Source organism: Hyphomonas sediminis (genome assembly GCF_019679475.1).
GTDB classification, from domain to species: Bacteria; Pseudomonadota; Alphaproteobacteria; order Caulobacterales; family Hyphomonadaceae; genus Hyphomonas; species Hyphomonas sediminis.
The window spans coordinates 562295-616879 of sequence record NZ_JAIEZP010000001.1; the positions used below are offsets into that span (position 1 = coordinate 562295).

The window sequence follows — 54585 nt, forward strand, 5'->3', positions numbered from 1 at the left end:
AGGGCGGCAAGGGAGACCAGTGCCGCACCGATCAGAATAGCGATGTTGACAGCATCAAACAGCGTCCGGGCCTCCTATTCCCCGACGCTACCGCCGGGACCGAATTTTCTAAGCGAAATCTGAAACTAGGGACGAGAGCTCTGTTGCGCTAGAGCGCCAAAGTCATTTCCTGAGCCCTATCGGAACTTTTATTTTCCGTCTGTGCAAAAAGATCACGGAAACGTGAGAACAAGAGAGACGGAATCTTCAGCGTCATTCGTTTAAGCAATCGCGCGACCGGTTAACTGCAATGTGCCTGGCATTGCCTTGATCGGTAAGGTTCTTGGTCTAGTTCGGAAACACATGGCTGAAAAAGCATTTACCCGGTACGCGTGCCTGAGCGGCGCAGCGGTGATCGCGTTTGTTCTGGCGGGCTGCGCCTCTGTGCCACCTGCGCCCAAAGCTGAGCCCCCGCATGCGTCCGGGGACGCTTTCCGAGCCGTCACCAATCCCGGCCCTGTTTCCAGCGAATGGTGGACCGGCTTTGATGATCCCCTTCTGGCCGAACTCGTCCGCACATCGCTCGATGCCTCCCCTCTTCTCAAAGGCGCCGATTTCTCCGTCGCAGGCGCTGAGGCCTCACTTCGCCTTGCCCTGCTGGGCACAAGCCCCACCGCCAGCAGCCGCGCCGGCGCAACAGTCGCCCGCCCGACTGGGGCGAACGCCGATACCCTGACCGCCAGCGCCACTGGCACGCTCGCCGCCAGTTGGGAACTCGACGCATTCGGCCGTATCGCCTCCCAGGTTGAAGCCGCCCGTTACGACGTGTCCGCTGCCCGCGAACTTCGCCGCGATGTGGCTGTCTCGCTCGCCTCGGAAACTGCCCTTGCCTATATTGACCTGCGCACAGCCGAGACGCGCCTCGAAGTCAGCCGCGGCAATGCGCAGAGCCAGTCCGAAGGCCTCGCCCTCATCCGCACCCTGTTCGATAATGGCCGCGCGACTCAGCTCGATCTTGATCAGGCAGAAGCCCAGTATCGCACGACCCTCGCCAACCAACCGGTGTACGAGGCCGCCCGCGAAGCCGCCCTTAGTCGCCTGGCGGCCCTGACTGCCGCGCCGGCGACCAATCCGGACAGCCTCATGGCGCTTGTTTCGTCAGGCCCCGGTATCATTCCTGCGCTAAATGCCCCGCTGGCCGCTGGCTCTCCGGAAGACCTGCTACGCCGGCGCCCGGATATCCGCGTGGCCGAAGCCCGGGTCGGCGCCGCGCTCGCGCTTGGCGACGCGGCTCGGGCAGACCTCTTCCCGCGCATTACGCTGAACGCCAGCCTGCTGGGTCTCGTGCGCAACACTGGCGTTGCGCTCAGCGACGAGAGCATCGGTTTCGATTTCGGCCCCGCCATCAGCTGGGCCGGCCCGGACCTGCGCGGCGTTTACGCAAATATCGACATTACTGACGCCCGCACGGGCCAGGTGCTTGCCAATTACGAGGCTACGGTTCTTGATGCTCTGGCAGATGCCGAAACGGCGCTGACGGGCCTCTCCTCCGAACAGCGCCGCACCGCTGATCTCGAAGCAGCCCTTGCCTCTGCGCGCAGAGCGCTCGATCTGGCCCGCCTCAGATATCAGGAAGGCCTTGATAGCTACCTCAACGTCCTCGACGCGCAGCGCTCGCTGCTCGACGCGGAAGACCGCCTTGCGGTAAACAGGGCCGATACGGCCCGAGCCGCCGTCCGCGCCTACAGAAGTCTGGGCGGGATATGGACCGACGAAGAACTCGCCGCCTACCGGGCGGAATAGGAAATCCCATGTTGAAGCTGAGCCGACCGACCATCCTGAAAGCCGCTGGCGCTGCCCTCCTGGTCGCCGCCCTTGTGGCCACCCCTGCCCTCACCCAGCAGCGCACCGGCGGCGCGGGCGGTCAGGCTGGCGGCCCGCCGCCAAGCAGCGTGTTTGTCGAACCCATCCGGGAGCAGACCTTCTCGAGCCGCGTCGAAGCCATCGGCACGCTGGAACCGAATGAGCGCGCAGACCTCACACTGACGGCGACCGACCGGGTCACAGCCATCTTCTTTGAAGACGGCGACCGCGTGAAGAAAGGCAAGACGCTGCTTTCCCTCGCCCAGCGTGAGCAGGTAGCGCTGGTCGAGTCCGCTGAAGCAGATCTCGCTCAGGCCAATATCGATCTGACCCGCATCCAACCGCTTGCCGAGCAAGGCGCCGTTTCGGCCTCTGAACTCGATGTCGCTCGCCGCAATGTCAACACCGCAGCTGCCCAGTTGCGCGCTGTCCAGTCGCGCCAGAACGACCGTGTCCTGATCGCTCCGTTTGATGGTGTTCTCGGCTTCCGCCGTGTCAGCGTCGGCTCGCTCGTCCGCCCCGGTGATGTCGTGGCCACCCTGATTGATGACAGCGTCATGCGCCTCGAGTTTGCCGTTCCGTCTACATATCTTCGTGTGCTGCGTCCGGGTCTCGAAATCCAGGCATCAACCAGCGATCTTCCCGGCCAGACCTTCACCGGCACAGTCGACTCCATCGACAACGCCATCGATCCGGTCACCCGCTCGGTACGCGTCCGCGCCAAGGTGCCTAATCCGGCCGGCATCCTCACCTCAGGCATGTATATGTCCGTCAATCTGATGGCCGAGCCGCGCCGCGCGCTGGCCATCCCGGAAGTGGCGCTCCAGCCGCGTGGTCCTGAGACCTTTGTCTGGGTGGCCGACACCAGCGGCGCCGCTCCCGTCGCCCGCCGTGTGAAGATCGAGCCGGGCCTGCGCCATGAAGGCCGCGTGGAAGTTGTCTCCGGGCTTGAGCCTGGCCAACTGATCATTTCCGAAGGCACGATGCGACTGCGCGAAGGCGCCGTGGTCAAGATTGAAGACAAGGCGATCCTCCAGCCTGGCTCTACCAAGGCAAGCAGCTCTGCTGCCGGCGGTCCCGTCGTGAACGGGAGATAAGCCGATGCTTCTGTCGGATGTGTCGGTCAAGCGGCCCGTATTTGCGTCGGTTATTTCTCTCATCCTCATCGTCTTCGGCCTGGTCGCCTTCTCGCGCCTGCCTCTGCGTGAGTTTCCGGATATCGATCCGCCGGTCGTCTCGATCAGCACCAACTATCCGGGCGCGTCCGCTTCGGTTGTCGAGACACGGATCACTCAGCTTATCGAAGATCGGATCGCCGGCGTCGAAGGCGTTCGTTTCATCAATTCGCGTTCTTCCGACGGACGATCCAATATCTCCATCGAATTCCGGATCGACCGGGATATCGAGTCAGCGGCCAATGATGTGCGCGACCGTGTGGCCAGCGTGGCCGACCGGATGCCGCCCGAGGCCGATCCCCCCGAAGTCGAAAAAGCAGATGCGGACGATGATGTCATTCTCTGGCTCAACCTTGCCAGCTCCAGCCTTTCAACGCCCGAACTGACAGACTATGCCAACCGGAACCTGATAGATCGCTTTTCCGCGCTTGATGGGGTTGCCCGTGTCCAGATCGGCGGCGCGCGCGACTATGCCATGCGCGTCTGGCTCGACCGGCGCGCGCTCGCTGCGCGCGGCCTTACTGCAGGCGACATCGAACGCGCTCTGCGCGCCGAGAACGTTGAAGCGCCTGCCGGTAGTCTCGAATCCGGTTCCACCAACTATACCCTCCGCATCAACCGCCCGTTCCGCACGGCTGAAGACTTCGCCGGCCTCGTGATCGCACAGGGCGATGGGTATCTCGTGCGTCTCGGTGATGTCGCCCGTGTCGAGCGCGGCACCGCCGAAGACCGCACCATGTTCCGTGGCAATGGCGAACCCATGGTCGGCCTCGGTATGGTGAAACAATCGACGGCAAATACCGTCGACGTCGCCAAAGGCGCCAAGGCGCTCGCCGAAGAACTGAACAAGACGCTGCCAGACGGGATGCAGATCTATCTCTCCTTCGACAGCTCCGTCTTCATCGAAGCATCGATCCGGGAAGTCTGGTCGACGCTCGCCATCGCCGTCTGCCTTGTCACGCTGGTCATCTTCCTCTTCCTCGGAAGCTTCCGCACGACCATCATTCCGGCCATCACGGTTCCGGTCTCGGTGATCGCGACCTTTATCGTGCTCTACTCGCTCGGTTTCACGCTCAACCTGCTTACCCTGCTCGCGCTCGTGCTCGCCATCGGCCTGCTCGTCGATGACGCCATCGTGGTGTTGGAAAACATTCACCGGCGCATGCAGGAAGAAGGCGAATCCCCTCTGGTTGCCGCTTTCAATGGCACGCGCCAAGTCGGCTTCGCCATAGTTGCCACCACACTCGTCCTGATGGCCGTGTTCATCCCGATCACGTTAATGGAGGGCAATACAGGCCGTCTGTTTACGGAATTTGCCGTGACGATTGCGGCAGCCGTCGGTTTCTCGAGTTTGATCGCCCTGACGCTATCGCCCATGCTGGCTTCGAAAATCCTGAAGCCCCACAGCGAGTCGCGCAGCGGTCCTCTCTCCGGCTTCATCCAGGGCATCGATTCCACCATCGACAAGGTACGCGCCGGCTATTCCCGCATCTTTGACGTGCTCGTTCGCCGCCCCCTGGCCGTGGCCCTTGCAACGCTCGGCATCATGGGTGCCAGCTGGTTCATCTTCCAGGATCTCGGCACCGAATATGCCCCGCGCGAAGACAGGGGCAGCTTCTTTATCTCCGTGCGCGGACCGGAAGGTGCCTCATTCGAGTATATGGAGCGCTATCTGGACGAGATCGAGCGCCGCCTCCTGCCCTACACCGAAACCGGCGAAATCAGCCGCCTGCTGCTGCGCGCGCCCGGCTGGGGCGGCGGTTATAACCAGGCCAATGTCGTCGCCGTTCTCAATGATTGGAGCGCCCGCCGCCCGGCAGACGAAATTATCGCCGAGATCAATGGCAAGATGGCCGACCTTCCCGGCATTCGTGGCTTTGCCATGATGCGCCAGGGCCTCGCCGGTGGCGGCGGAAAACCCGTCCAGTTCGTTATCGGCGGCCCATCTTACGAACAGCTGGTGGAATGGCGCGACGCTTTCGTCGAGGCGCTCGAGGCAGACAATCCGGGCATCACTGACCTCGACTGGGACTTCAAGGAAACCCAGCCGCAATACCGCATCCAGATCAATTACGAGCGCGCCGCTGACCTTGGCGTCACCGTCACCGAGATCGGCACCACACTCGAAACCATGCTCGGCTCGCGCCGCGTCACCACCTATATCGACAATGGCGAAGAGTATGACGTGCTGCTGGAAGGCATCCGTTCCGACCAGAATACGCCAACCGATGTGCAGAACATCTATGTCCGCTCCACGCGGTCGGGCGAGCTAATCCCGCTCTCGAGCATCGTGACGCTTGTCCCCTATGCCGACAGCCCGACGCTCAACCGCTACAACCGCGTGCGCGCCATCACCATCAACGCAGACCTCCAACCCGGTATCACCCTTGGGGATGCGCTGGACGGTATGGAACGCATCGCCCGTGATGTCCTGCCAACCGAAGCCACGATCGACTATAAAGGCCAGTCGCTGGAGTTCCGCTCCGCCGGCGCCTCGATCACCTTTGTCTTCGGCGTCGGCCTGCTGATCGTCTTCCTCGTTCTGGCCGCACAGTTCGAAAGCTGGATCCACCCGATGGTGATCATGCTTTCGGTCCCGGCAACTCTTGCTGGTGGCCTGCTCGGCCTCTGGCTGACCGGTCAGACGCTCAATATCTACACCCAGATCGGCCTCATCATGCTGATCGGTATCGCGGCCAAGAACGGCATTCTCATCGTCGAGTTCGCCAACCAGCTGCGCGATGAGGGCAAGGATTTCGACACGGCCCTAAAGCAGGCCGCCCTTGCCCGGATGCGCCCCATCCTGATGACTGGCCTGACGACCGCCGTCGGCGCCGTTCCTCTCATCGTCACCAGCGGCGCCGGGGCCGAAACCCGCATCGCCATCGGCGTGGTTATCCTGTTTGGCGCAGTCGCCGCCATGCTGGTCGCCCTGCTGGTCGTGCCGACCGCCTACACCCTGCTTGCCCGCCGCACAGGCTCGCCGGGAGACGTAGCCCGCAAGCTCGAAGAGGAACAAGCCCAGGCTGGCACAGGCAGCGCCGCGCCTCATCCTGCGGAATGATCTGAGGGGGCCGGCAACGGCCCCCTTTTTCCTTGCTGCACTGCGCCTTGCCTTTCCGGCATGGGCTTCGCATAGACGGTCCCCGCCCCATTAGGGGCTTGTGAACACCGCAATGCGTAGAGTGCCGCCGCTATGAACCTATTTTTCCGGTTCCTTCGGATCTTCCTGCCTGCCCTGCTCAGCCGGGCACGCACCCATCTCATGGACCTGCACATCATTCGGTCTGCTGTCTGGCTGGGCGATCAGGACCCGATGGGCCACATGACCAATTCCCGCTATTCCTCGTTCACCGATCTGGCGATCATGAACTATATGGGCCGCACGGGCGCGCTCATGGCCTTCCGCAAGCGCGGCTGGATGCCGGTCATCCAGTACGAATCCTTCGCTTATCTGCGCATGCTGCGCTTCCCCCAGAAGTTCGAGGTACAGACCCGCCTTGTCGGTTGGGAGGATACTCGCCTCGTCTTCCAGCACACCTTCATTGCCGCCGATGGCCGCGTCCATGCCGAAAGCACGATGATCGCCCGCCTTACTGGCCGCAAGAAGCTCCGTGTCACAGCAGATATGGCAATGGAAGCCCTCGGCGTCACTTTGGAAAGTCCGCCGCTTTCCCCGTCTGTAGTCGCCATCCTTGAAGACCTGAAAGCCCGCACAGTATGACCCCGCCCCTTCCGCTGATCATCGATTGCGATCCTGGCATCGACGACGCCGTCATGCTGATGATGGCGCTGGGCTCGCCCCGTTTTGACGTGCGCGCCATCACTACGGTTGCCGGCAACGTGCCGCTGCGCCTTACCAGCCGCAATGCGCGCCTCATCTGCGAGCGGATGGGCCGCCCGGACATCCCCGTCTTTGCCGGCTGCCCCCGCCCCCTGCTGCGCGCGCCTGTCACGGCGGAAGATTTCCACGGCGAAAGCGGCATCTACGGCATTGAAGTGTTCGAGCCCAAAGCTCCGCTCAAGCCCGCCCATGCTGTCACCGAGATCATCCGCCAACTGAAATCTTCGCCCGCGCGCAGCTTCACCCTCGTCGTCACCGGCCCGATGACCAACATTGCCTGCGCTCTTGTGATGGCGCCCGAAATCGCAGACGCCATTTCCGAAATCGTCATCATGGGCGGCGCGAACGTTGAAGGCGGCAACATCACGCCCTTTGCCGAGTTCAACATCTTCGCCGACCCCCACGCCGCCGCCACTGTTCTCGACAGCGGCATCCCGGCAACCCTGCTCAGCCTCGACGCGTCCCATCAGGTCCGCGCCACGGAGGCGCGCATCGACCGTATCGCCGCCATCGGTGGCCCGCGCGCCGAGATGATAGCCTCTCTGCTCCGAGCCGCTAACAATCTGGAAGCCCGCGCCCGCCCTGGCACCAAGGTGCCGATGCACGATCCTTCGACCATCGCCTGGCTGCTTGCGCCTGAGATGTTCGAAACGGTCCAGACCCGCGTCAGCGTCGTTACCAGGCCGGGCAAGGAATTTGGCCGCACGCGCGTCAAGTCCTCAAAGAAAGGCCCACATCGCTGGGTCACCAGAGCAGATGCCGATGCTTTCTTTACACGGATTGAAGATATCTTGAAGGCGCAGCCATGATCACGGTCGTTGGCTCTGTAAATCTCGACATTGTCGGCACAGGAAAAACCCTGCCCAAGGCGGGCGAGACAGTCACCGGCGCACGCCTGGCGCGTCATCCCGGCGGCAAGGGCGCCAATCAGGCGCTCGCCGCGCGCCGCCTTGGCGCCGAGGTCCGCCTTATCGCGGCCGTCGGCAATGACGATATGGCCGAAGAAGCCCTGAAACTCCTCCGCGCCGGCGGCGTCGACCTGTCCGCCACCCAGTATATCAATGGCGAAACCACCGGCGTTGCCCTGATCGCTGTCTCCGAGGAGGGCGAAAACCAGATCGTCGTTTGTCCGGGGGCAAACGAAGCGCTCGATCCGGGTGATGTCGAAGGCATGGACATTAAGCATATGATGGGCGTGCTGGAAGTGCCTGCCGCAACACTGCTGGCCGCTGCTGAACGCACCACCGGCTTCATCGCGCTCAATCTCGCCCCCGCCATGCCGGTGCCTCCGACCCTTCTGGAACGCGCCAGCCTGCTCGTCGTCAACGAAACCGAAGCCGCGTTCTATGGCGACGCGCTGCACGCGCCAGGCCGTTATGTCGCCATATCCCTTGGCGGCGCTGGCGCAGAACTTTGGAAGGACGGCGCGAAGATCACATCCGCCCGCCCGCCGGAAGTCCATGTCATCGACACGACCGGCGCTGGCGACACTTTCAGCGCCGCCCTCACGGTCAGCCTCATCAATGGGAAGCCCCCTGAAGAAGCCCTGCGCTACGCCGTCACCGCCGGCGCGCTAGCCTGCACCCGCCCCGGCGCCCAGCCCAGCCTTCCCCGCCGCGCCGAAGTCGAAGCACTGCTGCGGGGCTGACCTCGCAGGATAGATCCCACCCTATCCAACACTGGCACACCCCCTCCCCGCGTCATCCCGGAATCGCGGAAGCGATTATCCGTGACCCATAAGCCCTTGAAGTTCCAAGCCTCGCCCTCCCGAAGCTCAGGGTGAGCGAAGTCGAACCATGGAGCGGGCTGGCCCAACTTATCCGGCAGGCCTCCCCACGCCTGCAAACTCACCCCCATCCTCCCACAAGGAGCCGGGCCGGTACCGTTCGGTTTGTGGGAGGGCGCCCCGGAGGATGGCAAACGCCAGTCCGACCAAAAAACGATTCAACCAACCCCACATGCCCTGACGCCCCCACAAGCAAGGCGCAGGCACAGCGGCTCCGCGTCAAAGACGCGGAAACAGCCGCGAGCAAAACAGAAATGGTGATCCCGGCGAGATTCGAACTCACGACCTACAGATTAGGAATCTGTCGCTCTATCCGGCTGAGCTACGGGACCAGCCAGCGGTCCCCGTACCGGAAATCGGCCTCAATTTGAAGAGTAAAAGGTCGCCTCGGATGGCTTGCCTCGCAGGGCGCCAACGCGCGATAGATGAAATGTGGACGAGACAGGGCGCTGAATGCCGGATCTGAAAATTGCCCTCCTGGCGATGGCCGCGCTGCTGACAGCGGCCTGCGGCGGCAAGCCTGTCGACCCACTCGACGGTCTTGCCGAAGGCGAACGCGGCCGCGTTGTCCGCGTTATCGATGGCGATGCCCTCGTCCTCTCGACTGGACAGAGCGTGCGCCTCATCGGCATCGAAGCACCCGCTGGCCCCTCTCGTGGCAGCGAGGGCGATCCGGGCTTTGAGGATTCCAAACGCGCGCTGGAAGACATGGCGCTCGGCCGCGAAGTGGAGCTGCGCTATGGCGGGCTGACACGCGACCGATACGACCGCGCGCTTGCGCATGTGATGACGATAGATACGCTGGGGCCCAAGCTCTGGCTGAATGCGGAGATGGTAAAGCGCGGCGTCGCGCGGGTTCGGGTCTATCCTGACACCGCCATTGCCAACGCGCCCCTCCTGCCGATGGAAGCTGATGCGCGCGCCGCCAAAGCGGGTCTCTGGGCCAGGCGTGCCTGGGCAATCACCGATGCGACGCGATTGCCCGACACATTCGAAGGGTTCCAGATCGTGGAGGGGATCAGCAGCGGCATGCAGGGATCAGATGCCCGCGGCGCCTCATGCGATGTGTTCCTGGAGCGCTCGCTGCTCGTGCTGGAAATCGAAACCTCTGCCGCGAAGCTATGCCAGCTTCCGCCTGAAGCGCGCGTGCGGGTTCGCGGCTATGTCCGGAACCTCCGTATGGAAATTAACCACGAACTGAATGTGGAGCTTCTCGAAATTCCCTGACCCTTTGACGCGATTCAAGTTGACGTGTCGAAAAACTTGTTGAACCCAAAGGTTGCATACTTTGTCGGGGAAACCAAAATGCACTCACCCATTGCCAGGAGCGCCGCTGCGCTCCTTACGGGATTTCTTTGCCTGAATCTGACGGCAATCGCTCAATCCGATGGCGAGCACGCCGCGGAGTCTGCGGAGGTCGCGGCCCTTGCGGCACCCGCTGAAGCCAGCGCCATAGATGAAGTGAGTGCCAAAGCGATTGCAGTCGAGGCGGACATGGCGACGCTGCCAGAGGCCACGGCGGTGCCTGTTGTTAAATATGCGGATATCCTGATGATGCCGCCGAAGGCACAGGTCGTATTTATCACAACCGGTGGTGCGGAGACGCGCGCTGACTGGTCTGAAGCGGCGAAGGAAAATTTCCACAATCACATGATTGCCAACCTCGAAGGCCAGGGAAAATCCATCGTCCATTTCGATCCGCAAACCGTTGATGCTGATCCGGAACTCGGCCAGCTCCTGCTACTTTGGGATGTCGTCGCGATGTCAACGGGAACGCCAATGCCCCACAAGGGCAAAGCGTTTACATCCAATCAGAAGCTGACGCTTGGCAAGGACGCGGGCCGGCTCGCCGCACTCTACGGCGCCGACAAGGCAATGTTCGTCAACCACTATAGCCAGATTGAAAGTGGCGGTGTTTTCCTCACCCAAGTGATGATTGGCGCAGCCACCGGCTATGTCCCGGCCTCGGCCAACATGCGGGCAACCACGACCCGTATCGTCGACCTGAAAACCGGCGACATTATATCGACCAGCACCGCCGCCGGCGGTGATGCGCGGGATGTGGAAGAATCCCAGGGGATTACCTCCCGCATGATGAAGAACATCACCCTGAATTGAGAAGCACAGATGATTGCGAAACCCCTCGCGCTGATGGTCGCGCTGGCGACACTGGCGGCATGCGCATCAACCGACCACGGCACCCGCACCGCTGGCCAGAAGCCGTCGAACCTTCAGTCCACAGAAGCCAGCATGTGGTATCAGATGGAGGATTTCGAAAAGTCGCTCCGCCACTCCGGCCGGGTGATTGACGACCCGGCCTTGCAGGCCCGCATATCCGATCTCGCCTGTACCCTGTCGGGCGCGCACTGCGCCGACCTGCGCGTCTATATTATCAGAGAGCCGTCCTTCAACGCCTCCATGGCGCCCAATGGCATGATGCTCGTGCATTCCGGGCTGCTGCTGCGCGCAGAAACCATTGATGAGGTCGCCTTCGTCCTGGGTCACGAGTTCGGCCATTTCCTCGAAAACCACTCGCTCGAACAATACGCCGCGATGCGGAACGCAAATATAACCGGCGCCGTTGTCGGAAGCCTGCTGGCCGGGGCCGGCGGAGGCGCCTTCTCGTCGATCGGATACGTTGCGGGCTTCAGCTCCGCCTTTGCTTTCAGCCGGGAACAGGAACTGGAAGCCGATCGTCTGGGCCTGGAATTTACTCAAGCCGCCGGACTTGATCCGGCGGGCGCCGCCGCGATCTGGAAGAACCTCTATTCGGAAATGGAAGCGACCAGCAATCGCCGCAAAGCCAAGGATCTGAACAGGAATGGGATGTTTGATACCCACCCGATGATCCAGGAGCGAGTTCGCTTCCTCGATTCCACGATAGTCTCGCCGCCGCAATCAAACGATCAGCGGCGCCAGTATCGCGAACTCATCCGTCCGCACCTGAAAGACTGGCTGCTCGATACCGTCGCCGGCGAGGATTATGGCGCAAGTCTGGCGCTCAGCGAGCGTATGCTCCGCCAGGGGGAAGATATCGGCATTCTCCAATACGCGCGGGCTCGGATATTCCTCATGCGCGGGGAAACGGATGACAAGGCGCAAGCCGAATCCGCGCTCCTTATCTCCATCGGCGCCGCAGACGCACCTGCTGAAGCCTACCGCGAACTCGCCGCTATCCAGCGAGACAAAAGCGATATGGCCAACGCAGCCCTGAATCTCAGAGTTTATCTCGAGAAAGCTCCTGACGCGGCCGATCGCGCACTTGTTGAAGCCCAGATTATCGACCTTGAGGACACTATCCAATGATCCGCTTAACTGTCGCCTCCCTCGCCCTTCTCTCCGCTGCGGCGTGTGCGGTTACTCCCCAGGCCGTTCCGGCGGGTCTCGTGTCCTCGCCGGCCGGCTTCGACGTGACTCTGAAAGAAGACTGGTCCCGTTGGCCCGAACAGCTGAACACAACCACGGTCGGCGAATATCTGACCAAGGACGGGCTGCTGCTCAACCGGCTGCACTTCGCCAGCATTGAAAGCGGAAAGCCTTGGATCAGAGCCGCGAAAGATGCCGACGTTCCGCGCTACCGCCAGTCGGCCAGCGAAATTGAAACGGTTGACTTCATCGTGTCGAGCCTGAAGCGCATCGGCTATAGCGAGATGGCGGCGTCCAACATTCGTCCTGAATCGCTGGATGACCAGAAAGGCATCCGGTTCGACCTTCAGGGCAAATGGGAAAATGGCCTCAATGTCCGGGGCGACGCAGCCTTCGTTCCGTCCACAGACGGTTTAAAGCTTGTGCTGTTCATGGCTCCCGCCATCCATTATTATGACGCCTCGGCGGAAGAAGTGGATGAGGCGATCCAGTCGATAAACCTGCTCTGATCAGGTATTCGGGATTAATCCGGCGGTCTCCGGATCGCCGGCAATCGACTCCAGGGCCTGCTTCAGCTTCTGCATCGCCTGATGCTCAATCTGGCGTACCCGCTCCTTAGAAACACCGAGTTCCCCACCCAACGCCTCCAGCGTAATAGGTTCCTCAGCCAAGCGGCGCCGGGAGATTATGTATGTTTCCCGGGGATTGAGGGCAGTCATGGCCTCCTGAATCCAGAGATGCCGGCGCTCGGCGTCCCGCGCCTGCATCACCGCCTCTTCCGGCACAATGCCCTCGTCCGCAATCAGATCTTGCCATTGGGTATCGACATCGCTGGCGAGCGGAGCATTCAAGGACCGGTCCGACGCCGACAGACGCGCCGACATCGTCTCTACGTCGCGCATCGTCACGCCCAGATGCCGGGCGACCCAGGCCTGATTCTCGGGCGTCATCGAGCCCTCTCCAGTGTCGTCGATACGCGCCTTCAGTCGTCGGAGATTGAAGAACAAGGACTTCTGCGCGGCCGTCGTTCCGGTCCGAACGATCGACCAGTTGCGCAGCACATAGTCCTGAATTGCGGATCGTATCCACCAGCTCGCATAGGTCGAGAAGCGGACTTCACGTTCCGGTTCGAACCGCGCTGCAGCCTGCATCAGGCCGACATTGCCTTCAGAAACCAGATCGGCCATCGGCAGGCCGTAATGGCGAAATCGGCCTGCCATCGAAATGACCAGACGCATGTAGGCGGTCGTCAGTTCATGCAGCGCAGCCTCGTCGCTCCCTTGCCGCCAGCGCCGGGCAAGCGACGCCTCATGCTCAGGCGCCAGCAAGGGCGCCTTCATGGCCGACCTGACAAACTGCCTGTCGGCGGGGTTGGCTGCCGAATACGCACCCGGCACGGGCATGCTCCTGAACGGTTGAAATTGACTGTCCTGACTGTCTCTACGCAGCGTCGCGCTAACTGGATCATCCGGCAGCGCCAATTCACGTCATCTCCGGCCCACCGGCTTGACGCCGCCTTTCGCCGGGGCCTAGGGTGCTCCGGAACAATACCGGAACAATCACCATGGCCGCCGCCTTCAATGAGGACCAGCCTGTCCGCCGCGCCGCTGAAATCTGCCGGGGTACGATGCGCCTCATTGCAGCGCTGGGCTATTACGGTGTGACGGAGATGACCCTTGCCAACAACCGCCGGGCCGATATTGCCGCCGTCGGGCCGGGCGGCGACATCTGGATGATCGAGATCAAATCCTCGATCCAGGATTTCAAATCCGACCATAAATGGCGCGAATACATGGACTATTGCGACCGCCTGACATTCGCGGTGGCCTCCGACTTTCCGCAGGAGCTGATCCCGCCTGAAGCCGGGCTGATCGTCGCTGATGCCTTCTATGGCGCCGTGATCCGGGATGCCCCGGAAGCCCGCTTAGCGGCGGCCCGGCGCAAGGCTGTTACGCTCCGCTTTGCACGCCTCGCGGCGTCCAGACTCACAAGCGTGAACGATACAGGCTGGACGCCGGGCGAGGACACGCTTACCTCGCCGCTGCCATGAGCCTGTCCTATCCTGTTGCCCGATCCCTCGAAGACGCCCTGAAGCCCGACGCGCCCGCCGCGCGCAGCCGTCGGGAAGCCATGACATTTGCCCACGGGCTTGCGCTGGAGGGCCTGGAAACAAGCTGGCTGCACATGCCAGAGGCAGAGGCAGACGCGCTTTTCAAGGCGCTCGGCGCGGATGGCGCCGCCGGCCACATCCAGCGGTATGAAGATACGTCCGGCCATGCCGTGGTGGCGGTCAGCTGGTGGAAGCTGGTTGATCCCAACCATGTGCGGCCGCCGGAGAAGCGGGCTTTCGAGCCCGCCCCTGCCCCGGAGCCCACAGAAGACCACACAGATGACCTCTACTTCCGGCGCGGCCGCACCAAGACCCGCCGCAAGAAAGTGACCGATCCCAACCAGATGGACCTGTTCAGCAAGAATCTGAAAGGCTGAAGATCGCCTAAGCCATCTCCGGCACCGGCCCCTTGTAAACCGAGCGCGGGCGCACCAGCCGCCCCTCCTCGATCTGTTCACGCGCATGCGCCGTCCAGCCTAGAACGCGGCCACACGCGAAGACGGCAGTAAACGCCTCTCTGGGCAGACCGATCGCCTCCAGCAGGAGCGCAGTATAAAACTCGACATTCGTTTCCAGCCGGCGCTGGGGATATTTGCGCGCCAGCCGTCCGAGAACAGCGCTTTCAATATGTTCGGCAAACGCAACGCGCCCGGTTGTTCCCGGCAGACGCGCCACCGCCGCCTTGAGCGCATCGGCGCGTGGATCCCGAACGCGGTAGACCCGGTGGCCAAAACCCATCAGACGCTCCCCCTTGGCGAGCGCGCTGTCGATCCAGCGTTCGGCATTTTCCGGTTCGCCAATCGCATCCAGCATATCGAGCACCGGCCCAGGCGCGCCCCCATGCAGTGGACCTTTGAGCGCGGAAATCCCGGCGATCGCCGCCGAAGTCAGCCCCGCCCGGGTTGATGCAACAACACGCGCGGCAAATGTCGATGCATTCAGTCCGTGATCGCATACCGTTACAAGATAAGCATCGAGCGCGCGGGCTTCAGCCTGCCCCGGCACGACGCCCGTCAACATGCGCAGGAAATCCGCTGATTGGGAGAGATCCGCATCCGGCGCAATCGGCGCGTCGCCTGCCGCGCGCCGGATTGCGGCTGCCGTAAACACCGGGCCCGCGGCCGCAAGCCGGATCGCGGTATCGAGGCTTTCATCGTCGGGCAGCAAAGCCCATCCCGCCCGAAGGAACGACACGACATCCAGACCATCGGGCAACTCGGAAACGAGCCCGAACACCTCCCGCCGCGCCGCGCCCAGCCGCGCGCCGAGTTCTCTCACATCCGGCAGATCGTCAAAGAAGCCCTGCCACACAAGATGTGCCGCATCTTCAAACGCCATGGACGCCGATAGCATCTCAATGGGCCACCCTCTGATGACAAGGCGACCATTCTGTCCGTCTACATCCGAAAGCACTGTCTCGGCGGCAACAACATTCTCCAGTCCGGAATCCATGAGCTTCTCCATTAATCTATGGAGCTTATGTCGACCTGGCACTGGTCAGCGTCAATCTTGATCAATATAATCAACATATGACGTGGATACACCGCCGAGAAGCTTTGCGTGAGTTGGGGGTAAAGCCCCAAACCCTCTATGCGTATGTCAGCCGCGGCCTCGTGTCCGCCAAGCCGGATGCGGACGACCCCCGCGCGAGCCTCTACTCATCGGCGGATATCGCCGCCCTGGTGGCGCGCCGCCGCAGTGGCCGGGGCCGCAGCGCGATTGCCCATGCCGCCATTGCCTGGGGCGACCCGGTCATGGAAACGGCAATCACAACGGTTCGCAGTGGCCGGCTGATCTATAGGGGAAAGGACGCTGTTCGTTTCGCGGCCGATGCAACGCTGGAGGAAGCCGCAGCCCTTCTATGGAACGCCGATAGGTTGTCGCCGCCCAGAGCAAGCGACACACCCGCAGGCGGCGCGAGCGGCAAGGAACGTGCCCTGAACTTTCTCGCAGGCAGGGCTGCGCGCGATGCGGCCAGCATCGGCCGGAACACCACCGCGCTCGCCAGTGAAGGCGCCGAACTCGTTGCAGGCTTCTGCTCTGCGATAACCGGTGCAAGCGGACGCGGCTTTTTCCATCAACGCCTGGCACGGCACTGGGGCCTGTCGCCAAGGGGCACGGATCTTGTTCGCCGCGCCCTGGTATTAGTCGCCGATCACGAACTTAATCCATCCACCTTTGCAGCGCGGGTGGCCGCGTCTACCGGCGCGCCGCTCGCGGCCTGCGCTCTGGCGGGATGCGCTACCCTGACCGGCCCCCTGCATGGGGAAGCTTCAGCGCGTGCGCTGACATATCTGAAACGCGCAATAGCTGTCGGCGCGAAGCCTGCCCTGGCCGCCCTGTCCGCACACGGATCTGCTATTCCAGCGATAGGGCACACGCTTTATCCGGAGGGCGACCCCAGGGCCGCTGCCCTGCTCCGCTGGCTGAAGCCGGATGCGCGGCTGAAGGCAGCTATCCGAGCGGCAGAAACGGAAGCCGGCGCAAAGGCAAACATCGACATGGCCCTGGCCGCAATGACACTGCAGCTAGCTTTGCCGGATGATGCACCCTTCCTGATATTCGCCAGCGGGCGGATGGCCGGCTGGATCGCACATGCCATAGAGCAGCGCGCCAGCGACAAGCCAATCCGCCCGAGGGCGAACTATATCGGAACTTAGATCAGACCCGTTCCTTCACTGCGGCAACAACGGCTTCCGCCGTGATGCCGAAATGCTGGTAAAGCTTCTGATAGGGGGCGCTGGCGCCGAAGCTGTCCATGCCAACAAAGCCGCCCTCTGCGCCGATCCAGCGATCCCAGCCGAAACGGACGCCCGCTTCAACCGCAACCTTCGGAAGGTCCTTGCCAAGCGTTTCAGTCCGGTAGGTGGCGTCCTGCTGTGCAAACAGTTCCATGGAGGGCATGGAAACAACGCGCGCCGCGATGCCGTCAGCTGCCAGCATCGCCTGCGCCTTCAGCGCAATCTCGACTTCCGAACCGGTCGCGACGATGACGGCGCGCTCCTTGCCCTTGCCTGCCGGCGAAAGGACATAGCCGCCCTTGGCGGTCAGGTTCTCTTCCGTATGCGTCTTGCGGGCGGGCGCAACGTTCTGGCGGGTCAGCGCCAGCGTCGTCGGGCCGTCCTGGCGATGCAGGGCAAGTTCCCAGCACTCAGCCGTTTCCACGCCGTCTGCCGGGCGGAAGACAACCATGTTCGGCATCGCGCGCAGAGAGGCAACCTGTTCCACCGGCTGGTGGGTGGGGCCATCTTCGCCAAGGCCAATGGAGTCGTGGGTCATGACGTGCACGACCTGCGTTCCCATCAGGGCTCCCAGGCGGATCGCCGCGCGGCTGTAATCGGCGAACACGAGGAAGGTGCCCGAATACGGAATGATGCCGCCATGCAGCGACATGCCGTTCATCGCAGCCGCCATTCCATGCTCACGTACACCGTAATGGATGTAACGCCCACCCCAGTTTTTCGGGGTCAGCGGCGCCGTGTGGCTGGTCTTGGTGTTGTTGGAACCGGTCAGGTCGGCCGAGCCACCGATCATTTCCGGCACCAGACCGGTGATCACTTCCAGCGCTTCGCCGCTCCAAACGCGCGTTGCTTTGGAAGCGCCGCCTTCCGCCACGGCCTTCTTGTGCTTGGCGATTGCCTTGCCAAGGTTTTTGGGAAGGCGGCCGGAAATGGCGGCGTTGAACTCGCCTTTGTGGGCATTGGCCGCGAGGCGTTTTTTCCAGGCGGCGTGTTCGGTCGCGCCACGCTCGCCGGTCTTCGCCCAGGCCTTTTCAATTGCTTCAGGCACTTCAAACGGAGCATGCGGCCAGTTCAGCGCCTTGCGGATACCTTCGATCTCTTCAGCACCATAAGGGCCGCCATGTGCCTTGCCGGTGCCTGCCAGCTTGGGGGCACCAAAGCCGATAACGGTTTTAACGGCCAGAAGAACAGGCTTCTTCTGCTTCGTTGCCCATTTCAGAGCCGCCTCAACGTCTTTCTCGTCATGGCCGTCCACGCGGCGGGAAACCCAGCCGGAGGCTTCAACGCGGGCGCACTGGTCGGTCGCGTCAGACAGATCCGTGCCGCCATCAATGGTGACTGCGTTGTCGTCGAACAGGACAATCAGCTTGTTGAGCTTCAGGTGCCCGGCCAGCGTGATCGCTTCCTGGCTGATGCCTTCCATGAGGCAGCCATCACCAGCAATGACCCAGGTTCTGTGGTCAACCAGGTCATTGCCGAAGCGCGCATTAAGGTGGCGCTCTGCCATCGCCATCCCCACAGCGGTAGCGATGCCCTGCCCCAGCGGGCCGGTGGTAGTCTCGACGCCGGGCGTTACGAAGTTTTCCGGGTGACCAGGCGTGTTCGCGCCCAGCTGGCGGAAGTTCCGGATGTCATCGCGGCTGACCGAGGCATAACCCGTCAGGTGCAGCAGCGAGTAGATCAGCATGGATCCGTGACCTGCAGACAGGATAAACCGGTCGCGATCAGCCCAGTTAGGGGCTTTCGGATCAAACTTCAGGAATTTGCGGAAAAGGACGGTAGCGGCGTCCGCCATGCCGAGCGGTAGGCCCACATGGCCAGATTTGGCGGCTTCGACTGCGTCCATGGAAAGGGCGCGCACGGCGTTGGCCATGTCGCGGTTCGTGACAGCCATTCTGCTGGTCTCCCGGATTTTTTCTGCCCGTGCGTGCTAGGCCAGACTTGCCCGCCCCCGTCAAGGCGCTTGGCGACGCAAACCAATGCAGATAGTCCATTAACTGATGGAAGAGATGGACTCGGCAGCGACGCGCCTCGACGCAGCCCTAAAGCGCCTTGAAGTGGCGCTTGAAGCCCATTTGGCCCGCGCAGGCGACCCGGCTCTGCTTCGGGCAGAGATTTCAGCGTTAGTTTTGGACCGGGCACAGATTGCTGGTCAGCTGGACGAAGCCCTAGCCCGGGAACAGGAACTCCAGGCCCTTGCGGATGAAGCCAGCGAAGCTCTCGGCTCTGCGATTGAGGAGGTCCGGGCGGCGCTGGAACCGGACGAGAGGGAGACCGGCGATGGCCAAGGCTGATATCCACATCCGTGGCCGCAGCTATTCCATAGCCTGCGCGCCGGGCCAGGAAGTCCGCGTAAAACGGCTGGCAGAACAACTGGACGCGCGCCTTACTAGTATTTCCTCGGCGGTGGGAGATATTGGCGACGACAGGTTACTGCTGATCGCCGCCCTTGCGTTGCTAGATGAGCTGGACGCATCGCGCCAATCAGATGTCCCGTCAGCGGCCGAACGGCGTGCCGCCCTGCTCGTCGGGGCCATGGCGGCCAAGGTTGAAGCGCTGGCGGCGCGGCTGGAAAACGGCGGAAGCGTGTAATGCGCGCCCTTGGCGCTATTCTCGGCGGCATCGGGGATCTGATATTCGGCCGCCTGACTCTGTTCGCATTACTCAATCTTGCCATCGCCATCGCCCTGACGGGCGGCGCGGCCTATAGCTTGATCCGCTACATCCGGCCGCTCATTCCCGAGGGATCCGGCTGGCTAAGCTATGCCAGTTCGGCAGGAGAAATAGCCGCCAGTGTGGTGCTTCTTATAGTGGCGATTGCACTATCGCCCGCCGTCTCAATGCTTGTCGGAGGCTTCCTGTTCGATTTTGCAGCCGAGCGCGTGGAGAAAGCGATTGGCGCGCCAAAGGCCCGCACTCCCCCTTTGAGTGAAGGCATTGCAAACGGCCTGAAGATTGCCCTCCCGGCCCTTGTGCTCAACCTTGTGGTTATTCCCCTCTATTTCATTCCTGGGGTGAATGTGGCGGTGTTCTTCCTGCTGAACGGCGCCCTTATGGGCCGGGAATACGCCACGCTCGCCGCAGCTCGGCAGATGAGTTTTCGACAGGCCGTCACCCTGCGCAACCGGCACGGCATCTCGGTATTTCTCGTCGGCCTCGCTTGCTCGGTCGTCCCGTTCTTTGCACCCTTGGTCGGTGCCAGCGCCATGGTCCGGTTGGTGAACAATCTGCCGCGACCTGATGCAGCAGGGCGTAAATGAGCGTAGAAGTCTAGGATCGCTCTAACAGGAAGATGAAAGGCGAGGCGCCATGCAACAGTTTCTGACAATCGGCTTCTATGCCGCGCTTATCGGTGTTGCCGTCGTTCTCGTGATAGGTGTGGCAAACCTTGTTCGCCGGGATGAAAATCAGGTCAGCCGGTCTAACAAGCTGATGCGGATTCGGGTAATTTTCCAGGCCGTGGCAATTGCCTTCCTCGTCCTGATCGGGATTGCGGCCGGTGCCATCCGCTTTGGCGGCTGACGGATTAGAAGGATCGCTCATGGTACGGCTCGACAAGATCTACACGCGCACCGGCGATAAAGGCCAAACCCGCCTCTCCACCGGAGAACAGGTTGCCAAATGGCATCCTCGCGTCGCCGCCTATGGCACTGTCGACGAGCTCAACGCGGCGCTCGGCGTAGCAGCGCTCGAGGCAGATGGAGAACTGCTTGCCCGCATCCGCCGTATCCAGAACGATCTCTTCGATCTTGGCGCAGACCTCTCCACCCCAGATCGTGGCCGCGTTCTGGAATGGACACCGCTGCGCATCATCACCTCTCAAGTGACCCGCCTCGAAGAAGAAATCGACGCCATGAACGAGCACATTGCGCCGCTCGACAGCTTCATCCTGCCGGGTGGCTCCCGTCTCGCTGCACATCTGCATGTTGCGCGCACGCTTTGCCGCCGTGCGGAGCGCGCCATGGCAGAGCTGGCCAGCATGGATGACGAGCCCGTAAATCCGGAGGCGCTGGCGTTCATCAATCGCTTGTCGGACTGGCTGTTCGTCGCCGGACGCGCCGCAAACAGTAATGGCACAGACGACGTAAAATGGGTGCCCGGCGCCAATCGCTGAGCCTCAGCGCCGCTGCGCGTCCCTTACCTCCGCCATCAGCGCAAAGAGCTCGATCACTGGGGTCACCTTCCCATCACCCCGGTATTCCCGGTAAAGACTATCTACATTGACCGCGATCCGCTCCGCATCACCCCAATTGGAAAAATCGCCTAGCGCAATATCGAGCGCCGCCTCCCGAACGCCAAGCCCAGCCTCAAAGCGTTTACGCGCCTCCTGGTCGACATAGGCCAGATAGTCTGCAACCCGCCGAACGCCAGCCTTGTCCGTAATCGGACCATGCCCCGGAACAATGACATCGACATCCATGGCGATGATTGTCTCGCAGGCGCGGATCCAGTTCGCCACCGGCCCTACCCACATCAGCGGCGTGCCATCGATAAAGAGGATATCCCCGGTAAACACTGTCCGGTCTCCGGGAACATGCACGAGCACATCCCCGCCTGTGTGCGCCGGCCCGACCTCGATCAAGCGAACGGCCTTGTCGCCAACCTTGAGATCAAGCGATCCCGAGAATGTTCGCGTGGGCGCCCGCTCATCCACATTTTCGAAATCGAAAGGCGCAAATATGTCAGCGAAATAGGAACCCGCAGGGCCAAGCTGAGAACCCAGCTTCTTGAACTGCGCCAGCATGGCTGGCGGCACTTCTGCCATCTCGCGGGCGCTTGCCTCTGACGCAATGATCTCCGCCTGCGGACAACAGCCATTACCGTGGCAATGATCGCCATTGGCATGCGTGTTGACGATGGTTCCGATCCTGGCCGCTTCAATGCCGGTCGCGTCGGCCATTGCGTCCAGCATGTCGCGGGTAAGCGCCATGTCGAAAAGTGTATCGACCAGAAGGGATGCTTCCCCGTCGCGGATCAACCCCGCATTGGACCAGCCCCAGCCACCATCGGGCTGGAGCCAGGCATAAAGCCCATTCCCGATATCCTTGAGGCCTTTGGAATATTCCCAACGCGCCGCCATGATTTCCTCCCGTCATTATTTTGGGCGGAGGAGACCACGCGGCGTAGCGCCCCGCAAGTCCCGGCTCAGAAGCGCTCCAGCAAGCGCCGCAGGTACTCACGCTCTTCTTCATCCTCGGCTTCGCCATAACGGCGGCGGAGTTCCTCAAGAATATCCTTCGCGCGCTGGCGTTCGGATTCAGACGGGATGTCGATCCCCTCCCCGTCATTGCCAGCGCCTGTGAGCGGGCGCCCCAGCGGATCGTTGGAATTTTGTCCCTGCTGGCCAAGGCGGGCGGAACGCATCTCATCGATCTGCCGCGCCATCTCGCGGGAAAGCTCGGAAAGCATCTGCGTGGCGCGTTCCTGATCCATGATCGCGCGCCCCTCATTTCCTCCCTGCAGGGAGCGTTCAGCCCGGCGCTGGGCATCGAGGATTGACCTCAGGGTTTCTTCATCGAGGCCGGCGCCCGGCACAGATGCGCCCTCTTCACCATCCTCGCCGCTGCGCCCACCGCGCCGCGCAAGCTCTTCAACGAGTTTACCCAGCTCAGCCTGGCGCTCTGCCAGCGTGCCGCCCCGGCCAGAGCCGCTTTCGCCCTCTCCCTCGCGCACGCCGCCGCCGTCTTCACCGGGCCGCTCTCCCTGCCCGGTTCCCTCACCTTCCATGTCACCGCCCTCACCCTGCTGCGAACCTTCGCCGGGCTGCTGCTGGCCATTTGGCTGGTTGTTGGAATTGCCGCGGGGTTCTTCGCCGCGTTGCTGCGCAAGCGTATCATCATTCAGTTGACGTTGTTCACGGAGGATCTCCGAAAGCCGCCGCATGGCATCTGTCATTGCTTGCTCTTCCGGAGGAAGATCGCTCTCTTCCCCTTCCGCTTGCTCACCGGGCATTCCCGGCATCCCGTTGCCATCCCCCTGCCCACGCTGGAATTCGAGGTTCTGCAGCATGTTGGTGATGTCGGAAAGCAGTTGGCGCGCCTGTTCGCTGGCGCCGGTCTCCGTGAGGTCCTGCAGCGCATTCAGCATGTCTTCGAAGTCCTGCCCACCGAGGGAGTCTCCGCCGGCCTGCGCCTCGCTGTCTTCCTGCTGCTCGGGCGCATCGAGGCCGCCTGCCATCGCTTCGGCCATTTTGGCGGCGAGATATTCATTCGCTGCGTCGCGGAACGCTTCCATCAGCCTGCGGATTTCTTCTTCCGGCGCGCCCTCCCGCAAAGCGCGTTCCAGCGCGGCGCGGGCTGCTTCGAGGCGTGCGCGCGCGTCGGCCACGCTTCCGTACTCAAGCTTCAGCGCAATCGACCAGAGCAGAGGCTCAACTGCGTCGGCTTCCGCCTTGGTTCCCGCAGACTGCAGCGTCCCGAGCGCCATACGCAGGCCCATGAATGCGCCAAGGTCATTGAAGAACATCTCTCCGCGATAAGTCAGCGCGTCCAGCATGAGCGCGGCTTGCCGAACGCCCTCAGGAGCGGAATCCAGCCGGCCCGCGGCCGCCGTATTGATCGCTCCGTCCGTCAGTGCTTGCCCATTCTTTTCAAGCTCAGCGTATGAGCGCGGTTCGCGCAGCACGGTCACGCGCGCTTCCTGCGTCGCCTTGGCAAGCGGATCGAGGAACAGCTTCTCTGGCAGTATGAAAGGAATGGACTCGCTGAAGCCCTCCTGCCCCGAGCCATCGCGCGCGACGAGGCGAACATCCACCGGAAGTCCTGCCCAGCGGTGGCGCGTCAGGTCGAGCTGCGCTGCCGCCGCTGCCTCCTTGGCTCCTGCCGCGCCCGGCATCGGAACCGGCACGCGGTCCTCCGCCTCCGGATCAGCCGGATGCGGCTCCCGCAGGCGAATGGCCAGCTCAACGGCCACGACGCCATAATCGTCGTCTGCCTTCCATTTGAACTGCACCTGATCACGCGGCCCTGGTTCCGGCAGGGTGTCGAATGCAATCAGCGGCGCTTCGTCCGGCAGGATCGAAAAATTCCAGCGCGCCCGCTCGCCCCACCAGTTCACGGTGAGCCGTGTGTCACTCTCAATTCTCGCGCGGGCTTCGTATGCGCCCTCCGGCGTCTTGGAGAACCGCTTTGTCTTGCGCTTGTCCCCGCGCAGGACGAGCTTCGGCGCGGACGGCGCCTGCGTGCGCAGGGTCACTTCAGAGCCGACCGGAATGCGAACATCCTTCATACCTGCCTGCAGGAAGATGGGCGCCCGCCCGGTATATTCCGGCGGCGTAACCCAGGCCTCCACAACCATCTTGTCTGCGCCCGCCAGGGCGCCGAGGTCGGGGCTCAGCGCGCGCATGATCCGGCCCGGCCCAGCAGGCCCCGCTATCAGCGCAAGCGCGATGACAGCCACGGGCACCACAAAGCGCAAACGATAGGGATCAAGCGCGGTCCATTCCCGCTTCAGGGACGGCAAACGCAGATTGCCGATTTCAGCAATCAGGCGCGCCTTATGCACCCGCCAGAGACTTGCCGGAACCGCAGACGGGTCTGCCGGGCGATCGGTCAGCGAACTTACCGGGCGCAATTCCGACTGCCCGTCGAGCGCGCGGGTTACCTCATCTTCAGACGGCTTGCTGTAACGCCGCCAGGAGAACGTTGCGAGGCCAATGCCGGCCAAAATCAGAACCGGCAGGATGGCCGCCGCGAGGAAATTGCTCAGCCGGTCAAACCCTCCCGCGAGCGCAATCGCGAGAAAGAAACCAATGAATACAAAGGCGGGCCAACAGGCGCGGCCGAGCGCCAGAAGCGTCAACCGGCGGCGCGTGGCCGCCAGCTTCTTCCCCAGCGTGTTCAGGCCTTCGTCCTGATCCAATCGGGCACCTCTTCCAGCATCGTCATTTCCTCAAAGTCCGGCCGGCGGCGCACGATGCTATAGTGCTCGCCATTGACCAGAACTTCCGGAACCAGTGGACGGGCATTGTAGGCCGAAGAAAGGACCGCGCCATAGGCGCCTGCAGACATGAATGCGAGACGGTCCCCCGCCGCCACCGCCGGAAGGCTGCGGGCGGTTGCAAACTTGTCAGTCGACTCGCAGATCGGACCGACAACATCATAGGTCTTGTCCGGCGTGCCTGCTTTGGGTTCGGCAAGGGGACGAATGTCATGATGGGCGCCGTAAAGCGCCGGACGGATAAGATCGTTCATCCCGGCATCAATGATCAGGAAGGTCCGGTCCGGCGCTTCTTTCTCATAGAGAGCGGTGGTCAGCAGAACGCCGGCATTGCCAGCGATCACCCTGCCCGGCTCAAGGATCACCTCAAAGCCGTGCCCTGCCGTGACCTCGGCAATCATCGCGGCATAGTCCGAGGGCGCCGCCGGGGCGTCGGTCTCGCGATAGGGAATGCCCAGGCCGCCGCCGACATCGATCCGGGCAATGTCATGCCCCTTCGACCGCAGGCGCAGCGCCAGCGCGACGACTTTTTCAAACGCCGCGCGCATGGGGCCGAGCTCGCCAATCTGGCTGCCGATATGCACGTCGACACCCACAACCCGGATGCCCGGGAGGCTTCCGGCTTCGGCATACAGCGCTTCGGCTTCGCCCCAGGGCACACCAAACTTGTCGCCAGATTTGCCGGTCGAGATGTTCGGGTGGCCGCCAGCGGCGACATCCGGGTTCACGCGCAGGGCGATGGGGGCTTGCTTACCCAAGCCGCTCGCCACTTTGGACAGAAGGCGCAGTTCGCCTGCGCTCTCCACATTGAACTGATGGATGCCGGCTTCCAGCGCCAGCTTCATCTCTGCAGCCGTCTTGCCGACGCCGGAGAACACGATCCTTGAGGCCGGAATGCCCGCCTTCATCGCGCGCTGCATCTCGCCGCCGCTGACAACATCTGCGCCGCATCCCTGCGCCGCCAGCGTTGCAAGCACGGCCAGGTTGCCATTGGCCTTCACCGAATACGCGATCAGCACCTTCTGGCCGCTGAACGCTTCGGCGATCACCTGCGCATGGCGCTCCAGCGTCGCTGTCGAATAAACGTAAACCGGCGTGCCGACTTCATCGGCTATCCGGCCGAGATCAACGCCCTCGCACTGAAGGCGGCCACCGGCATAGTTGAAGTGATGCATGTCCGCTCCGGATCAGGGGATATCGCCAAGCCCGCCCTCGTCGACATCGACGGCTGGCTTGTTCTCAGGCACTTCCCCGCCCCACTCATTCACGCGCGGTTCGTCCGAAGCCGGCGGCGCGGGCAACTCGACAGCGGGCGGCTCTTCCACGACAGGCTCAGGCGCAGGCGCGGGTTCCGGCGGTGTTTGGCATGCAGCCAGAAACATACCGGCAAAGGCGGCGGAAAGTGTCAGGCGAAGTTTCATCAGGAACCTCCCGGTCCACCGAGCAGTTCGTCTTCTTCAGCCTCACTCGGCTGGTTGGAAGGACGGCTGGGCAGCTGCGGCAGGTCGCTTGCCTGGCCATCAGGCAATTCAGCTTCCGGCGCATCCGAGGGATTGCCGATCAGTGGACCGGGGCGCTGCAGAGGGCCGGTCAGACCGCAGGCCGAAACACTGCTTGCAAGAAGGATAACCGCCGCCAGGGCGAACGTGCGTTTCATGGGATTACTCCAGTCGAAGTCTCTGTTTCCACTGTGCCACCTGTTCGGTCACGCGAACAGGGCTCGTGCCGCCATAAGAGGTGCGCGATGCAGCCGACGCTTCCACGCTGAGAACGCTGAATACATCTTCGGTGATCGCCGCATGCACAGCTTGCATCTCCCTCAGGGGCAGATCGGCCAGATCGATCCCTTTCGCCTCCGCCGCGGCCACGATGCGACCAGTGACGTGGTGGGCATCGCGGAAGGGCATTCCCAGATCCCGCACGAGCCAGTCGGCCAGGTCGGTCGCCGTTGAGAAGCCTTTCGCCGCCGCCGCCCGCATCACTTCAGGACGGAAGGTGACAGTCTCGATCATGCCGGTCATCGCCCGGACACATAGATTGAACGTATCAAAGGCGTCGAAAGTGAGGCGTTTGTCGTCCTGAAGGTCCTTCGCATAGGCCAGCGGCAGCGCCTTGATCGCGCCCTGCAGCGAGGCGTATTGCCCGGTGATCAGCGCCGCCTTGGCGCGGATCAGCTCGGCCGCATCCGGATTGCGCTTCTGCGGCATGATCGACGACCCCGTCGACCATTGGTCGCTGAGGCGGGCAAAGCCAAATTGCGGGCTCGTCCACAGAACGATTTCTTCCGCCAGCCGGGAGAGATGCGTCGCGGCAATCGACAGCGCCGCCAGCGCCTCAAGCGCAAAGTCACGCGCCGACACAGCGTCCAGCGAGTTAGCCATCGGCCGCGCAAAGCCCAGCGCTTCGGCCGTCATGTCACGGTCGATCGGGAACCCGGTGCCCGCCAGCGCAGCGGCGCCCAGCGGGCTTTCGTTGAGGCGTACCGCGCAGTCGAGCAGGCGCGAGCGATCCCGCTCCAGCATCTCCGCATAAGCCAAAAGGTGGTGGCCCAGCGTCACGGGTTGGGCGGTCTGCAGGTGGGTAAACCCTGGCATCACGGTGGAGACGTTCTCCTCCGCCCGGCGCACCAGCGCGCCCTGCAGGGCAGCCACCAGATGTCCGGTTTCATCCAGCGCCCGGCGGGTCCAGAGGCGGAAATCAGTAATCACCTGGTCATTGCGCGAGCGCGCCGTGTGGAGGCGCCCGGCAGGCTCCCCGATCAGCTCCTTCAGGCGTGCTTCGACATTCATGTGAATGTCTTCCAGCTCGCGCCGGAACGGAAACGTCCCTGCCCGCAGCTCTTCGACGACCTTGTCGAGTCCCTCCTGGATCGCCTCATTATCGGCGACCGACAGGATGCCCATTTCGGCGAGCATATCGGCATGTGCGCGGCTGCCCGCCACATCTTCTTCCGCCATCCGCCGATCAATATCGAGTGATGCGTTGATCTCTTCCATAATGGCCGAGGGTGTCGCGGCAAAACGCCCGCCCCACATCATCTGGCCTTTGCCATCCGCCATTGCCATATCCTTTACTTCCGTCTGACGTGAGTGAAGGGCCCCATTGATGACCCGCTACGCCTATCTCGGCCTCTTCTTGGTCGGCCTTGCAGCGATTGTCTACGTGCTGATGAGCGCTGCGACAGGAAAGCCTGCCGGAAATCCATTCGAAGCCTATGCAACCGGGCAAATGACCAAGCTGGATTTCACCGGAGCGGGCCAACCGATGCCGGAAGGAACCTTCACAGACGCCGAAGGCAACAGCCTGACGCTCGAAACCTTCAAAGACAAAGCCATCCTGGTGAACTACTGGGCTACCTGGTGCCCGCCGTGCGAGAAGGAAATGCCCTCTCTGGGCGCACTACAGACGGCGCGCGCCGGAGATGCTTTTGAAGTGGTCGCGCTCAGCGTCGATGCTGAGGAAGACGTTGAGTACGCCAAGCGCCGCCTTGTCGAGCTTGGCGCTTCCAACATCGCCTTCCGGCACGCGCCCATGGATTCGGGTGACATCATCTATGGCGCCGGTGTGCGTGGCTTCCCGACCACCATTGTCTACGGCGCTGACGGCCTCGAAGTTGCGCGGCTTTCAGGCGAGGCTGACTGGGCCTCTGCCGAAGCCGTCCAGTTCATCGATGCTGTGATCCGTAAAACCCGTTAGGGCATCTGGCTCAGCACCAGTTTCACCCGTGCAAACTGGTCCGCCATCTGGAACTCGGGCGGCGGCGTACTCCCTGCAAGCGGACCTGCGGAGGGCCACATCAACACCAGCAGCTTCAGCTCAAGGCTGAGGCCTCCGTACGTCTCCGGATCGAGCGGCTCGACCAAATTGCGCGCAGCGACAGCATAGCCATAAGCCGCCTGATATTCTTCCAAATCCTTGATCTCGCTGAAGCGCACCGAATGATCATAGGCTTCCGCCGACAGGCGCATCAGGAACGAGACAACGTCTTCAGGGGCTTCGTCCGTAGCTGCGATCGCCTCAGCCAGATTGGCAGAAGCCGCCTCAAACAGCGCAGCAACTTCTTCGGTTGGCCGATCAAGATCGAGAGCGCCTGACAACGCGCTGAGCGGGCCGGCATCAAACCCCAGACGCGCCAACGCGGCCATGTCTGCGGAAGTCATTCGTTCGGCTAGCCCCTTCACTTGTACCGCTGCTGAAGCGGTGTCTGCCGAGTGATAGGTTTTCTCCGCCGCAAGCACCCTACCCCACGCGTAGGCCAGGCGTTCAGCCAATGCCCACCGACGAAACTCTTCCGCTTTAATTGTCTCGCTTGTTACCTTTGCGGCGGGCGCGACTGCATCTGACGCGACCCGAGGCGGCGCAGGATCACCGCACGCTGAAACTGGAAGCAGAAAACAGGCGCAGACAAGAAGCCGCAGATAAACTTTGAACATCCGGGCCTCACCTGATCGTCAGCGCTGAAGGCTAACGGTCACACCCCACAATTCAAGCCCGCTTGAAAAAGTTCATGGAGCCGCGCGCAGATTTCCGGAACCCGCCGCCGCACACCAATCGGGCTTGGCCTCGCCGCCGTCATAGTCCCATTGCTGATGCGTGCCGCCATTGACGAGCAGGCCTGCCACATCTTTCCCGTCGAGAGACAGTGACACGACATTGCGCCCATAGCGGTCACGGCCCATCACCTTCGTCACGAAAACTTCGCGCCCGCGGGTAAGCTCGGTCGCCGCCGCCTTCGCTTCATATCCCAGCTCACGCTCGGCTTCGCAATTGGCGCCGCCGCGCTGCTTCATGGAGCCGGTTTCAGGTGCGTCGACACCATGCAGGCGAAACTTTGTACCGTCGGATAGACGTCCGGAATCTCCGTCGGACCAATAAACAGTCCCACCAAGCTCGGTCGATGCAGACGCGCTTTCAGACGCAAACCGCGCGCCTGCCAAAGCCACCATCACAAAGATCACGAATCCCAGAACGGGCACGATACGTGCGCGGACAAACATAGCTCAGCCTCCGGAGTACCCGGGTCAAGCCTGCCTGAAGGGTCTTAACCGGACGTTTAGAATTCTGTCCGGAATGCAACGATCTCTAATAAAACTGGTTAATTTGGTAACCAGGATTACCGGCTGGGGATCGGAACCTCGCCGGAATAGTCATAAAAGCCCTTGCCGGACTTCTTGCCCAGCCAGCCAGCCTCCACGAACTTCACCAGCAGCGGGCACGGGCGGTACTTCGTATCGGCCAAACCATCATGCAGAACTTGCATGATCGACAGGCAGGTATCGAGGCCGATAAAGTCCGCCAATTGCAGCGGCCCCATCGGGTGGTTCGCGCCGAGCTTCATCGCCGTGTCGATGGAGGCAACCGAGCCAACGCCCTCATAGAGCGTGTAAACCGCTTCATTGATCATCGGCATCAGGATGCGGTTCACGATGAAAGCCGGATAGTCTTCGGCATTCGTCGTCGTCTTGCCGATGGCCTTGGTGTAGCCGATCACCGTTTCATAGGTCGACTGGTCAGTGTTCAGGCCCCGGATCACTTCCACCAGCTTCATCAGCGGCACCGGGTTCATGAAGTGCAGGCCGATAAACCGGTCCGGACGGTCAGTCACGGAAGCAAGGCGCGTGATCGAAATCGAGGACGTGTTGGTCGCCAGCAGGGCATGGGCCGGAACAACCTCGCACAGCGAGCGGAAGATCTGTTCCTTCACTTCCCGCTTCTCGGTTGCCGCCTCGATAACAAGATCGGACGCTTCATGAGCTTTCACCGACGCAGAGATACGAATGCGCTTCAGCGCAGCCTGCATGTCCTCAAGCTTGATCATATCGCGGGCCACCTGGCGCGCCATATTGCGCTCGATGGTCTCCTTACCGGCCTTGAGAGCGGCTTCGGAAACATCGCTCAGCACCACATCATAGCCTGCAAGCGCTGTCACATGGGCAATACCATTGCCCATCTGGCCTGCGCCAACCACACCGACTGTCCGAATTGCCGTCATTCTGCTGCTTCCTGATCTTTATTTTTGCGAATGGTTATACCCCATTGTGCACTGCGTCAAAGCTCGGCTGGCAGGTGCCCCAGAACTCTGAATACAAAAGAAAAAGCCCGGCGCCATGTGCGCCGGGCTCTTAAATTGTTGTGGCCGGGCCACAAATCAGAGCGCGTTCGTCAGTTCCGGAACGGCGACGAAGAGATCTGCCACGAGGCCGTAATCAGCCACCTGGAAGATCGGGGCTTCTTCGTCCTTGTTGATCGCAACGATGATCTTGGAGTCCTTCATACCAGCAAGGTGCTGGATGGCGCCCGAGATGCCGACGGCAATGTAGAGTTCCGGCGCGACGATCTTGCCGGTCTGACCAACCTGATAGTCGTTCGGTGCATAGCCCGCATCGACGGCGGCGCGCGATGCGCCGACAGCGGCGCCGAGCTTGTCGGCGAGCGGGAAGATGACTTCCTGGAACTTCTCCGATGAGCCGAGCGCGCGGCCACCCGAGACGACGCGCTTGGCGCCGGCGAGTTCCGGACGGTCCGACTTCACCATCTCTTCAGAGACGAATTCGGATTTGAACGGGCCAGCAGGCGCCGCCGCATCTTCCACCGAAGCCGAGCCGCCTTCAGCCGCAGCCGGGAAAGCCGTGCCGCGAACGGTGATGACTTTCTTCGCATCGCCCGACTTTACGGTCTGGATCGCGTTGCCGGCATAGATCGGACGCACGAAGGTCGAGGCGTCTTCAATGCCGATGATTTCGGAGATCTGCATCACGTCGAGCTTGGCAGCGACGCGCGGAGCAATGTTCTTGCCCGTGGTGGTCGCGGCAAAGAAGACCGCATCATAGCCCGCCATCAGCGGAACGATGAGGGCTTCCATGGCTTCGGCGGTTTGCTTGCGCAGCGTCTCGCCTTCAGCTTTCAGCACTTTGCGGACGCCGGCGATTTTCGCCGCTTCGGGAGCAACGGCGCCGGCGTTCTCACCTGCCACGAGCAGGTCGATGTCTCCGCCAAACTTGGTGGCAGCGGTCACAACCTTGTGGGTCGCGTCCGACAAGGCACCATGATGATGTTCTGCAACAACGAGGACGGCCATTACACAGCTCCCGCAGCTTTGAGTTTCGAGACGAGGGTTGCAACGTCTTCAACCTTGATACCAGCGCTGCGCACCGGCGGCTCAGTTACTTTCACAACCGTGAGGCGCGGCGAGATGTCGACGCCGTAGGCATCGGGGGCCTTCTCGTCGATCGGCTTCTTCTTTGCCTTCATGATGTTCGGCAGCGACGCATAGCGCGGCTCGTTGAGGCGCAGGTCAACCGTGACGACAGCCGGCAGGGCCATCTTGACGGTCTGCAAGCCGCCATCAACCTCACGGGTGACTTTCAAAGCGTCACCGTCTTTCTCAACCTTGAACGCGAAAGTGCCCTGCGGCCAGTCGAGCAGCGCAGCCAGCATCTGGCCGGTCTGGTTGGAATCGTCGTCGATTGCCTGTTTGCCAACGAGGACGAGGTCCGGCTTTTCTTCTTCGGCGACCTTGGCGAGCAGCTTGGCAACAGCCAGCGGCTCAACCGTGGCATCGGTCTTGATCAGGATGCCGCGGTCAGCGCCCATGGCGAGCGCGGTGCGGATGGTTTCCTGCGCCTGTTGCGGCCCGATGGAGACAACCACGATCTCAGTGGCAACGCCGGCTTCTTTAAGGCGAACGGCCTCCTCGACGGAGATTTCGTCGAAGGGGTTCATGGACATCTTGACATTGGCGAGATCGACGCCGGTCTGATCCGGCTTCACGCGGACCTTCACGTTGTAATCAATCACGCGCTTGACGGGCACGAGGACCTTCATGCGGGCGCTCCCAGGCTGGTTATGGTTCTTGGCACTTTGAAGTGCGCCGTCCCTACCGTTGCGGCGCAACAGAAGCAAGGCTTGACGCTTACGTCAGGGGCAATTTAGCGCGGTTGATAGCTATGCAGCGGCGCCGGCCGGTCGTATAAACATATTTATTCAATTGGCGCGCACCCCTGCGCCCCTCGAAGCAGGAAGGAGACCCAAGCCATGTGCCTCACCCGTCTCCCCTTCCAGCTTCAAGGTTTCCATGAAAACGTTTCAACGCTTGGCGAATGTCGCCAGACGGGTCTTGCGTCTACCCGCATTCAATAGCGCCTCTTCAGATACCCAGTCTCTGAAACGCAGGGCAAATGCCCAGCTGCAGCCTCGACTATCTCAGCATCTTCTGCGCGACATTGGCGCCGACGATGGCTGACGCCTATTCCGGCTCCTGCCCATTCAGGGCCAGAATCTCGCCGGCAAGGTACAATGAACCGCAAATCAGCACCCGGTCTGCCCCGCTTGCCGCGGCCGCCGCAAGCGCGCCCTGAAGGCTGTCAAATGACAACGCCTTCAACCCGGATTGACGAGCAACGGTCGCCAGCGCTTCAGGAGTTGACGCCTGGTGCCCCGGCGCATTCGGGCAGGTAAACACGTCTGCGCCAATGGCAACAAAAGGCGCAAAAAACCCGCCCGCATCCTTGCTGGCCAGCATTGCAGAGACAAGCGCTGTCTTTCCCCCCATCGCGGCGAGATGAGCCGCGATCGCCCTGCCAGCGTGCGGATTGTGCCCGCCATCCAGCCAGACCGGCAGCCCGCCTGCCGCTTGAGTCAACGGCCCGTCTTTCAGCCGCTGCATCCGCGCCGGCCACACTGCTTTGCGCGCGCCTTCGAAGATCGCTGCCTGATCAATCCGCGTGGAGTTGCCAAACAGTTGCATCGCCATCGCCGCCAGCGCGGCGTTCGCGCGCTGGTGTACGCCGGTCAACGCAATATCTTCCGGTATGGCGTTGATGAAATATGGCTGCAGCCGGTAGAGCGGCGCGCCAACTTCCAAAGCGCGGGCCGCTATCACCGCATCTGCCACCGGCTGCTGGATTGCTGTCAGCGCCGGGCATCCGGCCTTGATGATGCCCGCCTTCTCCCCAGCAATGCCTGCCAGATCCGTGCCCAGGAAGGCGGCATGGTCATAGTCGACAGGAGTAATCACGGAGAGCGCCGGCGCACTGATCACATTAGTCGCGTCATACTTCCCCCCGAGGCCGACCTCGAGGATCAGCACATCGGCAGGTACTTCAGAGAACGCCAGCAAGGCGGCTGCCGTCGTCGCCTCGAAATGGGTAATCTCGCCGCCCTCGATGGCCGCGTGGGTGCGTTCCAGCCAGCCGATTAGCGCGTCATCTTCCACCAGCCGTCCGGCTAGCCGGATGCGCTCATTGAAGCGGACAAGATGCGGGCTGGTGAACACATGCACCTTCAGCCCCGCTGCCTCTGCCATCGCCCGCATGAACGCGCAGGTAGACCCCTTCCCGTTCGTGCCCGCCACATGGATCACCGGCGGCAGCCGGTCCTGCGGACGGCCCAGCCGCTCGAGCGCACGTTCAATGCGCCCGAGCGAAAGCTCGATAACTTCGGGATAGAGACCCTCGAAACGCTTCAGAGCAGCTTCAAGGGCAGGAGAATTTCCGCTCAATCAGGCTTGCCCTTCAGGCCGGGCAGGCTTCTCGGCATGGGTCCGCGGCGCGGTCAGCTGCAGCGCAGAGCGGTCATCCTTGCGACGCGACATCGGCAGCAGATGGCCCAGAACACGGGCAACCGTCTCCTTCAGCTTGCGCCGGTCGACAACAATATCGACCTGGCCTTTTTCGCGCAGGAATTCCGACCGCTGGAAGCCTTTGGGCAGGCTTTCCCGGATCGTCTGTTCGATCACGCGCGGGCCGGAGAACGCGATCATCGCGCCCGGCTCTGCAATGTGTACGTCGCCGAGCATCGCATAAGACGCCGAAACGCCCCCCGAAGTCGGATCGGTCAGGATCACCACATAAGGCAGTTTCGCATCAGCCAGATCATTGATCGCCAGCGTCGTGCGCGGCATCTGCATCAGGCTCAGCGTGCCCTCCTGCATCCGTGCGCCGCCCGAGGCGGTGCAGACAACAAACGCAGACTTCCGGGCAAGCGCCAGCTGGGCAGCGGTCACAAACCCTTCGCCAGCGGCCATGCCGAGCGAACCGCCCATGAAATCAAAGTCCTGAACCAGCACGACCGACGGTACGCCGCCAATCTTGCCATAGGCGGCCACCATGCAGTCTTCCTGCAATAGCGGAGCCCCGCCCTCTTCAGTCTCTTTAACGTCGCGGTTCTGGATCTTCGCCTTCGCCGCCTTCAGGCGCGCGGGGTAAGGCTTGTCGTCCTTGAACTTCAGCGGGTCCAGCGCCACCGGCGGCAGTGAGATCGGCTCCCAGCGCTCATCATCGAACAGGATACGGAACCGCATGCGCGGCGAGATGCGAAGATGGGCGCCGGCCGGCGTCACATACCAGCTCTGTTCCAGGTCGCTGCGATAGATCAGTTCGCCTGACGCCGGACACTTAACCCACAGGTCGTCCGGTGTGTCCTTCTTGGACATCATCGTCTTAAGGCCCGGCGGGGTAACCTTGTTGATCCAGTTCATCTGAAGAAATCTCCCGAATGCCCGGCGGTATCAGCCTTTAGGCACAGTCGCGAGCGCGCGACGCAGTTCGCCGGCAAGCTCGCCCATAGCAGGCGCTGCAGTCTCATACTTTCCAGAAGTGTGCGCATCCTGCGCCTTTTCCACAAAAGCCGAACCAACCACGACCCCGTCCGCGATCTTAGCCATTTCTGCGGCCTGCGCACCAGTTTTTACACCAAAACCTACACAAACCGGCAGGCCAGACACCTTTCTGACCATGGCAACTTTGTCAGCAATCGCTGCAGGATCCGCGCTTCCCGCGCCGGTTACGCCGTTCACCGCGACAAAGTAGACAAAACCGGATGCGCCGTCGGCAACTTTCGCTGCGCGGCCTTCATCGGTGGTCGGCGTCGCCAGCCGGATCACGGACAGGCCGAGTTTCTGATAGGCTGCACGCAGCTCGCCATCCTCTTCCGGCGGCAGGTCCACAATGATCGTTCCATCGACCCCGGCCTTTGCGGCGGCCTCGGCAAATGCCTGATAGCCGAGTATATGAACCGGGTTGGCATAGCCCATCAGGATCAGCGGCGTGGTCTGATCATCTTCGCGGAATCGCGCAGCAAGCGAAATCACATCGGTCAACTTCGTGCCATTGGCGAGCGAGCGCAGACCCGCCCGCTGGATCGAGGGACCATCCGCCATCGGATCGGTGAACGGCGCGCCCAGCTCGATGATGTCGGCGCCATTGTCCCGAAGGGCGCACAGCGCGCGGTAGCTCTCTTCCAGATTGGGGTCGCCGGCCATCATATAGGTCACAAGCGCCGCCCGGCCCTCGCCTTTCGCCTTGGCGAAGGCGGCTTCAATTCTTTCCCGGCCCATTGTCAGCTTTCCGTATTCTCGATGGCCCACGCTTCGTAGGCAGGACTTACATGGCTGAGCGGCATAGCGACGATTGCCGGCACATCATAGGGGTGCAGCGCCTGAACTAGCGCGTCCACCTTGCCCCAGTTGGCTTCAGGCGCCTTGAGCCAGAGGATGAACTCGAAGGACTGCTCGATCACACCTTTCCAGCGATAGGTGGAGGAAACCGGTCCCTCCAGATTGGCGCAGGCCGCCAGGCGCTGCTCCAGCGCCGCGTCAGCAATATCCTCGGCCACGCGGCGCGAGGGACAGGTAATGCGGATAAGAATGAGCTTGGTCACAGGCCTCAATAGTCCTTGCCGTTCACTTGCTGAATGTTGAGCGCGCTACGGTCGATCCCGTCGACGCATCTCAGATTGATTGCTGCCATTTCCGTTCCATCCGGCCCTTTGCCGAAGCCAAAAGCCTGAACGCCGCAAGTCGTGCAAAAGTTATGGTCAATGGCGCCGCGATTGAAATGATAGGTCGTATACGCACCTTCTCCGCTCACCAGGCTGAAATCCTGTTTGGGAATGAAAGCGAGCACGAACCCCTTCTTGTCGCAATGCGAACAATTGCATTCGATACCGGAAGAGAAGTCACCTTCGGCTTCGAAACGTATCTTTCCACAATGGCATCCGCCCGTCACATGGGTCATTCCCCGCTCTCTCCGATTGCCTTCAAACTGTCAGGTTCGCATTTGCCGATCTGCACCGCCGCCATCGGCACGACCGAGGCAGAGCGCCCTTCATACGGAATGCCGATCCCGGCCAGCTCAGGCCAGCCATAGCATTCCACGCCGTCATGGTCGCCGGCTGGCGCGCGGGCCTGACCGCAGATGCCGTCATCCGTCCACGCCGCATCACGCACAAGCGCCGTTCGTGCATCCGCAAAACATAGCGCCGTGGACGCCGCAACCAGCGGGATCTTCTCGCCATTCTGGGCCGCGTCAAAATTCTCCCGGCTAACCGGAACATAGGTGTACTTCGTTGTCGGAACGCAGGCCGCAACGATCATCGGAAGAAGGAGGATAGCCGCCCGCTTCAAACATCCACCCCCAGCGCCTTGGCGACAGAGAAAACGTCCTTGTCGCCGCGGCCACACATATTGAGAATGATCAAGCCATCCTTGCCGACATCCTTGGCCACCTCACCCACACGGGCGAGCGCGTGCGAAGGCTCCAGCGCCGGAATGATGCCTTCCAGGCGCGTGCAGAGCTGGAACGCGGCGAGCGCCTCCTCATCCGTGCACGACAGGTATTCAGCCCGGCCCGCATCACGCAGGAAGGCGTGCTCCGGCCCGATGCCCGGATAGTCGAGCCCGGCAGAAATCGAGTGTGCGTCGATGATCTGGCCGTCATCGGTTTGCAGCAGGTAGGTCCGGTTGCCATGCAGGATGCCCGGCTTGCCACCATTCAGCGCCGCCGCGTGCTGCCCGGTTTCAATCCCGTGGCCAGCCGCCTCGACGCCGATCAGGCGCACGCTCTCATCCTCGATGAAAGGATGGAACAGGCCGATTGCGTTGGAGCCGCCCCCGATACAGGCAACAACGGCGTCTGGCAGGCGCCCTTCCCGCTCAAGTATCTGTGCGCGCGCCTCAACGCCGATCACCGACTGAAAGTCGCGAACGATCTCCGGATACGGATGAGGGCCAGCCGCCGTGCCGATGCAGTAGAAGGTGTTGTCCACATTCGTCACCCAGTCGCGCAGGGCTTCGTTCATGGCGTCCTTCAGCGTGCCCGTGCCGGAAGAAACCGGAACGATCTGCGCGCCCAGCAGGCGCATGCGGAACACGTTGGGCTTCTGGCGCTCGACATCGGTCTCGCCCATGAACACCACACAATCGAGGCCGAAGCGGGCGCAGATCGTGGCCGTTGCCACGCCGTGCTGTCCCGCGCCGGTCTCCGCGATGATCCGCTTCTTGCCCATGCGGCGCGCCAGCAGCACCTGCCCGAGGCAGTTGTTGATCTTGTGCGCCCCGGTGTGGTTGAGCTCATCGCGTTTGAAGTAGATCTTGGCGCCGCCGAAATGCTCGGTCAGCCGCTCAGCGAAATAGAGCGGTGACGGGCGGCCCACATAATGGGTCCACAGATCCTGCATCTCGGCTGCGAAAGCGGGGTCTTGCTTTGCTGCGCGGTATTCGCGCTCGAGATCGAGTATCAGCGGCATCAGCGTCTCGGCGACATAGCGTCCGCCAAATTCGCCGAACCGTCCATTGGCGTCGGGCCACTGATCCCAAGTGTTACGCAGGTCCATTGCTCTTCCTCTGGTCCCCGCTACGCGGATGCGCCGGGGATGCTCAACTATCCTTCGCCGCGCGAATGAATGCGCGGATAAGTTCCCTGTCCTTTAGACCCCGGATACGCTCAACACCAGAGGACACATCAACTGCAGTCGCGCCGGTTTCGGCAATTGCCTGCGCGACGTTCTCAGGTGTCAGCCCCCCTGCCAGAAGCCAGGGCTTTGGCGCGGTCCATTGCTTCAGAATCTGCCAGTCAAATGTCTGGCCATGCCCCCCGGCAATGGCTGCCCCCTCTGGCGCTTTTGCGTCCAGAAGGAACCCGTCAGCGTCCGCAAATGTCCCGATTTGTCCCAAATCGTCACTGTTATGCACCCCGATTGCCTTCCAGATGACCTTTCCGGTCATGCGTTTCAGCTCGGATACCCGCTCAGGGCTCTCCTGCCCATGCAGCTGAAGGATCGGAAAGCCGAGCGCGGCCACAGCCATCGCCTGATCATCGCCAGGATCGACCAGCAACGCGACCGGCAGCGCCTTCCGGGTTGAAAGCAATAAGGTTTCTGCGTCCTTCAGCGTGACCTGCCGCGCACTCTTTGCAAACACAAAACCGATCCAATCCGCGCCCTCCCGGGCCGCGAACTCAACCATCTCAGGGTCTCTGAGCCCACATATCTTCACGCTCGCCATAACTGCCCGTTACGCCAGCCAGCGCCCGGCGTCCACGGCCGGCTAAACTTCCCGTCATGGTTATGCCCGGCCTGTGTCGCGCCTCGCTGATCTTTAGCTGCAGCGCGGCCGGCACTCCTCCCGGCCGCGCCCACTGGACACACCCTCCCGCAACGGCCACTAAAAGTGACGGAAGCGTCACGGAGGGACAATCATGCAGAAGAAGATGGGAACAGGCCCCCTGCTCGACGCGAAGGGACACCTCGCAGAGTGTGGCTGGAGCAATTCCGAGGTTCGCAGCTATGATCGCGCCGCCATACGCGCCAACGCCCTGCGCATTAAAGAGTGGGACTATTACTGCATCCTGACGCCAGAATACGGCCTCGCCCTCACCGTTGCCGATAATGGCTATCTCGGCTTCCTTGGTGTTTCCTGGATAGACCTTCGCGCACGCAAAGCGACCAATCACGGTGCCGCAACATTCTGGCCGATGGGAAAAATGAACCTACCCGCCAGCGCCGACAGCGGAGATATCGACCAGTCAGCATCCGGCGTATCCCTGGCCTTCCGCCATGAGGCGGGTGGGCGCAGGCTGAAAGTGGATGCCCCCGGTTTCGACAACGGCGCCGGCCTCTCCGGTGAACTCTGGCTCGCGCAGCCGCCGATGGACCGAATGGTCATTGCCACCCCCTTCCCGCGCGCGCCGAAAGCCTTCTACTACAATCAGAAGATCAACTGCCTGCCTGCCGAAGGCAAAATCACCGTAGGCGGAGAGACTTTCGCCTTCACCCCGACCGCCGCCTACGGTGTGCTCGACTGGGGCCGCGGTGTCTGGACCTATAGCAACACCTGGTATTGGGGATCAGCCTCGGGGCGCCAAGGCAAAGACGTTATCGGCTTCAACATCGGCTATGGCTTCGGCGACACGTCAGCGGCCAGTGAGAACATGTTCTTCCTCAATGGCAAGGCGCACAAGCTCGATCAGGTAACCTTCCACATGCCTTGCGGCAAACTCGATGAAGCGCCGTGGAAATTCTCCAGCAATGACGGTCGCTTCACGATGGATTTCAAACCTGCCGTAAACAGGCATCACACTACCAATCTCGGGATTTTCAAAACGGCGCAGGATCAGGTGTTCGGCCACTTCTCCGGCAATGTCGGCCTCGATGATGGCAGCCTTTTCCATGTCGAACGCTTGCCGGGCTTTGCCGAGGAAGTCCGCAATCGGTGGTAAGCCTATGGAAGATCAGGACACATTGAACGACGTCACGATCACAACCACCCGTCTGTTTCCTGACGGCCTTCCGCTGTTGCATTTGAATGCGATAGGCTGGTGAGCACCTTCCCTCCCGGACGGCTTAATCTTCGCCTTTCTCTTTAACCCGAATTTTGCTGGCCGTTGGTGTCTTCACCTTTGACGTTTCCGTCACTGATACGCCAGAACTTGTAACCTTAATCTCGCTCTCTGGAGGTTTCACCGATTGCGCGGTCTCGCTCACCTTCACGCTGCCTCCCGTTACGGAGATGTTCCCCTGAGGCTTCTTGATGCTGCTCTGATTTGGTGCCGGAACCTTCCCCCCCTGCACTGCAATCCCACTCTGCTCCACCTTCACCTTGGAAGAATTGGAGGTCTGCACCTTGCCATCGGAGACCTCCATCCGGCTCTCTTCCATCACGATCTTGGATTGATCCGTCGTTGCGAAACTTCCCTGGGCAATGGCGGAAGGAGCCAACAGGAGGTGCGCCGCAAGAGCAAAAGGGCGAAGAAGTGATCGGGTTTGGCGCATCTACCGGTCTCCGAAGACTGAGGTGACAGACAGTTTGCTGCCTATCCGCAGGCCGGTCAACGCCGCGCCCACCCCCAACCCCAATTGTTCAGGCCTCCGCTGCCTTCTTCTTTTTGCCCGGAACCAGATGGTTCAGCGGATAGAACGCCTCTTCCACCCAATGGGGCTGTTCGCCGGGTACACCGTACCGGGACGGCTTTCCATCCGGCAGGTACAGGGTTCCGAACATCCAGTCGAACACTGACAGGCAGAGCCCATAGTTCTTGTACATCTTCCCGTTCTTGCCATAGCCATGGTGAGCATGATGCATACTGGGCGTGATGATGATGTGCATCAGTCCACGGAATGCCGGGTTCGTGAGCGCGCGATCGTCAACGCGCCAGTGCATGTGCGTCAGCGTATTCCAGATATAGAGAACGATCAGCGAGACCGCGACGCCGGATTCCATCCCGAAATACACGAACAGAGCCACCATCCAGATGTGCGGCGTGAACAATGCCCAGAAGATGTTCTGGCGCTGGACGACCGTTACATTGATCTCCGTCGCCGAATGATGTGTGCGATGGATCTTCCACAACCAGTTAAGCCAGTGCCCCATCTTCTGGCCTTCATGCGACCAGCGATGAACCCAGTAAAAGACAAACTCCATAGCCACGAAAGTGATGAGGATGGACAACCGGAGCGGAATGCTTGCCCCTGCCCCCGCATAAGCTGGCACCAACCAGGCGGCCAGCATGCCAGCCCCAAGCCCGAATAGCGGCCGGGTTACCGCCGAGTTGGTCAGGAAGCACAGAAGTGTCAGGCCAAAGTCACGCCGGGTGCAATCCTTCAACTGCCCCGTCACTGCTTCACCAATGAGAATTGCGAGCGTTGCGATGTATATCCACCCGGCATCCGCCAGTGTGATCGTATGTTCAGGCATGGGGTTCCGCCTCTCCGAAATGGGAATTCAACACCGATCGGTCCGGCCTTTTTATGCCGCCTCCCCCGATCTTCGAAGTCAATTTAATGCATTTGCATTAAATGTAAAGCTGCTGGTATTGATAGGTTCTCGCCCTGAACTTCTGCATCGATGAGGACGCCGACTTGCCCGCAAGAACCGAGACACTCGATGGCCGGACCGCCCTCATCCTCGCCGCTGAGCAGCTGTTCGCGGAGTATGGACTACACGGCGCGTCCTTCCGGCAGATCAGTGACGCGGCAAAACAGAAAAACGGCTCGGCCATCCAATACCACTTCGGCACCCGCGACCGGCTGGTCGAGGCAGTGTTCGAGAACAGGATGCAGAATATCAACCCGCGACGCCTCGCGATGCTGGAAGAGATCGCGACAGCAAAAGACACGCAGATCCGCTCGCTGGTGTCTGTGCTCGTCTGGCCGCTGGCTGAAGAACTACGCCCCCGCGCTGAGGGGAATCATTATCTGCAGTTCCTCAGCCGCGCGACGCGGGAGAAACAGATGGTTCTTAAGCTCGCCCCCTGGCCCTTGATGAGCGGCTGGTTCCAGGCCATCGAAGCCCTCAGCGGGCTGATATCGGGATTGCCGGAGCTGATTATACGGCAACGCCTGCTGATCGCTGCGGATCAGTGCGTCAGTAGCCTTGCCATGTTCGAGGCTGAACAGGTCGGACAGTCCCCGGAGTTCTCGCTGCAGGTCGAAACTCTGATCGACATGATTACCGCCGCGCTGCTCGCACCGGTGTCTTTCCAGGGTGAGACGGAATTCAAGAAGCTCCGGGCAAAGCCCCGCGCCTGAATACCGCGAAGTCATCCAGGCCTCTCAGGGATGGACGATAAGGGATACCGGGTAGTTTTCCCAACGCCCAGCTTGCCCTCGCCTCAAACGGGTCGCGCGACGGGTCAATCTGGAAGGAAGCGTTCAAGAGCACCAGCGCCTTCAATGGCCATGGCGCCCTGAGTACGTCTGACTGTCGGGTTCACTGCGGGACTGGCCGAAAACGGCGAAACCGAGAACTACACCTACGCCATAGCCCTCTGAAATGTCGGCTTTCTTCAAGACCACCCTCCCTACGTGGATTAGCATTGTAGTGGCAGTGTTGGAGACGCCTCACATGATCTTTCGCTACACGATTCTCTACGTGGACAATGTCCCGTCGTCGCTCGACTTCTTCCAGAGAGCATTTAACTTGAAACGTGGGTTCCTTCACGAAGGTGGTGACTATGGTGAGTTGATAACGGGGGAAACCAAACTGGCGTTTTCCTCAAGAGAACTCATGCGCCAGTTGGACAAAAACCCGGCTTCCCCAAGCGCTGACGCCCCCACGTTCGAGATCGCTTTCGAGACCGACGATGTGGCCTCTGCCCTTCGACGAGCCATCGACGCGGGTGCCACGCTCATTCAGGACATGCGCGATGAGCCATGGGGGCAAACAACGTGCTATGTGGCGGACCCAAACGGATATCTGATCGAAATCTGCACAGCAGTGCGGTTGCCGGGTTGAGACCACCATGGACGCGCAGGAAACAGCTGAGATTGTCGCGCAGTTAAAGGCCATTGTCGTGACGGTCGAGCCGAAGGTGGCCTTTGCCGCGAAATACGGTAGGACCATGGTCGAGAGCGTTCCCGGGCAGCCCAAATCGGAGTTCTGCGGGATCTTTGCCTACACGAGCCACGTCTCCCTAGCGTTCACCAACGGTGCCCAGCTGGACGATCCGGAGAAGGTGCTCGAAGGCGCAGGAAAGCATCGGCGTCACATCAAGCTTGCCAGCCTGTCCGACATCGCCAGAAAGCGATGCGAGGATTTCCTACGCCAAGCCCGCGATCTTCAGGCTGATCTCCCCTGACCAGTTGCCAAGCCCGGGTTGCGCCAGATCGGCCAAGGCAGCCGGGTTCCGGCGAAGTTGGACGGGCGTGCGGCCAAACCACCGCACGAACTCTCGCGTCATGTGGGCCTGGTCGCTGTAGCCGTAGTGTGCCGCGATCTCGGCAAGCGGAACGCGAGACGGCAAGGCCTGAACCGCCTGCCGGGCCCGCCCCAACTGGCGCCAGAAGGCCGGAATCGGGAGAGACAGGTCCCTGAACCGACGCTGCAGCGTTCTTTCCGATACGCCCTGTAGGCGGGCCACGCGATGAACACTGTTGCCCGTCAAACAAAGGGCATCGATAATCTCCGAGACCTCTTGGTCATGCCGTGCGAGGTCGTCGATCTCTGTCTCGAGAGTCGAAACATCACGGCCCGCGATCTCGATTTCGGCAAGGTCCAGGGTGGTGCCAGGCTGTAGCCGATATCCAGTCAGGCAGGTTCCTGCGTCGAGCCTGACCAGCCTTGGCGCAAAATCCCAGTCAGTGACGTGAAGAACTTCGCGTCCCCTGCTGCCGCAGGACAAGACGACCAGATCGACACACCCATCCGGAAGAACCACCGAGACTTCTTCGGCCTCGGCAGTGTAGGTCCAGCGATGAACACGGGGCGAGTTGGCTTGGGTCAATGCGGCCATGCCAGTCAGCATGAACGAATAGCTGCCATTGATCCAGACCGATGCAGCGGTGGCAATCGGCGGGGGCTGGCGGAGAGACAGGGATTCGAACCCTGGAGACGTTGCCGTCTACACACTTTCCAGGCGTGCGCCTTCGACCACTCGGCCACCTCTCCGTTCCGGCCCGCGAGCAGGAAGCGAGCGAGATACCGGATGACCCGCCCGCCCGCAAGCGTGTGATTGCCAGAAAACGCATCAATCCCCATATCCGGGCCAGAGAAGAAAGGCGCTCCCATGTTCTTCATGAAGAAAAACCTAGACCTCCCCACCGCCGAGACCGCCCTGAAGGGCCGCCCGGCCGCAATTCCGACCGCCATCACCCACTTTGTGTTCGGCCGCCCCCTTCAGGCTGAAACGCCGGAAGGCTTTGAAACGGCGATCTTCGGGCTCGGCTGCTTCTGGGGCGCTGAGCGCATCTTCTGGCAGACGCCGGGCGTCTGGTTGACGCGGGTCGGCTATGCTGGCGGCATCACACCGAACCCGACCTATGAGGAAGTCTGCTCCGGTAAGACCGGTCATACCGAGATTGTCGAAGTGCAGTTTGACCCCAAAGAGATCAGCTTCACGGCTCTGGTAAAGCTATTCCTGGAAAGCCACATCCCAACGCAGGGCATGCGCCAGGGCAACGACATCGGCACGCAGTACCGCTCTGCAATCTATTATGTTTCTTCCGAACAGGAGGCGACGGCCCGGCAGATGATTGCTGATTATGAGGCCGTCCTCAGTGCTTCTGGCCATCGCGAGCCGGTGACGACGGAAGTAAAACCGCGCGGCGAAGTGTATCTGGCCGAGGATTACCACCAGCAATACCTGGCGAAGAACCCCAACGGCTATTGCGGGATCGGCGGCACGGGCATCAGCTGTCCCCTGCCTCAGCCTGCCTGAGCGCGACAGAAATCAGGAACCGAAGTTCAGAGAGAAGCGCTTGCGCGACTCGATCATCGACTGCGCCTTGAACAGGGCGTCAGACGCTGATTGGGCGCGCAGGATCATCGGATCTGCCCGAAGGCCCTCAACTGCCAGCGACAGTTGGGCAACAGCCTCGCGCACAACGTTCTGGTCGAACCGTTTCTCAGCACGCACAATCAGCGCGCGCCCCAGATCCAGGCGCGCCTGAATGACCCGGCCTGTATCGGCGGCATCACTGGCCGCTTCCAGATGCTTGCGACGCATCACGATGACCTTGTCGAGCGCCGTCACATCGCCAAGTTCCTCAGCAACGCGCACGCCGGCAGCGCAAAAATCGGCCTCGATCTCGCTGCGCAGCGTTTTGGAAATCGCAGGTTCGCCTGCAAGCAGTGCGTCCAGCTCCAGAGCAAGTTGGCTGATCTTTTCTGCGCGGAACGCCTGCGGATCGCTAAGTGAGGGCTGCAGCTGCTTGGTCAGCAGGTAGGCTGCCGCCCGCGCCAAGTCTTCATTGCGCAGCCTCCGGTCACCGGGAAGTGCGATCGTGAACAGGCGAGCTTCCGCCGCAGACAGGCCACCACCACGGCTGATGCCGTGCAGTTCGAGGCCACGCTCTCCCTTGCCTGTTCGGCTGGCCCACAGGAACAGGTCCGCGTCCGCCGTCGCCATGCGCTTGCGCGCACGAGCAATGGTCGCCGCTTCGAGGCCACCTTTGAGAACACCCATTGAAACAAGGCTGAAAGGTGCCCCAAAGGCAAAGATCGGCAGGAATTGCGACAGCGCGCCTTCAAGCCATTTGCCAACGGGCCGATCACCGGCCGGCGGCGCGATCAGGATACGGAAACCCGGCGCTTTGCGCGCACGGGCGGCGCGTGCCTTGCCTTCATTGGAGAGGACGCCAGCGGCCCGAATAGCAATACGCAATAGCCAGACTGCCAGCAACAAAGCGCCGACAACGGCCATACCTGCGCCAAACAGCACGAGCCAGTCCGCGCCCGGCACGTGTGTCAGGATCCAGCTTTCAGCAGTGTGAGCCCATCCGGAGATCGACATCGGAGTTTACCTCATCTGGTTCAAGGCGATACGTTTCCTGCAATACTCTTGCAACAGAGAAACTCCGCTAAGGGCGCCGATGTCTGGTTATCTCACGCGTTTTGCGCCTTCGCCAACCGGCCGCCTGCATCTTGGGCATGCCGTCTCCGCTTTCAATGTGTGGGCTGCTGCGCAGGCAGCAGGCGGAAAAATTCGCCTGAGGATTGAGGACATCGACCAGACCCGCTGCAAACCTGCGTTTGAAGCGGCAATATTGGAGGATTTGCGCTGGCTCGGCCTGGAATGGGATGGGCCCGTTCGCCGGCAGTCGGAGCATTTTGCTGAATACCGTGCCGTTCTGGACACACTTCGGGCGCGCGGGTTGATCTATCGCTGCTTCCGCACACGCCGGGAAATCGCCGCAAGCCTGCCGGCAGGTGCAGATCCCGACGAGGCGGCCTTTGTCAGCCGGCCATTGCCTGCCACGGAAGAAGCTGAACGGCTGGCCCGAAACGCGCCCTTCGCCTGGCGCCTGTCGCTGGAAAGGGCCCGCGCCGAGCTCGGTGCCCAATGGGCCTCCCTTGCCTACACCGAGGAAACACTAGCTGGACCCCGGATAGTCCGCGCCGATCCGGCGCCCTTCGGGGATGTTGTGCTCGCCCGGAAGGATACGCCCGCCAGCTATCACCTCGCCTGCTGCCATGATGATGCCTTGCAGGGCATTACCCATGTTGTGCGGGGAGAAGACCTGCGGGACGTGACCGCCATCCATGCAATGTTGCAGGCTTTGATGAGCTGGCCGCAGCCGGTGTACCGTTTCCACCCTTTGATGCTGGGCGCAGACGGGCGGAAACTGTCGAAGCGCAACGCTGACAAAAGTCTGGACCAGTACCGCTCAGAGGGGATGACGCCAGAGGATATCCGGTCCATGACAGCGCCCGCATGACTGACTCCTCCCAGGCCGCTGTGCCAGACGTCATTTCCCTACCCGCCAGCCGGAGCTGGCTTGGCCCGCTGATGGTGCTCAGCGGCGGCGTCTGCATTGGCTTTGCGCCGATCGGCCTGCGCATCGGCGTCGAACAGTTCGGCAATGAACTCGGGCCCCAGGCGATCGCCATGTGGCGCTACATCTTCGCGACGCCAATCCTGTTTGCACTCGTGCTGCTCATCCGCCGGCGCCTGCCCCGGCCGCCCAACCTGTTCATCATCCTGGCGGGAACCTTCTTCGCCATCGACATCGGCCTCTGGCACTGGGCCCTGACGATGACGAGCGTGTCGAACGCCACTTTCATCGTGAACCTCGGCAATGTCTGCGCAGGACTTGTCGCCTGGTTTTTCCTGCGCGAACGGCCGGCGAATGTCTGGTTCGTGGCAGCCGCACTCGCTGTCGCAGGCGCAGCGGCCCTCTCGCTGGGCGGACCCGGCCTGCACAATGGTGGCCTGAAGGGCGACCTCTTCGCGCTCGCGGCCGCCTGTTTCGTCGCCGGTTACATGTTGTGTTCCAAGCTCGGCCGGCGCAACCTCAGCGGCATCGAAGCGATCTTCTGGCTCAGCGTGACCGAATCCATTGTCGCTTTCCTGATGGTGCAGCTGGCAGGAGAGCGCCCGGTCCCGCTCACGCCGAACGGCTTCATCATTCCGCTGCTGCTCGCCGTTGTCGCACATGTCATGGGACAAGGCCTCATCGTGTCCGGCCTTGGCTGGACACGAACTTCCGTCGCGGGCATCCTCGTCCTGTCCCAGCCGGTGGTCGCCGCTGCAGTGGCCTGGAAACTTTTCGAGGAACCCCTGACCGCTTTGCAGGCAGCCGGCGCAGCGACCATCCTTGTCGCTGTCTGGCTGGCCCAGCGCGAGCGCGCGCCGCGCAACCAGGCCGCTTAGGTCTCGCAACTGTCATCTGTTTGGTTTAAGGCGCTTCCTTCGTGACCATCGCTCGAAGGAGGCCCTCATGCGCCTGGCCGTCGCCGCCCTTGTTTCCTCGCTCGCCCTAGCCACCGCCTGTGCTGCTGCTGTTGCCACCGGCAACACATCGCTCACCAGCGCGGCGCCTGCGCACGAACCGATCCTGCCGATCCAGGCCGGGGACGCCTACTACACCAAGGCCGCAGAAGCCGTGGACACTCGTATCGCCCAACGCGGCATCAAGCCCGCCAAGAACATCATTCTCTTCATCGGCGACGGTATGGGCATTTCGACCATCACGGCGGCGCGCATCTATGCGGGCCAGTCTGCCGGCGTTGATGGCGAGAGCTACCGTCTCGCCATGGAAACGCTGCCCTCCTCCGCGCTTTCGAAAACCTACAGCCATGACTACCAGGTCGCCGACTCTGCAGCGACGGCGACGGCGATGACTGCCGGCCTCAAAACCAAATCCGGCTTCCTCGGCGTGTCCGGCGCAGTCAATTTCGGCAACTGCGCCAGCGTACCGGGCAATGAAGCCGACACGATCTTTGAACTGGCCTATCGCTCTGGCCTCGCCACCGGCGTCATCTCAACGGCGCGTATCACGCACGCCACCCCTGGCTCGACCTATGCCAAAGTTCCCCACCGCAACTGGGAAGCCGACAGCGATATGCGCGGCGCCTCTTCTGACACCTGCAAGGACATCGCCCGCCAGCTGATCGAAGGCGCCGCGAGCGACTTCGATGTCATCATGGGCGGCGGCCGCTCCAAATTCCTTCCCAAGGAAACTCAGGACCCGGAATATACCGATCAGACCGGCGACCGCGCCGATGGCCGCAACCTGATGGAAGAATGGGCCACCAAAGGCGGCGACCGGGCAACCTTCACCGATCAGGCCGGCTTCGATGCCGTCAACTTCGACTCCGACATCAAAGTGCTTGGCCTGTTTGAGCCCTCGCACATGCAGTACGAACTCGACCGCGAGCAGGATACCGCTGGCGAGCCGTCGCTCGAAGCGATGACCCGGGCGGCGATTACGCGCCTCGCCCGCAACGATGAAGGCTTTGTCCTGATGGTTGAAGGCGGACGGATCGACCACGCCCACCATGCCGGCAACGCAATCCGCGCGCTGGAAGACACGCTCGCCTTCGACGCCGCCATTGCCGCAGCACTCGAAATGACGAATGCGGAAGATACCTTGATCATCGTGACGGCGGACCATTCCCACACTTTCACGATCAACGGCTATCCGCAGCGCGGCAACCCGATCCTCGGCCTTGTTACCGCTGGCGCTTCTGCCGAAGGCGGCTCGCTTGGCGCAGACGGACTGCCCTACACAACGCTGAGCTATGCCAACGGCCCGGGCGCCTGCCGCGAAACTGGCAAAGATGAAGAGGGCAAGCCGATCTACGACTGCAAACGCTATGACCTGACGGGCGTGGACACGATGGCGCCAGACTTCCGCCAGCAGTCGCTCGTTCCGCTCTATTCGGAAACGCATGGCGGCGAAGATGTTGCCGCCTTTGCCTCGGGCCCGGGCTCGATGCTGATCTCGGGCGTGATTGAGCAGAACGAACTTTTCCACGTGATGGGCCGCGCTATTGGCCTCATCCCGGCACCGGCGACCGAAGAGTAATCTCAAGCGAGGTGGGGTGGCCACGCGCCCCTCACCTTGCGTCACTCTGGCCAAAAACACAGCCTTGCGCGAGACTTCCTCCCAACAAGAAAACCGGGAGGAAAACCAAGCCATGAAAGCCGCCGTAATGCGGGCGCCGAAGGCGCCATTGTCGATCGAAGAGGTAACGATCTCAAAGCCGGGACCGCGCGAAGTGCTCGTTCGTCTCAAGGCCATGGGCGTCTGCCATTCCGACGTTCACTTCTGGGACGGCGCTTTCCCGGCAGAACTCCCCGTCATCCTCGGGCACGAAAGCGCTGGCGTCGTGGAAGCCGTCGGCTCCATGGTCTCCGCTGTAAAGCCGGGCGACCATGTGATCTCCATTCTCTCGCCGTTCTGTGGCACCTGCGAATATTGCCTGACCGGCCATATGTCCGTCTGCCATACGGTGAACCGCGACCAGTTTCAGCGTAGCGTCACCGAAGCGCCCCGCCTCTCTATCGGCAAGGAAAAGGTCGGCCAGTTCCTGAACCTCTCATCCTTTGCTGAGCAGATCCTCGTGCATGAAAATACGCTCTGCGTGATCGACAAGGACATGCCGATGGACCGGGCCTGCCTCATCGGCTGCGGCGTAATCACCGGCGTGGGCTCCGTCTTTCATTCGGCGCAAGTCGAGCCTGGATCAACCGTTGCCGTCGTCGGCTGTGGCGGCGTCGGCCTTGCCGCTATCAATGGCGCTGCAATTGCCGGGGCAAGCCGGATCATCGCAGTCGACCTTTCGGATGAGAAACTGCAACTCGCCACCCGCTTTGGTGCAACCGATGTGATCAACCCGACCAAAGTGAACGCCATCGAGGCCGTCAAGGAGCTGACCAAGGGCGGCGTTCACTATTCCTTCGAATGCGTCGGCGCCAAGCAGACAGCCGAAATGGCCTACCACATGCTCCGTCCACGGGGTGTCGCCACCGTGATCGGAATGATCCAGCCGGGGGTAAATATCGAGATTCCCGGCATCGAACTTCTGGTCACGGAAAAGCGTCTGCAAGGCGCCGTGATGGGTTCCAACCGGTTCCGGATCGACTTTCCCCGCCTTGTGGACCTTTACAAACAAGGCCGCCTGCACCTCGACGATTTGATCTCTGATCGCATCGGGCTGGATGGCATCACCGCCGCGATGCAGAACCTCAAGGACAATAAGGGTTCCGTTGCCCGTCAAGTCGTCGTGCTGGACTAGCTTTGTATGCCCGCGCTAGAGATCCTTGCCGACTGCGTCGGCAAGGGTCGAATAGCCATCTTCCGCGAGGCAATGAGAGAGTTCCCGCGCGACCTTCTTGGCGAGCGCAGGCCCTTCATACACCATGAGCGAATAGAGCTGCACCGCCGAGGCGCCTGCGCGGATCTTTGCATAGGCGTCGCGTCCACTGCCGATCCCCCCTGCCCCGATCAGGTCGAACGCGCCATCGAGTGTCCGCGCAAACTGGCGAAGCACTTCCGTTGACGGATGAAGCAATGGCGCTCCGGAAAGACCACCGGCTTCCGACTTGTCTTCGCTGTGCAGGCTTGGCGGCCGGGCGAGCGTCGTGTTCGAAATGATAAGTCCGGACAGCCAGGCGCCTTCTGCTTTCACGACGGAGCAGATGTCTGCGATCGCTTCTGCATCAAGATCCGGCGCAAGCTTCAGGAAGACCGGCAGGTCTTTCCGGTCTGCGCCGCCGCAGCGCGAAAGCAGCTGGGACAAGGATGCCTTGTCCTGCAGGCCGCGCAAACCCGGCGTATTCGGCGAGGAGATGTTGATCGTAATGTAGCTGGCATGGGGCGCCACCGCCTCAATGCCCGTCACATAATCGCCGATCCGGTCATCGCTGTCCTTGTTGGCGCCCACATTGGCGCCAATCGGGACCGCATGGGAATATTTCTCCAGACGGCGGACGAAATAGTCGAGCCCGAAATTGTTGAAGCCCATCCGGTTGATCACCGCGCGGTCTTCGGTCAGACGAAATAGGCGCGGCTTGGGGTTGCCGGGCTGCGGTTTCGGCGTCACGGTTCCGCATTCGACAAAACCGAATCCGAACTTCGCCATCGCCTCTGGCACTTCACAATTCTTGTCGAACCCCGCCGCCAGGCCAACGGGCGAACAAAGCCGCAGGCCGGATCTGGGAAGCTCCACCCGCGTCGACACCGGCAGATCGGGCGCATGTGGCGGCACACCGGCACCGTATGTCAGCATCCGGATCGTCAGCGTGTGAGCCGTTTCCGGCGGCAGCAAACGGGCAAGCCGGGCTCCGGTTGATGCGATCATCAGATTTCCTCCGGCAGGATTGGCACGCCGCCCTGGTCTGGCTCCAGCCACCATGCCGCTTCAGCGCGTGCAATTTCCAAGGGCGCGTAAAGATGCGGGAACAGATCACCGCCCCGGCTCGGTCCCCAGCGAAGAGGCGCAATTGCCTGGCTGTCAAATTGCAAAAGTTTCACGCGGCCTTTTCCGGCGAAGTACCGCTCCGCTGTTCCGGCAAGCTGCGCGCGCGTGGAGAGATGGACATAGCCATCGGCCAGATCGAGCGCACTGGCGGCATGGCCTGCCTGTTCAGCGGCTTTCCATTCCTCTTCTGTGAGGAGCTTATAAACAGCGGCGCTCTGCATCTTCTCTGCTTTTGCAGGCTTTCCCGCGCGGCGCAACCGCCGCCTCAGACCGGACCGGCGCTGGCCACCGAAGCAGCCGTCCGCGCGAGCATCCAGTGGCCATCAGCGCCCTGGCAGGCAGAGAACCGGCCTCGCTCCTGCCCCGGAATGGCATAGGCCACATCACGGCACATGACCGATACGTTGACTGCCGGTTGCTCACTATAAGTCCGCGTCACAGGCGCTGAAGTATCGGCCGAATAGCCCACGGTGCGCAGGTTTGCCTGGGCGGTTCCGACAAGCTGCGTCCGCTCAAACGTCACCTCGACCTGGCGGCCATCGGGCGTTGAGAGGCGGTGCAACGTTGCGTCAGGGCTGGCACCGACCAGACGGACGAACTGCTGCTGCAGGCCGGACATTTCATCGACATTGATCGCAGCGCCTGCTGTCAGGGCTACACGCTCACCGAGGAAGACATCCGCGCCGCGCTGTGCATTTGCCGGACCGACGACGAAGGGGCGCACTTCTGGCGCGCCAGCCGTCAGGATGGTGGGCGCAGTGCGCGTGACCGGGGCCGGATCAGCAGAAACCAAAGGCTGAACATCCGAGCGAGCGGGCTTCAGCGAAGCTGCGCCCGGTGGAATGATTGGCTTTGCGGGCGCTGGAACCGCGCTGGCAAGAACAACCGGCTTGCTCGCTTCGGCAAGTTTGCGCGCTTCGGCGTCTGCAAGACGCTTGGCCTCGATGTCTGCAAGACGCCGCGCTTCAGCCGCATCGGACACGCGCTTGGCGTCGAGCGCGGCGAGCCGGGCGGCTTCCTCATCGGCGGCGCGTTTGGCGGCGATATCCGCAAGGCGCTTTTCTTCGGCGGCGGCGGCAGCTTTCTTCGCTTCCAGCTCAGCGAGGCGTTTTGCTTCGGCTTCAGCAGCGATGCGACGCGCTTCCAGCTCGGCAACCCGTTGTGCTTCGGCTTCAGCGGCACGCTGAACTTCGAGCTCGGCGAGACGGCGCTGCTCAACCAGCGCAGCGGCGGCCCGTTCGGCTTCCAGCTTTGCCAGACGGTCGGCTTCGGCTTTGGCGGCGGCATCCGCAGCGGCCTGCGCGGCGAGACGCTGGGCCTCTTCATTGGCGATCCGCTCGGCTTCTTCGCGTGCAAGGCGCTGACGTTCAGCCTCGATGGCCGCGTCGCGCGTGGCGAGGGCATCAGCTTCAGCGCGGGCGACGGAAGCAAGACGCTCGGCTTCCGCATCCGCGATCGCGGCGGCAGCGAGGCGCTGGGCTTCTTCCTGTTGCAGGCGCGCGGCGTCACGCTCTGCGGCCTGATGGGCTTCCACACGGGATTTGAGATAATCGGCAACGCCGCTGTAGTCGAACCAGGGCTGCGGCGCAGAGCCAGCAGGCGTGGCGACTTCCTGAACAGCGACGGCGGAAACCGAGGCTGGGCCAACAGCGGCGCCCGGATCGGCAGAGGCGCGGCGGACAGTATCGTCCCCCTCTTCCGGCAGCAGGCCGGGTTTGCCCTTCAACGTGTTGTCAATGGCGAGCAGCGACAGACCGGCAAGGCCGAGAACCGCAAGGCCCGCAAAGGCGAGCTGGGAATATTCCCCGAACCGGCCAAGGACCGTTTCGCGGCGCTCTTCTTCGGCGGCATCTTCAGCCGTATCGATGACTTCCTCGACCGGCGGCACGACAACCGCAGGCACGCGGCGGACTTCCTCACGCGGGCGAACAGGCTGGGGCCTTGCGGGCGGCGCCCAGGCATCAGGGCGGTTGGCAGGTTCAATCGGGCGGGTCGCGGGCGCAGCGGCGGCCACTGGAGCGACAGGCTTGGCAGTAGTTACCGGGGCTGCGGCAACAGGCGCCGGCCGCGGCGCGCGTGGGCGCGGCGCAATCTCGGCGGCGGCCATCTCCTTGGGCTCGTACCCGGCCAGAATGGCGAGCGTCGACTGGGGCCGCATGCCATCGCGGGCACGCAGCCGCGCGCGGAACGACGCGTCGGCGGTATTACCTGGTATCAGCGGCTCCTGCAGCATCAGCCCATCTCCTAGGCGCCAATCCTTAACGCGCCCCCTATTTCCAGTTTACTATAATGGACCTATCGGCGGGAAACCATAAAATTCCCTGTAAGCCGCCGCCTTGCCAGCGGGGATGCGGGACTTTAAGGC

The 54585-nt window shown here is 62.0% G+C and carries 58 protein-coding genes and 2 tRNA genes (1 of these 60 running past the window's edge); 28 read left to right on the top strand and 32 right to left on the bottom strand.

Going from position 1 to position 54585, the window contains the following annotated elements; genetic code table 11:
• Positions 1-62, bottom strand: the 5' end (the start) of a protein-coding gene (locus K1X12_RS02745) for a potassium/proton antiporter (protein WP_225908043.1). The gene continues 1789 nt to the left of window position 1, outside the view; 62 of the gene's 1851 nt are visible here — the first part of the coding sequence; its start codon is at positions 60-62; its stop codon lies beyond the left edge, outside the window.
• 280 nt (positions 63-342) lie between these two features.
• Here K1X12_RS02745 and K1X12_RS02750 point away from each other — a divergent pair, with 280 nt between their 5' ends.
• The 6 genes from K1X12_RS02750 (at position 343) to K1X12_RS02775 (ending at position 8509) form a co-directional block, all read left to right on the top strand.
• The gene (locus K1X12_RS02750) at positions 343-1782 is read left to right on the top strand and encodes an efflux transporter outer membrane subunit (protein ID WP_220986107.1); all 1440 of its coding nucleotides are present in this window, start codon (positions 343-345) and stop codon (positions 1780-1782) included.
• A gap of 8 nt (positions 1783-1790) precedes the next feature.
• On the top strand, positions 1791-2939 hold the full coding sequence (locus K1X12_RS02755; protein ID WP_220986108.1) for an efflux RND transporter periplasmic adaptor subunit: 1149 nt from the start codon (positions 1791-1793) through the stop codon (positions 2937-2939).
• 4 nt (positions 2940-2943) lie between these two features.
• Positions 2944-6081 carry an efflux RND transporter permease subunit gene (locus K1X12_RS02760; RefSeq protein WP_220986109.1) on the top strand — a complete coding sequence of 1046 codons (3138 nt, stop codon included), beginning with the start codon at positions 2944-2946 and terminating at the stop codon, positions 6079-6081.
• A gap of 132 nt (positions 6082-6213) precedes the next feature.
• Positions 6214-6741 (top strand): thioesterase family protein, encoded by a 528-nt coding sequence (locus tag K1X12_RS02765; protein WP_220986110.1) that lies wholly within the window; start codon positions 6214-6216, stop codon positions 6739-6741.
• The gene (locus K1X12_RS02770; RefSeq protein WP_220986111.1) at positions 6738-7670 is read left to right on the top strand and encodes a nucleoside hydrolase; all 933 of its coding nucleotides are present in this window, start codon (positions 6738-6740) and stop codon (positions 7668-7670) included. Before K1X12_RS02765 ends, K1X12_RS02770 begins: the two co-directional genes overlap by 4 nt.
• Positions 7667-8509, top strand: a complete 843-nt coding sequence (locus K1X12_RS02775) for a ribokinase (RefSeq protein ID WP_220986112.1) — start codon at positions 7667-7669, stop codon at positions 8507-8509. Before K1X12_RS02770 ends, K1X12_RS02775 begins: the two co-directional genes overlap by 4 nt.
• A 393-nt stretch (positions 8510-8902) precedes the next feature.
• Here K1X12_RS02775 and K1X12_RS02780 read toward each other — a convergent pair.
• Positions 8903-8979: transfer RNA gene (locus K1X12_RS02780), tRNA-Arg, on the bottom strand.
• A gap of 121 nt (positions 8980-9100) precedes the next feature.
• On the opposite strand from K1X12_RS02780, the gene K1X12_RS02785 reads away from it, so the two are divergent.
• The 4 genes from K1X12_RS02785 (at position 9101) to K1X12_RS02800 (ending at position 12522) form a co-directional block, all read left to right on the top strand.
• Positions 9101-9874 (top strand): thermonuclease family protein, encoded by a 774-nt coding sequence (locus tag K1X12_RS02785; RefSeq protein ID WP_220986113.1) that lies wholly within the window; start codon positions 9101-9103, stop codon positions 9872-9874.
• A 78-nt stretch (positions 9875-9952) separates the two neighbouring features.
• Positions 9953-10765: a hypothetical protein gene (locus K1X12_RS02790; RefSeq protein WP_220986114.1), complete on the top strand. Its 813-nt coding sequence runs from the start codon at positions 9953-9955 to the stop codon at positions 10763-10765.
• Positions 10766-10774: 9 nt separating this feature from the next.
• Positions 10775-11953 carry a M48 family metallopeptidase gene (locus tag K1X12_RS02795; RefSeq protein WP_220986115.1) on the top strand — a complete coding sequence of 393 codons (1179 nt, stop codon included), beginning with the start codon at positions 10775-10777 and terminating at the stop codon, positions 11951-11953.
• Positions 11950-12522 (top strand): hypothetical protein, encoded by a 573-nt coding sequence (locus K1X12_RS02800; RefSeq protein ID WP_220986116.1) that lies wholly within the window; start codon positions 11950-11952, stop codon positions 12520-12522. The genes K1X12_RS02795 and K1X12_RS02800 overlap by 4 nt, the downstream gene beginning before the upstream one ends.
• On the opposite strand, the gene K1X12_RS02805 is transcribed toward K1X12_RS02800, so the two are convergent.
• The gene (locus K1X12_RS02805; protein WP_220986117.1) at positions 12523-13410 is read right to left on the bottom strand and encodes an RNA polymerase factor sigma-32; all 888 of its coding nucleotides are present in this window, start codon (positions 13408-13410) and stop codon (positions 12523-12525) included. It abuts the gene before it with no gap.
• Positions 13411-13577: 167 nt separating this feature from the next.
• On the opposite strand from K1X12_RS02805, the gene K1X12_RS02810 reads away from it, so the two are divergent.
• Positions 13578-14063, top strand: a complete 486-nt coding sequence (locus K1X12_RS02810) for an MmcB family DNA repair protein (protein WP_220986118.1) — start codon at positions 13578-13580, stop codon at positions 14061-14063.
• Positions 14060-14500 carry a hypothetical protein gene (locus K1X12_RS02815; RefSeq protein WP_220986119.1) on the top strand — a complete coding sequence of 147 codons (441 nt, stop codon included), beginning with the start codon at positions 14060-14062 and terminating at the stop codon, positions 14498-14500. The genes K1X12_RS02810 and K1X12_RS02815 overlap by 4 nt, the downstream gene beginning before the upstream one ends.
• Before the next feature lie 7 nt (positions 14501-14507).
• Here K1X12_RS02815 and K1X12_RS02820 read toward each other — a convergent pair whose 3' ends face one another.
• The gene (locus K1X12_RS02820) at positions 14508-15575 is read right to left on the bottom strand and encodes a citrate synthase/methylcitrate synthase (RefSeq protein ID WP_220986120.1); all 1068 of its coding nucleotides are present in this window, start codon (positions 15573-15575) and stop codon (positions 14508-14510) included.
• 77 nt (positions 15576-15652) lie between these two features.
• Here K1X12_RS02820 and K1X12_RS02825 point away from each other — a divergent pair, with 77 nt between their 5' ends.
• Positions 15653-16783 carry a citrate synthase gene (locus K1X12_RS02825; protein WP_220986121.1) on the top strand — a complete coding sequence of 377 codons (1131 nt, stop codon included), beginning with the start codon at positions 15653-15655 and terminating at the stop codon, positions 16781-16783.
• 1 nt (position 16784) lies between these two features.
• On the opposite strand, the gene tkt is transcribed toward K1X12_RS02825, so the two are convergent.
• Positions 16785-18758: a transketolase gene (tkt, locus tag K1X12_RS02830; protein WP_220986122.1), complete on the bottom strand. Its 1974-nt coding sequence runs from the start codon at positions 18756-18758 to the stop codon at positions 16785-16787.
• Positions 18759-18864: 106 nt separating this feature from the next.
• Between tkt and K1X12_RS02835 the strand changes: the two genes are divergently transcribed.
• The 5 genes from K1X12_RS02835 to K1X12_RS02855 are packed head-to-tail and all read left to right on the top strand — an operon-like array spanning position 18865 to position 20978.
• Positions 18865-19158, top strand: a complete 294-nt coding sequence (locus tag K1X12_RS02835) for a DUF4164 family protein (RefSeq protein WP_220986123.1) — start codon at positions 18865-18867, stop codon at positions 19156-19158.
• Complete coding sequence (locus tag K1X12_RS02840) at positions 19145-19456, top strand: cell division protein ZapA (RefSeq protein ID WP_220986124.1); 312 nt, start codon at positions 19145-19147, stop codon at positions 19454-19456. Before K1X12_RS02835 ends, K1X12_RS02840 begins: the two co-directional genes overlap by 14 nt.
• Entirely contained in the window at positions 19456-20124 is a 669-nt protein-coding gene (locus K1X12_RS02845) for an EI24 domain-containing protein (RefSeq protein ID WP_220986125.1), read from the top strand. Before K1X12_RS02840 ends, K1X12_RS02845 begins: the two co-directional genes overlap by 1 nt.
• Positions 20125-20173: 49 nt before the next feature.
• Positions 20174-20386 carry a twin transmembrane helix small protein gene (locus K1X12_RS02850; protein ID WP_220986126.1) on the top strand — a complete coding sequence of 71 codons (213 nt, stop codon included), beginning with the start codon at positions 20174-20176 and terminating at the stop codon, positions 20384-20386.
• 19 nt (positions 20387-20405) lie between these two features.
• A complete protein-coding gene (locus tag K1X12_RS02855) occupies positions 20406-20978 on the top strand; it encodes a cob(I)yrinic acid a,c-diamide adenosyltransferase (RefSeq protein ID WP_220986127.1) in 573 nt (190 codons plus the stop codon).
• A gap of 3 nt (positions 20979-20981) precedes the next feature.
• On the opposite strand, the gene K1X12_RS02860 is transcribed toward K1X12_RS02855, so the two are convergent.
• The 6 genes from K1X12_RS02860 to argH form a co-directional block, all read right to left on the bottom strand.
• A complete protein-coding gene (locus K1X12_RS02860; RefSeq protein WP_220986128.1) occupies positions 20982-21944 on the bottom strand; it encodes an MBL fold metallo-hydrolase in 963 nt (320 codons plus the stop codon).
• 65 nt (positions 21945-22009) lie between these two features.
• A complete protein-coding gene (locus K1X12_RS02865) occupies positions 22010-24724 on the bottom strand; it encodes a DUF4175 domain-containing protein (RefSeq protein ID WP_220986129.1) in 2715 nt (904 codons plus the stop codon).
• On the bottom strand, positions 24703-25977 hold the full coding sequence (lysA, locus tag K1X12_RS02870) for a diaminopimelate decarboxylase (protein ID WP_220986130.1): 1275 nt from the start codon (positions 25975-25977) through the stop codon (positions 24703-24705). Before lysA ends, K1X12_RS02865 begins: the two co-directional genes overlap by 22 nt.
• A 12-nt stretch (positions 25978-25989) precedes the next feature.
• The gene (locus K1X12_RS02875; RefSeq protein WP_220986131.1) at positions 25990-26223 is read right to left on the bottom strand and encodes a hypothetical protein; all 234 of its coding nucleotides are present in this window, start codon (positions 26221-26223) and stop codon (positions 25990-25992) included.
• On the bottom strand, positions 26223-26459 hold the full coding sequence (gene lptM / locus K1X12_RS02880) for an LPS translocon maturation chaperone LptM (RefSeq protein ID WP_220986132.1): 237 nt from the start codon (positions 26457-26459) through the stop codon (positions 26223-26225). The genes K1X12_RS02875 and lptM overlap by 1 nt, the downstream gene beginning before the upstream one ends.
• A 4-nt stretch (positions 26460-26463) precedes the next feature.
• Positions 26464-27861 (bottom strand): argininosuccinate lyase, encoded by a 1398-nt coding sequence (gene argH, locus K1X12_RS02885; RefSeq protein ID WP_220986133.1) that lies wholly within the window; start codon positions 27859-27861, stop codon positions 26464-26466.
• A gap of 46 nt (positions 27862-27907) precedes the next feature.
• Between argH and K1X12_RS02890 the strand changes: the two genes are divergently transcribed.
• Positions 27908-28498, top strand: coding sequence for a TlpA family protein disulfide reductase (locus K1X12_RS02890; protein ID WP_220986134.1), 591 nt, complete (start codon positions 27908-27910; stop codon positions 28496-28498).
• Here the strand turns inward: K1X12_RS02890 and K1X12_RS02895 are convergent.
• The 13 genes from K1X12_RS02895 to K1X12_RS02955 all read right to left on the bottom strand — a co-directional run bounded on the left by K1X12_RS02895 (position 28495) and on the right by K1X12_RS02955 (position 39083).
• Positions 28495-28962, bottom strand: coding sequence for a hypothetical protein (locus K1X12_RS02895; protein ID WP_220986135.1), 468 nt, complete (start codon positions 28960-28962; stop codon positions 28495-28497). The two genes, K1X12_RS02890 and K1X12_RS02895, sit on opposite strands and share 4 nt — an antisense overlap.
• Before the next feature lie 345 nt (positions 28963-29307).
• Positions 29308-29799 carry a thermonuclease family protein gene (locus K1X12_RS02900; RefSeq protein ID WP_220986136.1) on the bottom strand — a complete coding sequence of 164 codons (492 nt, stop codon included), beginning with the start codon at positions 29797-29799 and terminating at the stop codon, positions 29308-29310.
• A gap of 116 nt (positions 29800-29915) precedes the next feature.
• Positions 29916-30794 carry a 3-hydroxybutyryl-CoA dehydrogenase gene (locus K1X12_RS02905; protein WP_220986137.1) on the bottom strand — a complete coding sequence of 293 codons (879 nt, stop codon included), beginning with the start codon at positions 30792-30794 and terminating at the stop codon, positions 29916-29918.
• Positions 30795-30950: 156 nt separating this feature from the next.
• Positions 30951-31880 carry an electron transfer flavoprotein subunit alpha/FixB family protein gene (locus tag K1X12_RS02910; RefSeq protein ID WP_220986138.1) on the bottom strand — a complete coding sequence of 310 codons (930 nt, stop codon included), beginning with the start codon at positions 31878-31880 and terminating at the stop codon, positions 30951-30953.
• Positions 31880-32626, bottom strand: coding sequence for an electron transfer flavoprotein subunit beta/FixA family protein (locus tag K1X12_RS02915; RefSeq protein ID WP_220986139.1), 747 nt, complete (start codon positions 32624-32626; stop codon positions 31880-31882). Before K1X12_RS02915 ends, K1X12_RS02910 begins: the two co-directional genes overlap by 1 nt.
• A gap of 421 nt (positions 32627-33047) precedes the next feature.
• On the bottom strand, positions 33048-34301 hold the full coding sequence (locus tag K1X12_RS02920) for a bifunctional folylpolyglutamate synthase/dihydrofolate synthase (RefSeq protein WP_220986140.1): 1254 nt from the start codon (positions 34299-34301) through the stop codon (positions 33048-33050).
• Positions 34302-35279 (bottom strand): acetyl-CoA carboxylase carboxyltransferase subunit beta, encoded by a 978-nt coding sequence (locus K1X12_RS02925; protein WP_220986141.1) that lies wholly within the window; start codon positions 35277-35279, stop codon positions 34302-34304.
• A 30-nt stretch (positions 35280-35309) separates the two neighbouring features.
• Positions 35310-36137, bottom strand: a complete 828-nt coding sequence (gene trpA, locus K1X12_RS02930; RefSeq protein WP_220986142.1) for a tryptophan synthase subunit alpha — start codon at positions 36135-36137, stop codon at positions 35310-35312.
• A gap of 2 nt (positions 36138-36139) precedes the next feature.
• Positions 36140-36460 (bottom strand): divalent-cation tolerance protein CutA, encoded by a 321-nt coding sequence (cutA, locus tag K1X12_RS02935; RefSeq protein ID WP_220986143.1) that lies wholly within the window; start codon positions 36458-36460, stop codon positions 36140-36142.
• Between the two features lie 5 nt (positions 36461-36465).
• Positions 36466-36816: a GFA family protein gene (locus tag K1X12_RS02940; protein WP_220986144.1), complete on the bottom strand. Its 351-nt coding sequence runs from the start codon at positions 36814-36816 to the stop codon at positions 36466-36468.
• Positions 36813-37205 carry a hypothetical protein gene (locus K1X12_RS02945; RefSeq protein WP_220986145.1) on the bottom strand — a complete coding sequence of 131 codons (393 nt, stop codon included), beginning with the start codon at positions 37203-37205 and terminating at the stop codon, positions 36813-36815. Before K1X12_RS02945 ends, K1X12_RS02940 begins: the two co-directional genes overlap by 4 nt.
• The gene (gene trpB, locus K1X12_RS02950) at positions 37202-38413 is read right to left on the bottom strand and encodes a tryptophan synthase subunit beta (RefSeq protein ID WP_220986146.1); all 1212 of its coding nucleotides are present in this window, start codon (positions 38411-38413) and stop codon (positions 37202-37204) included. Before trpB ends, K1X12_RS02945 begins: the two co-directional genes overlap by 4 nt.
• Positions 38414-38456: 43 nt before the next feature.
• Positions 38457-39083 (bottom strand): phosphoribosylanthranilate isomerase, encoded by a 627-nt coding sequence (locus K1X12_RS02955; protein ID WP_225907850.1) that lies wholly within the window; start codon positions 39081-39083, stop codon positions 38457-38459.
• Between the two features lie 193 nt (positions 39084-39276).
• Here K1X12_RS02955 and K1X12_RS02960 point away from each other — a divergent pair, with 193 nt between their 5' ends.
• A complete protein-coding gene (locus K1X12_RS02960; protein WP_220986148.1) occupies positions 39277-40296 on the top strand; it encodes a DUF2804 domain-containing protein in 1020 nt (339 codons plus the stop codon).
• A 124-nt stretch (positions 40297-40420) separates the two neighbouring features.
• Here K1X12_RS02960 and K1X12_RS02965 read toward each other — a convergent pair whose 3' ends face one another.
• Together K1X12_RS02965 and K1X12_RS02970 are read right to left on the bottom strand one after the other, a co-directional pair.
• On the bottom strand, positions 40421-40849 hold the full coding sequence (locus tag K1X12_RS02965; protein WP_220986149.1) for a hypothetical protein: 429 nt from the start codon (positions 40847-40849) through the stop codon (positions 40421-40423).
• An 88-nt stretch (positions 40850-40937) separates the two neighbouring features.
• Positions 40938-41771: a sterol desaturase family protein gene (locus tag K1X12_RS02970; protein WP_220986150.1), complete on the bottom strand. Its 834-nt coding sequence runs from the start codon at positions 41769-41771 to the stop codon at positions 40938-40940.
• 164 nt (positions 41772-41935) lie between these two features.
• Here K1X12_RS02970 and K1X12_RS02975 point away from each other — a divergent pair, with 164 nt between their 5' ends.
• The 3 genes from K1X12_RS02975 (at position 41936) to K1X12_RS02985 (ending at position 43653) form a co-directional block, all read left to right on the top strand.
• Entirely contained in the window at positions 41936-42604 is a 669-nt protein-coding gene (locus K1X12_RS02975; RefSeq protein ID WP_220986151.1) for a TetR/AcrR family transcriptional regulator, read from the top strand.
• 316 nt (positions 42605-42920) lie between these two features.
• Positions 42921-43310, top strand: a complete 390-nt coding sequence (locus K1X12_RS02980) for a VOC family protein (protein WP_220986152.1) — start codon at positions 42921-42923, stop codon at positions 43308-43310.
• Positions 43311-43317: 7 nt separating this feature from the next.
• Positions 43318-43653, top strand: a complete 336-nt coding sequence (locus K1X12_RS02985; protein WP_220986153.1) for a DUF1801 domain-containing protein — start codon at positions 43318-43320, stop codon at positions 43651-43653.
• Here K1X12_RS02985 and K1X12_RS02990 read toward each other — a convergent pair.
• Together K1X12_RS02990 and K1X12_RS02995 are read right to left on the bottom strand one after the other, a co-directional pair.
• Entirely contained in the window at positions 43615-44319 is a 705-nt protein-coding gene (locus tag K1X12_RS02990) for a helix-turn-helix domain-containing protein (RefSeq protein WP_220986154.1), read from the bottom strand. The two genes, K1X12_RS02985 and K1X12_RS02990, sit on opposite strands and share 39 nt — an antisense overlap.
• 55 nt (positions 44320-44374) lie before the next feature.
• Positions 44375-44462 (bottom strand) — tRNA-Ser (locus tag K1X12_RS02995).
• Positions 44463-44580: 118 nt separating this feature from the next.
• Between K1X12_RS02995 and msrA the strand changes: the two genes are divergently transcribed.
• On the top strand, positions 44581-45231 hold the full coding sequence (gene msrA, locus K1X12_RS03000; RefSeq protein WP_220986155.1) for a peptide-methionine (S)-S-oxide reductase MsrA: 651 nt from the start codon (positions 44581-44583) through the stop codon (positions 45229-45231).
• Between the two features lie 12 nt (positions 45232-45243).
• On the opposite strand, the gene K1X12_RS03005 is transcribed toward msrA, so the two are convergent.
• Positions 45244-46305: a hypothetical protein gene (locus K1X12_RS03005; RefSeq protein WP_220986156.1), complete on the bottom strand. Its 1062-nt coding sequence runs from the start codon at positions 46303-46305 to the stop codon at positions 45244-45246.
• A 79-nt stretch (positions 46306-46384) separates the two neighbouring features.
• Here K1X12_RS03005 and gluQRS point away from each other — a divergent pair, with 79 nt between their 5' ends.
• The 4 genes from gluQRS to K1X12_RS03025 all read left to right on the top strand — a co-directional run bounded on the left by gluQRS (position 46385) and on the right by K1X12_RS03025 (position 51035).
• Positions 46385-47230, top strand: a complete 846-nt coding sequence (gluQRS, locus tag K1X12_RS03010; protein ID WP_220986157.1) for a tRNA glutamyl-Q(34) synthetase GluQRS — start codon at positions 46385-46387, stop codon at positions 47228-47230.
• Positions 47227-48165 (top strand): DMT family transporter, encoded by a 939-nt coding sequence (locus K1X12_RS03015; RefSeq protein ID WP_220986158.1) that lies wholly within the window; start codon positions 47227-47229, stop codon positions 48163-48165. The genes gluQRS and K1X12_RS03015 overlap by 4 nt, the downstream gene beginning before the upstream one ends.
• 67 nt (positions 48166-48232) lie before the next feature.
• A complete protein-coding gene (locus tag K1X12_RS03020; RefSeq protein WP_220986159.1) occupies positions 48233-49822 on the top strand; it encodes an alkaline phosphatase in 1590 nt (529 codons plus the stop codon).
• Between the two features lie 112 nt (positions 49823-49934).
• Positions 49935-51035 carry a Zn-dependent alcohol dehydrogenase gene (locus K1X12_RS03025; protein ID WP_220986160.1) on the top strand — a complete coding sequence of 367 codons (1101 nt, stop codon included), beginning with the start codon at positions 49935-49937 and terminating at the stop codon, positions 51033-51035.
• Positions 51036-51050: 15 nt separating this feature from the next.
• Here the strand turns inward: K1X12_RS03025 and K1X12_RS03030 are convergent, their stop codons facing one another.
• Genes K1X12_RS03030 through K1X12_RS03040 form a run of 3 tightly spaced genes read right to left on the bottom strand, consistent with a single transcriptional unit; the run spans position 51051 to position 54453 of the window.
• Positions 51051-52100, bottom strand: a complete 1050-nt coding sequence (locus tag K1X12_RS03030; RefSeq protein ID WP_220986161.1) for a quinone-dependent dihydroorotate dehydrogenase — start codon at positions 52098-52100, stop codon at positions 51051-51053.
• A complete protein-coding gene (locus tag K1X12_RS03035) occupies positions 52100-52441 on the bottom strand; it encodes a DUF952 domain-containing protein (protein WP_220986162.1) in 342 nt (113 codons plus the stop codon). The genes K1X12_RS03030 and K1X12_RS03035 overlap by 1 nt, the downstream gene beginning before the upstream one ends.
• 44 nt (positions 52442-52485) lie before the next feature.
• A complete protein-coding gene (locus tag K1X12_RS03040; protein WP_220986163.1) occupies positions 52486-54453 on the bottom strand; it encodes a coiled-coil domain-containing protein in 1968 nt (655 codons plus the stop codon).
• Between the last annotated feature and the right edge of the window lie 132 nt (positions 54454-54585).

What these genes read in the sequence shown, in the direction of transcription:
- K1X12_RS02855 (WP_220986127.1), top strand. Translation starts at nt 20,406, where the DNA reads ATGGTACGGCTCGACAAGATCTACACGCGCACCGGCGATAAAGGCCAA.
- msrA (WP_220986155.1), top strand. Translation starts at nt 44,581, where the DNA reads ATGTTCTTCATGAAGAAAAACCTAGACCTCCCCACCGCCGAGACCGCC.
- K1X12_RS02750 (WP_220986107.1), top strand. Translation starts at nt 343, where the DNA reads ATGGCTGAAAAAGCATTTACCCGGTACGCGTGCCTGAGCGGCGCAGCG.
- K1X12_RS02800 (WP_220986116.1), top strand. Translation starts at nt 11,950, where the DNA reads ATGATCCGCTTAACTGTCGCCTCCCTCGCCCTTCTCTCCGCTGCGGCG.
- argH (WP_220986133.1), bottom strand. Translation starts at nt 27,861, where the DNA reads ATGGCGGATGGCAAAGGCCAGATGATGTGGGGCGGGCGTTTTGCCGCG.
- K1X12_RS02890 (WP_220986134.1), top strand. Translation starts at nt 27,908, where the DNA reads ATGACCCGCTACGCCTATCTCGGCCTCTTCTTGGTCGGCCTTGCAGCG.
- K1X12_RS02835 (WP_220986123.1), top strand. Translation starts at nt 18,865, where the DNA reads ATGGAAGAGATGGACTCGGCAGCGACGCGCCTCGACGCAGCCCTAAAG.
- K1X12_RS02895 (WP_220986135.1), bottom strand. Translation starts at nt 28,962, where the DNA reads ATGACTTCCGCAGACATGGCCGCGTTGGCGCGTCTGGGGTTTGATGCC.
- K1X12_RS03020 (WP_220986159.1), top strand. Translation starts at nt 48,233, where the DNA reads ATGCGCCTGGCCGTCGCCGCCCTTGTTTCCTCGCTCGCCCTAGCCACC.
- gluQRS (WP_220986157.1), top strand. Translation starts at nt 46,385, where the DNA reads ATGTCTGGTTATCTCACGCGTTTTGCGCCTTCGCCAACCGGCCGCCTG.
- K1X12_RS02775 (WP_220986112.1), top strand. Translation starts at nt 7,667, where the DNA reads ATGATCACGGTCGTTGGCTCTGTAAATCTCGACATTGTCGGCACAGGA.
- K1X12_RS02990 (WP_220986154.1), bottom strand. Translation starts at nt 44,319, where the DNA reads ATGCTGACTGGCATGGCCGCATTGACCCAAGCCAACTCGCCCCGTGTT.
- lysA (WP_220986130.1), bottom strand. Translation starts at nt 25,977, where the DNA reads ATGCATCACTTCAACTATGCCGGTGGCCGCCTTCAGTGCGAGGGCGTT.
- K1X12_RS02980 (WP_220986152.1), top strand. Translation starts at nt 42,921, where the DNA reads ATGATCTTTCGCTACACGATTCTCTACGTGGACAATGTCCCGTCGTCG.
- K1X12_RS02810 (WP_220986118.1), top strand. Translation starts at nt 13,578, where the DNA reads ATGGCCGCCGCCTTCAATGAGGACCAGCCTGTCCGCCGCGCCGCTGAA.
- K1X12_RS02960 (WP_220986148.1), top strand. Translation starts at nt 39,277, where the DNA reads ATGCAGAAGAAGATGGGAACAGGCCCCCTGCTCGACGCGAAGGGACAC.
- K1X12_RS02985 (WP_220986153.1), top strand. Translation starts at nt 43,318, where the DNA reads ATGGACGCGCAGGAAACAGCTGAGATTGTCGCGCAGTTAAAGGCCATT.
- K1X12_RS02925 (WP_220986141.1), bottom strand. Translation starts at nt 35,279, where the DNA reads ATGAACTGGATCAACAAGGTTACCCCGCCGGGCCTTAAGACGATGATG.
- K1X12_RS03015 (WP_220986158.1), top strand. Translation starts at nt 47,227, where the DNA reads ATGACTGACTCCTCCCAGGCCGCTGTGCCAGACGTCATTTCCCTACCC.
- K1X12_RS02755 (WP_220986108.1), top strand. Translation starts at nt 1,791, where the DNA reads ATGTTGAAGCTGAGCCGACCGACCATCCTGAAAGCCGCTGGCGCTGCC.
- K1X12_RS02875 (WP_220986131.1), bottom strand. Translation starts at nt 26,223, where the DNA reads ATGAAACTTCGCCTGACACTTTCCGCCGCCTTTGCCGGTATGTTTCTG.
- K1X12_RS03005 (WP_220986156.1), bottom strand. Translation starts at nt 46,305, where the DNA reads ATGTCGATCTCCGGATGGGCTCACACTGCTGAAAGCTGGATCCTGACA.
- K1X12_RS02815 (WP_220986119.1), top strand. Translation starts at nt 14,060, where the DNA reads ATGAGCCTGTCCTATCCTGTTGCCCGATCCCTCGAAGACGCCCTGAAG.
- K1X12_RS02940 (WP_220986144.1), bottom strand. Translation starts at nt 36,816, where the DNA reads ATGACCCATGTGACGGGCGGATGCCATTGTGGAAAGATACGTTTCGAA.
- K1X12_RS03025 (WP_220986160.1), top strand. Translation starts at nt 49,935, where the DNA reads ATGAAAGCCGCCGTAATGCGGGCGCCGAAGGCGCCATTGTCGATCGAA.
- K1X12_RS02795 (WP_220986115.1), top strand. Translation starts at nt 10,775, where the DNA reads ATGATTGCGAAACCCCTCGCGCTGATGGTCGCGCTGGCGACACTGGCG.
- K1X12_RS02825 (WP_220986121.1), top strand. Translation starts at nt 15,653, where the DNA reads ATGACGTGGATACACCGCCGAGAAGCTTTGCGTGAGTTGGGGGTAAAG.
- K1X12_RS03035 (WP_220986162.1), bottom strand. Translation starts at nt 52,441, where the DNA reads ATGCAGAGCGCCGCTGTTTATAAGCTCCTCACAGAAGAGGAATGGAAA.
- K1X12_RS02840 (WP_220986124.1), top strand. Translation starts at nt 19,145, where the DNA reads ATGGCCAAGGCTGATATCCACATCCGTGGCCGCAGCTATTCCATAGCC.
- tkt (WP_220986122.1), bottom strand. Translation starts at nt 18,758, where the DNA reads ATGGCTGTCACGAACCGCGACATGGCCAACGCCGTGCGCGCCCTTTCC.
- K1X12_RS02955 (WP_225907850.1), bottom strand. Translation starts at nt 39,083, where the DNA reads ATGGCGAGCGTGAAGATATGTGGGCTCAGAGACCCTGAGATGGTTGAG.
- K1X12_RS02910 (WP_220986138.1), bottom strand. Translation starts at nt 31,880, where the DNA reads ATGGCCGTCCTCGTTGTTGCAGAACATCATCATGGTGCCTTGTCGGAC.
- K1X12_RS02905 (WP_220986137.1), bottom strand. Translation starts at nt 30,794, where the DNA reads ATGACGGCAATTCGGACAGTCGGTGTGGTTGGCGCAGGCCAGATGGGC.
- K1X12_RS03030 (WP_220986161.1), bottom strand. Translation starts at nt 52,100, where the DNA reads ATGATCGCATCAACCGGAGCCCGGCTTGCCCGTTTGCTGCCGCCGGAA.
- K1X12_RS02965 (WP_220986149.1), bottom strand. Translation starts at nt 40,849, where the DNA reads ATGCGCCAAACCCGATCACTTCTTCGCCCTTTTGCTCTTGCGGCGCAC.
- lptM (WP_220986132.1), bottom strand. Translation starts at nt 26,459, where the DNA reads ATGAAACGCACGTTCGCCCTGGCGGCGGTTATCCTTCTTGCAAGCAGT.
- K1X12_RS02860 (WP_220986128.1), bottom strand. Translation starts at nt 21,944, where the DNA reads ATGGCGGCGCGTTGGGAATATTCCAAAGGCCTCAAGGATATCGGGAAT.
- trpA (WP_220986142.1), bottom strand. Translation starts at nt 36,137, where the DNA reads ATGGGCCGGGAAAGAATTGAAGCCGCCTTCGCCAAGGCGAAAGGCGAG.
- K1X12_RS02765 (WP_220986110.1), top strand. Translation starts at nt 6,214, where the DNA reads ATGAACCTATTTTTCCGGTTCCTTCGGATCTTCCTGCCTGCCCTGCTC.
- K1X12_RS02790 (WP_220986114.1), top strand. Translation starts at nt 9,953, where the DNA reads ATGCACTCACCCATTGCCAGGAGCGCCGCTGCGCTCCTTACGGGATTT.
- K1X12_RS03040 (WP_220986163.1), bottom strand. Translation starts at nt 54,453, where the DNA reads ATGCTGCAGGAGCCGCTGATACCAGGTAATACCGCCGACGCGTCGTTC.
- K1X12_RS02915 (WP_220986139.1), bottom strand. Translation starts at nt 32,626, where the DNA reads ATGAAGGTCCTCGTGCCCGTCAAGCGCGTGATTGATTACAACGTGAAG.
- K1X12_RS02820 (WP_220986120.1), bottom strand. Translation starts at nt 15,575, where the DNA reads ATGGATTCCGGACTGGAGAATGTTGTTGCCGCCGAGACAGTGCTTTCG.
- K1X12_RS02760 (WP_220986109.1), top strand. Translation starts at nt 2,944, where the DNA reads ATGCTTCTGTCGGATGTGTCGGTCAAGCGGCCCGTATTTGCGTCGGTT.
- trpB (WP_220986146.1), bottom strand. Translation starts at nt 38,413, where the DNA reads ATGGACCTGCGTAACACTTGGGATCAGTGGCCCGACGCCAATGGACGG.
- K1X12_RS02770 (WP_220986111.1), top strand. Translation starts at nt 6,738, where the DNA reads ATGACCCCGCCCCTTCCGCTGATCATCGATTGCGATCCTGGCATCGAC.
- K1X12_RS02900 (WP_220986136.1), bottom strand. Translation starts at nt 29,799, where the DNA reads ATGTTTGTCCGCGCACGTATCGTGCCCGTTCTGGGATTCGTGATCTTT.
- K1X12_RS02970 (WP_220986150.1), bottom strand. Translation starts at nt 41,771, where the DNA reads ATGCCTGAACATACGATCACACTGGCGGATGCCGGGTGGATATACATC.
- K1X12_RS02785 (WP_220986113.1), top strand. Translation starts at nt 9,101, where the DNA reads ATGCCGGATCTGAAAATTGCCCTCCTGGCGATGGCCGCGCTGCTGACA.
- K1X12_RS02845 (WP_220986125.1), top strand. Translation starts at nt 19,456, where the DNA reads ATGCGCGCCCTTGGCGCTATTCTCGGCGGCATCGGGGATCTGATATTC.
- K1X12_RS02850 (WP_220986126.1), top strand. Translation starts at nt 20,174, where the DNA reads ATGCAACAGTTTCTGACAATCGGCTTCTATGCCGCGCTTATCGGTGTT.